Origin of the sequence: Roseovarius tibetensis (assembly GCF_050896375.1) — a bacterium.
GTDB classification, from domain to species: Bacteria; Pseudomonadota; Alphaproteobacteria; order Rhodobacterales; family Rhodobacteraceae; genus Roseovarius; species Roseovarius tibetensis.
Map to the genome: position 1 here is coordinate 110,425 of NZ_JBPBBB010000004.1, position 56,027 is coordinate 166,451.

Consider the following 56,027-nt stretch of genomic DNA (forward strand, 5'->3'; position numbering starts at 1 on the left):
GATCGGCCAGCATCATCGCCAACTGATCCGTGCAGAGGTTGATCGACACCACGCGGCGCGGGGCCGTGTCCGCCAGGGCCCCGCTGCTGGTGAAGGCCACGGACAGGCACAGGACGATCAGAGGCAATACCCGCATCGTGCCCTACCCCCGCGGCGCGACGGCGAACCGCGCGGCAAGGATCGCATTTCGTGGCACGGCCCGCGCGACAGGTCCGGACTGGATCATGGTCTGTCCCTTCGACACCCGGTTGGGCATGGATGGTCCAAGCTGTAGGTCAGGGGAAGGGACGGACCCTTTCCGCAGACGGCGAAAGCGCCACCACGACGGAAAAACCGTTATCCATGGCGCACCCCGCGCCCGGATAGGGTGATCGCTTCGGCAGGTCTCCTGACTTGCGGGTCGGCGCTTTACCGGGCCTTCCCGTCACGGGGGCGTGACAGTGGCATGATGCGGTATCGCTCGCCGCTTACAGTTGCGGGGGCAGTCACGGACTTGATCCACCATGGATCGCACCGGGTTCCCTTTTCACCGGGTCTTTTGGACCCGGACCGAAGCAACTCCAATGATTAAGCGCCCGACCGTGTCAGTGCAAGACCAAACCTGATCACCCCTCGCCAGCCGACCCGTTGAGCGGGGCGGCAAGCGCGGGTTCGGTCTCGGGCGCCAGCTCCTCGAAATCGAAATTGTCGAGACGGCGGGCGCGGCGTCCGGCCTTGTCGGCGGAAATCTTGATGTCCGAGATATCCTTGGACGCCTGGTTGAAATGCCGGTCGAGGTTTTCCACGCGGGTGCCCAGCCGGTCCACATCCGCAAACAGCAGCCCCAGTTCCCGGCGAATCGCGCCGGCCTGTTCGCGCATCCGGGCATCCTTCAGGATCGCGCGCATGGTGTTGAGCGTGGCCATGCAGGTCGTGGGCGACACGATCCAGACCTTGGCCGCGAACCCGTCGCGCACCACCTCGGGAAAGTTGGCGTGCAGTTCGGCATAGACCGCCTCGGACGGCAGGAACATCAGCGCGCCATCGGCGGTTTCGCCGTCGAGGATGTATTTCTCGGAGATATCCTTGATATGCTTGCGCACCGAGGTCCGCAGAAAACGCGCCGCCTCTGTCAGTTCCGCGTCGGTGGTGGCACGGCGCAGGGCCTCGTAGGCCTCCAGCGGGAACTTGCTGTCGATGCAGATCGGGCCCGGCGGGTTGGGCAGGTGGATCAGGCAATCGGCACGCTTGCCATTGGATAGCGTTGCCTGCAGCGAATAGCTGTCCGATGGCAGCGCCTTGGTGACGATGTCGTGCAGCTGGATTTCCCCGAACGCGCCGCGCGTCTGCTTGTTGCTGAGAATGTCCTGAAGCGACAGCACATCGCCCGACAGCTTGGTGATGTTGTCCTGCGCCTTGTCGATGACCTGCAGCCGCTGTTGCAGATCGCCAAGGCTTTGCGCGGTGCGCCGGGCCGAGCCTTGCAGGTTCTCGTTCATCCGTTCGGTGACTTGTGACAGGCGCTTTTCCATCAGTTGCAGCATGTGCGATTGCGCCGCCGATTGCGCCTCGGACACATGGGTGAGACCGCCGGCAAGCTGCTGTTGCCCGTCCGAAAGGCCCTGCACCCGCTGGCCAAGCTGCCCGACCTGCCGCGCCAGCGGTTCGGTCATCCGCGCGGACCGCGTGGCGGCGCGCACCGCGATCAGCAGAAGCACGAGGATCAGCAGCAGCACGCCGCCCCCGATCAGGGCAGCCAGCGTTGCGGGATCGTCCAGCGCAAAGGTCTGATCCCCGATCTGGATCATGTGCGACCGAACAAGCGGTCTATGTCGGATAGCGGCAACGCGACATAGGTGGGCCGCCCGTGGTTGCACTGGCCCGAATGCGGCGTGCGCTCCATCTCGCGCAACAGCGCGTTCATCTCGTCGGCGGACATGCGGCGGCCCGCCCGGACCGAGCCGTGACAGGCCACGCGGCTGAGGATCGCGTCGATGCGGGATTTCAGCGTGAAGCTGTCGCCGGCGTCGTGCAACTCGTCGATTATGTCGCGCAGCAGGGCGGCGGCGTTCACCGGGCCGAGGATCGCGGGGGTTTCGCGCACCGCGATGGTGGCGGGGCCGAAGGGCTCGATGCTCAGCCCCAGCGTGGCGAGGTCGGCGGCATGGGTGTGCAGCAGGGCGCAATCGGTCTCTGACAACTCGACGATCTCGGGGATCAGCAGCGCCTGCGCGGCGATCCCGGTCTCGGCCATCTGGCGTTTCAGGCGCTCATAGACCAGTCGTTCATGGGCGGCGTGCTGATCGACGATCACCAGGCCGGTTTCCGTCTGGGCGACGATGTAATTCTCGTGGATCTGCGCGCGCGCGGCCCCGAGGGGCAGGGCGGCGGCGTCGGTATCCTCGGGCGTTGTCGCCGTGTCCTCGACCCGTGCGCTCCACGCCTCGGGCATGTCGGAAAATCCCGGCGCCTGCGCCTGGTAGGCGGCTGCGCGGGCCTGCGCCGAGGGCCGGTCCATCTGGTAGACACGGCCGCCCGCAGGTTCCGGCCGGAATGCACCGAGGGCCGCGCCCGCCACGGTCGACGACGCCCGGTGCCCGGCCTCGGCCAGCGCATGCCGCAGGCCCGACACGATCAGCCCGCGCGCGATGCCGGGGTCGCGAAACCGCACTTCGGATTTCGCCGGGTGTACGTTGACGTCCACCAGCACCGGGTCGCAATCGATGAAAAGTGCCGCCGCCGGGTGGCGGTCGCGCGACAGCACGTCCTGATAAGCGGCGCGCAGCGCGCCGTAGAGCATCCGGTCGCGCACCGGGCGACCGTTGACGAACAGGTATTGCGCGACGGCCGATCCGCGCGAATAGGTCGGCAGCGCGGCAAAGCCGGTCATCCGCAGCCCGTCGCGTGTGGCGTCGATGCGCAGCGCGTTATCGGCGAATTCCGCGCCGAGGATACGCCGCAGACGCCCGTGCAGCGCGTCGAAGAGATCGCCGGTCTCGGCCTCGGCGCGGAAGGCCACGCGGCCCTCGCCGGCATCCGAGACGTCGCGCAGGGTGAACCCGACGCGCGGTTCGGCCATGGCAAGGCGCTTGACGATGTCGGTGATCGCCTGCGTCTCGGCCCGGTCGGTGCGCATGAATTTCAGCCGCGCAGGCGTGGCGTGAAAGAGATCGCGCAGCTCCACCACCGTCCCGGAATTAAGCGCGGCGGGCTTCACCGCGCCGATCTGACCGCCCGTGACGGCGATTTCGGCCGCGTCATGGCCGTCGGCCCGCGAGGTGATGCGCAGCCGCCCGACAGCCCCCAAAGATGGTAGCGCCTCGCCCCGGAAGCCGAACGAGTGGATGTTCAGCAAGTCGCTGCCGTCGATCTTCGAGGTGGCGTGCCGGGCCAGCGCCAGCGGCAACTGGTCGGGGGCCATGCCGCAGCCATCATCGGTCACCCGGATCAGCGTCTTGCCGCCATCGGCATGGGCCACCTCGATGCGTGTCGCCCCGGCATCAAGCGCGTTTTCCAGCAGTTCTTTCACGGCCGAGGCCGGGCGTTCGACCACCTCGCCGGCGGCGATGCGGTTGACCGCCGCCTCGTCAAGTTGCCGGATCAGCGGTTGTGCTGCGCTTATATTGGGTGTCGGCGTGTTCATGCCGCAAAACTTAGCATGAACCCATACGATTCTGCCAGAGCGGTGTTTGCAACGGGGGCCGGTTACACCATCATTTCCTTGGTCGCGGTCAGGGTAATCTCGGGGTGGTCGCGGTCCACACGGTCGATATCCCACTGCATCCGCGTGAGGTACACGGCGTCGCCGTCATTGTCGTAGGCGATGTGTTGCTTGTTGGCGTTGGTGAAGGCCTCCATCGCCTGCTTGTCGCCGGCGATCCACCGCGCCGAGGTGAATTGCGACGCCTCGAAGCGCACGGGCAGCCCGTATTCCTGTTCTATCCGGCTGGCCAGCACCTCGAATTGCAGGGCGCCCACGACACCGACGATGAAGCCCGACCCGAAGGCGGGCTTGAACACCTTGGCCGCCCCTTCCTCGGCGAATTGCATCAGGGCCTTTTCCAGGTGCTTGGCCTTCATCGGGTCGCCCGCGCGTGCCTGTTGCAGCAGTTCCGGCGCAAAGGACGGGATGCCGGCGACTCGGATCGACTCGCCCTCGGTCAGGGTGTCGCCGATGCGCAGCTGCCCGTGATTGGGGATGCCGATGATGTCGCCCGCCCACGCCTCTTCGGCAAGCTCGCGGTCGGACGCCAGAAACAGCACTGGCGCCGAGACCGTCATCTGCTTTTTCGAGCGCACATGCGTCAGCTTCATGCCGCGCTTGAAATGCCCCGAGGCGAGACGCACGAAGGCCACGCGGTCGCGGTGCTTGGGGTCCATGTTGGCCTGCACCTTGAACACGAAGCCTGTGACCTTGTCCTCCTCGGGGGCGATCTCGCGCGGGATGGCCTTTTGCACCTGCGGTTCGGGGCCGTAGGTGCCCAGGCCCTCCATCAACTCGCGCACCCCGAAGGAGTTGATCGCAGAGCCGAACCAGATCGGCGACATGTGCCCTTCGAGCACCGCCTGCGGGTCGAGCACCGGCAGCAATTCGCGGGCCATCTCGACCTCTTCGCGCAGCTTGGCGACCAGATCGGCGGGCACGTGATCGTCGAGCTTGGGGTCATCCAGCCCGTCGATGCGGATGGATTCGGCAACCTTGTTGCGGTCGGCGCGATCCATCAGTTCCAGCCGGTTGTGCAGCATGTCGTAGCAGCCCACGAAATCGCGGCCCACACCGATGGGCCAGCTTGCCGGTGTGACGTCGATGGCCAGGTTTTCCTGGATCTCGTCGATGATGTCGAAGGTGTCGCGGCTCTCGCGGTCCATCTTGTTGCAAAAGGTCAGGATCGGCAAGTCGCGCAGGCGGCACACCTCGAACAGCTTGCGGGTCTGGCTCTCCACCCCTTTGGCGCCGTCGATCACCATCACCGCCGCATCGACCGCCGTCAGCGTGCGGTAGGTGTCCTCGGAGAAGTCCGAGTGCCCCGGCGTGTCCACGAGGTTGAAGCGGAAATGCTTGAAATCGAAGGACATGGCCGAGGCCGAGACGGAAATGCCGCGATCCTTTTCCATCTGCATGTAGTCGGATCGCGTGCGCCGCGCCTCGCCCTTGGCACGTACCTGCCCGGCCATCTGGATCGCCCCGCCATACAGCAGGAACTTTTCCGTCAGCGTCGTCTTGCCCGCATCCGGGTGCGAGATGATCGCGAAGGTGCGGCGCCGGGCGATTTCGGCGGGCAGATCTGGGCGGTTATGGGCTTTGTCCAACATGACGCGGGATATAGAGGCGCGCGGGGTGCGGCGCAACACGGGATGGCAGGCGTGCCCCTCAGTTGCGGGGCGGCACCAGCTTGCCGGGATTCATGATGTTGTCCGGATCAAGCGCGGTCTTGATCGCACCCATCATCGCCCAGCTTCCCCCGTGTTCGGAGGCCATGTAGTCGCGCTTGCCCACGCCGATGCCGTGTTCGCCGGTCGCGGTACCCCCCAGCCGCAGGCTGCGTTCGACCATGCGCGCGGCGGCGGCCTTGGCGCGGGCGACCTCGTCTGCGTTATCCATGTCGACCAGCAGGGTCGCGTGAAAGTTGCCGTCGCCCACATGGCCGACGATCGGCCCCATCACGCCCGCCTCTGCAAGATCGGTGCGCGTCTCCTCTATCGCCTCGGCCAGTTTCGAGATCGGCACGCAGATATCGGTGACGATGGCGCGCGCGCCGGGCCGCAGCGCCAGCAGCGCGTAATAGGCGTTGTGCCGCATCGTCCAGAGGGCCGTGCGCGCCTCGGTCTGCGTGGCCCAGTCGAAGGCCGACCCGCCGTTGTCTTCGGCGATGGCGCCAAAGGTTTCGGCGTGTTCCGTCACGCCGCTGTCGCTGCCGTGGAATTCCAGCAGAAGGTGCGGCTTTTCCGGCAGGTCCATCTTCGAGTAGGCGTTGACCGCGCGCACGCTTTCGGTATCCATCAGCTCGATCCGGGCCATGGGCAGGCCGCACTGGATCGTCTCGATCACCGTCTGAACGGCGGCATCGACGGTCTCGAATGCGCAGACGGCCGACGATATCGCCTCTGGCTGGCCGTAAAGCCGCAGGGTCAGTTCGGTCATCAGTCCCAGCGTGCCCTCGGCGCCGACGAATAGCCCGGTCAGGTCGTAGCCCGACGACGATTTGCGCGCGCCGCTGCCTGTGCGGATCACCTCGCCCGTGGCCGTCACCACCTCTAACGCCAGCACGTTGTGGCGCATCGTGCCATAGCGCACGGCGGTGGTGCCGCTGGCGCGGGTCGCGGCCATGCCGCCAAGCGAGGCGTTGGCGCCGGGATCGACCGGAAAGAACAGCCCCGTGGCGCGCAGCGCCTCGTTGAGGGCCGCGCGCGTGACGCCGGGCTGCACGCGCACCAGCATGTCTTCGGGCGCGATGTCGAGGATACGGTCCATGCGGCTGAAATCCACCGCGACACCACCCGAGAACGCCTGCGCCTGCCCTTCCAGCGACGTGCCCGTGCCCCAGCCGATCACCGGCACGCGGTGGCTTGCGCAGATGCGCACGATCTCGGCCACCTCGGCGGTATCCTCGGGGTAGGCCACGGCATCTGGCGGGGCATCGGCGAAATACGATTCGCTGCGCCCGTGCAGGTCAAGATCGGACTTGGACCGCGTCAGCCGTTGGCCTAGACAGGATTGAAGTTCGGCGATTGCATTCTGGATGTCCATGGCGTGTCTTTCCCTCGTGGCAGTGCGCGCACATTAGGGGATGCGAAGACGATGCGAAAGCGCGGGCCGGACGATCAAGAGGGGATGATGCAGGCAGAAACGCCCTCCTATTTTCGCCAGTTGCGCCGCGCGACGCGGCAGGGTCTGCGCGATGGCTGGACGGTGTTGCGCACGCGGGGCCCCAGCCAGTTCCAGTTCTGGCTGATCGCGCTAATGATCGGAATTGCTGCGGGATTTGCCGCGCTGCTCTTTCGCAAGGGGATCACCGCGCTGCAACAGATCGCCTATGGCGTCGAGGATGTCTCGCGGGTCCACAGCCTTGCTGAACATCTGCCGTGGTATTGGGTTCTTTTTCTGCCCGCGGCGGGCGGGTTGCTGGTGGGGGTCATCCTGCACCATTTCACCGCCGATGGCCGTGTCCGGTCCGTCGCGGACGTGATCGAGGGGGCCGCGATGTCGGAGGGCCGTGTCGAGCAGCGCGAGGGGCTGGCCTCGGCCGCCGCGTCGCTTATCACCCTTGGCACCGGGGGTTCGTCGGGCCGCGAGGGGCCGGTGGTGCATCTGGCCGCCGTGATCTCGACCTGGGTGAGCAACCGGATCAACGCCAACGGCATCACCGGTCGCGATTTGCTGGGCTGTGCGGTGGCCGCGGCCGTCTCGGCGTCGTTCAACGCGCCGATCGCGGGCGCGCTCTTCGCGCTAGAGGTCGTGCTGCGGCATTTCGCGGTCCACGCCTTTGCGCCCATCGTGATCGCCAGCGTCGCGGGCACGGTGATCAACCGTCTGGAATTCGGTGATGTGACGGAGTTCGTTCTGACGCGCTCCGGGGCGCTTGCGTTCTACGTCGAACTGCCGGCCTTCCTGATTCTCGGGCTGATCTGCGGCGTGGTGGCCGCGGCGCTGACCCGGTCGATCTTTCTGGCAGAGGACGTGGCGGCCCATCTGCAAGTGCGGCTGCGCTTGCCGCGCTGGCTGCGTCCGGCGGGGGCGGGGCTGATGCTCGGGGCCATCGCGATCTGGTTTCCGCATGTCATCGGCGTGGGGTACGAGACCACGTCGGCCGCGCTGACCGGGCAGCTTCTCTGGCACGAGGCGCTGGTCTACGCGGTCATCAAGGTGGCGGCGGTCGCGATCACCATTGGTGGGCGCATGGGCGGCGGCGTCTTTTCGCCCTCTCTGATGGTGGGTGCGTTGACCGGGCTGGCCTTTGGCTATGTCGCGACGGCGGTTTTTCCGGACGTGTCCGGCGCGCAGACGCTATACGCGCTTGCGGGGATGGGCGCGGTGGCCGCCGCCGTTCTGGGCGCGCCGATCTCGACTACGCTGATCGTGTTCGAACTGACCGGCGACTGGCAGACCGGGCTTGCGGTGATGGTGGCGGTCTCCATGTCCACCGCGCTTGGCTCAAAGCTGGTGCGGCGGTCCTTTTTCCTGTCACAGTTGATGAGGCGCGGTATCCAGGTGGCGGCGGGGCCGCAGGATTACCTGCTTGCGATGTTTCAGGTGCGCAAGCTGATGCGACCGCCCGACCACGATCGCGCGGCGGATCGCGATCGCTGCTGGTCGCTGATCGAGCAGGGCGTCTATCTGGATGCGACGACCACGCTGGAGGCGGCGATGCCGGTTTTCGAGCGGTCCCTCGTGCCGTTCATCCCAGTGGTGAGCCTGAAAGGCGATGACCAGCCGCCCGAGTTGCTGGGCGCGCTGTTTCATGTCGATGCGCTCAAGACCTATAACCGTGCTCTCGCCGCGATATCGGAAGAGGAGCACGGGTAAGGATGCGGCGAAGGCGCTGCGATCCGTTCAGATCTGTTCTACCGCGACGCGGTCGCTGACGTAAAAGGCGACGTGGTCCCGGATGTCGTCCACATCGGGTTTTGGCGCCTCATAGCTCCACGCCGCGTTTTCAAGCGTGTGGCTTTTGGTGACGATCGAGTAGTAGCGCGCGTCGCCCTTGTGGGGACAATGGCTGGTCTTGTCGCCTTCGTCGAGAAAGGCCATGGCGATATCGGCCCGCGGGAAGTAGATCACCGGGGGGTTGTCGCCCTCGATCAGTTCCAGCGCATTGCGGCTTTCGGCGATGACCGCCCCTCCGGCGCGCACTGACCATGTGCCCGTCGCCTTGCGTATCGTTATGTTCGGCATCGTCCGTCCTTTTCATCTCGTTTCTTCAGTGGTCTGGCGCAGAACGCTAACAGAAATGTGTCACACTGTCTGCGTCGCCCTTTCCAGCCAGTCGCGTGCCTTCGGGGACAGCAGTGGTGCGAGTTTCGCGTGGCATGTGGCGTGATAGGTGTCGAGCCAGTCGCGTTCGCCGTCGCTGAGCATCGAGGTCTCGATCAGGCGGCGGTCGATGGGCACGTGAGTCAGAGTCTCGAAGGTCAGCCGGGGCCCTTTGTCGCCGCCGGGCAAAGAAGTGGCCTCCTGGACGACGACAAGATTTTCGATCCGGATGCCGAACGCCCCCTCGCGGTAATAGCCTGGCTCGTTCGACAGGATCATGCCGGGTTCCAGCGGGACGGTCGAGCTGCGCGACAGGCGCTGCGGGCCTTCATGCACGCAGGAATAGACTCCCACGCCATGCCCGGTGCCGTGCCCGTAATCGAGATCGGCCAACCACAGCGGATAGCGCGCGACGGCATCCAGATCACGCCCCGCCAGACCTTTGGGAAAGCGCAGCCGCGAGATCGCGATCATGCCCTGCAGCACGCGGGTAAACGCCGCGCGCTCTTCGGGGCCGGGATCGCCCACGGGCAGCGTGCGGGTGATATCGGTGGTCCCGTCAAGATACTGCCCGCCGCTGTCGAGCACCAACAGATCGCCGTCGGTCAGCGTGCGGTTGCTGGCCTCGGTGACGCGGTAATGCGGCAGCGCGCCATGCGGGCCGGCGCCGGCGATCGTGTCAAAGCTGATATCGCGCAGTTGGCCGGTGTCCGCGCGGCACGCCTCCAGCCGCGTGACCACGTCGATTTCGGTGATCGTGCCGGGGGCCTGGCCGGCGAACCATGCCAGGAATTCGCAGACCGCCGCCGCGTCGCGCAGATGCGCGGCGCGGGTTCCGGCGATCTCGGCCTCGGTCTTGCGCGCCTTGGGGCGGATGCAGGGATCTTCACCCCAGTGATGCGCGATGCCCGCCGCCTCGATCCGTTGCACGACCCAGAGCGGCACGCTGCCCTTGTCGAGCCGCACCGGCCCGGTCAGCCCATCAAGGGCCGGCCCGAAGGCGTCGGGCGCGGCCACCGTGACGGCGTCGCCAAGATGCGCGCGGGTGTCGCCGTCCAGCTTGGCGGGATCGGTGAAAAGCGCCGCGCGCCCGTCGTCATGCAAGATCGCAAAGCCCTGAGGCACCGGGTTGCGCGGAATGTCCGCGCCGCGGATATTCAGCAGCCAGGCGAGGGAATCGGCCAGTGTTATGATCGCGGCCCGCTGTCCCGCCGCGCGTAGTGTATCGGCCAGTTGCGCGCGTTTTTCGGCATGGGTCAGACCGGCCAGATGGTCGGGCCACGGCGTGATCTGTCCCTGCGGCGGGGCGGGCCGATCCGTCCAGATCCGGTCGATTAGGTTGGCGACAGGCACGAGGCGGATACCGGTCTTCTGAAGCTCGGCGCGCACGGTCTCGATCTGGTCGGGCGTGTAGAGCCACGGGTCGAAGCCCACCTCGCCGCCCTCGGGCAGATGGGACCCGAGCCAGTCGCCAAGCCGTGTTTCGGGCCAGTCTACCGGCGTGAAGTGGTCACAATCGACCTGTGCCCTCACCTGCACGCGGTAGCGGCTGTCGACAAAGACACCGGCCACGTCGCCCAGCACCGCGCAAAATCCCGCAGACCCGGTAAACCCGGTCAGCCAGGCCAGCCGGGCGTCGCAGGCAGCAACGTATTCGCCCTGATGGGCGTCGGCCCGCGGCACCAGAAACCCGGCCAGCCCGTCCTCGGCCATGGCGCGGCGCAGCCGTTCAAGGCGCGGCGGGCCTTGGTCCGGGCGGGCGGTTTCCGAAAAGCTCTGGAACATCGGGTGGGCCTCTTACGGTCTGGTATCTGGTCGCCGTGCTAGACAAGCGCGCGGGGAATGGCAATCATCCGTGCTTACGGGGCGCCGTTACCGGGGGCGCTGCCCCCGTCGCGCCGGGGCGCGACTCCCCCGGGGTATTTCGGCCAAGAAGAAGCCGGGGTTGATCCCGCGTCCGAAATGCGACCCTATCCGGGGTGATTTTGGCGTGTGGAGGGCAGGCAATGACGGACGCCGGGACAGAGACGGTTCTCGTGCTGGGGGCGACGGGCACCATCGGGCGCGCGGTCGTGGCCGCGCTGCTGGAGGCCGGGTACGGTGTTGACTGCGTCCTGCGTCCGCATCATGCGGCGGGCGGGCATGGTTTGCCCGATGCCGTGCGGATCCGCTTCGGGTCGGTTGCCGCGGCAATGCGCGAGCGGCCGCCGGGGGCGGTGATCTGCTGCATGGCGTCGCGGACCGGTGCCGCCGAAGACGCCTGGGCGGTGGATCACGCAGGCACCGTCGCGGCGATGACCGCGGCACGCGATGCGGGCGCTGGGCATTTCGTGCTGTTATCGGCGATCTGCGTGCAGCGCCCCCATCTGGCGTTTCAACGTGCCAAGCTGGCCGCCGAGGCCGCGCTGACGGCGTCCGGTCTGCGCTATTCGATCGTGCGCCCGACCGCCTATTTCAAATCCCTGTCCGGTCAACTGGACCGGCTGCGCGCGGGCAAGCCGTTCCTCGTGTTCGGGGATGGGCAAGTGACGGCGTGCAAGCCGATCAGCGATGGCGATCTGGCGCGCTACATGGTGGGGTGTCTGGACGATCCCGCGCGCTGGAACCGGACCCTGCCAATTGGCGGACCGGGCCCTGCGATCACGCCGCTAGAGCAGGGCGGGATGCTGTTTCGCGCGCTCGGGGCGGCGCCGCGGTTCCGGAAAGTGCCCTTGCGGCTGATGGACTGGATCGTGGCGGGGCTGACGCTGGGCGGTCGTCTCGTGCCGGGCCTGCGCGCCAAGGCCGAACTGGCGCGGATCGGGCGGTACTACGCAACCCAGTCGATGCTGGTACTGGACCCGGAGACGGGCCACTACGACGCAGACGCGACGCCCGAGACCGGGCACGACACGCTTGGGGCGTTCTACGAGCGGCTTGCGCGCGGCGAGGTCACCGCGCCGCGCGGCGATCACGCGGTGTTCTGAGGCGCGGGGACCGCAATCCGGTAGAGATGCCAGGTCGCATGACCAAGGATCGGCAGCACGACCATCAGCCCCAGGAACGCCGGCACCGTGCCGGCGAGCATCGCCACCGCGACGATCAGGCCCCATGTGGCCACGATCCGGGGGCTGGTCCGTGCCACCTTGATCGAGGTCATCACGGCCACCGGTATGCCGGCGCGGCGGTCGATCAGCATCGGGAACGAGATGAAGCTGACCACCAGCACCGCCGCCGCGAAGACAAGGCCCACGCCCATGCCCAGAACGATCATCACCCAGCCCGCGCCGGTGGTGAACACGTCACCGGCAAAGCTGCCGACCGAGACGGGCGGCTGTGGCCCGAGGGTCAGGTTGTAGATCAGCATCGCGGCGGACATCCACACCAGGAACAGCGCCAGCAGCGCCAGCCCGAGCACGACGACCGGCACGATAACCCGCGCGCGCAGCACCGAGAACGCGACGCCCCAGCCGGCCTGCCCCGTCGCCTCGCGCGTGCGGCTCATTTCGTAGAGGCCGGTCGCCACCACCGGCCCCAGCAGGGTAAAGCCCGCGGCCAGCGGGAACAGCATCGGCAGGCGCGCCATGTCGAAGGCCAGCAGCGACAGCGCGAGGCCGATGATCGGGTAGATCGCGATCAGAAAGATAACGTCGCTGCGCAAGGCGGTGAAATCCGCGACCCCCCTGCGCAGGGCGGTGGCCAGATCGTCGCGCGTCAGGGACCGCACCTCTGGCGGGGCGGTCGCGGTGCCGCGCAGCGCGTCCGTCCCCTCGCCAACGCCGCGCCCCGCCCCGAGCGTCGCGTCGGCCAGCCAGCTCAGCGGGTTGCCTATCGTCTGTGTCATCGTGATCTCCTTCTATTGGGTTCGGGTCACGTTACTGTTGATGCTCCCTGAAAGACGCTGACGGGTCAACGGCAGAGTCGATACCGCATCAGGCTAGCACGGAACCGGCCGCGGGGCGTTCACAATTCGGGCAGGGCGCGTGCGCCGGGTATCGGGTTGTGGTGCGTGCGGACCCGCGCCATGGTGCGCACGCATGGATAACGGGCATCAACGGCAAGGGGACAAGATGAGATTTTCTTCGGTCACGGAGCGGCTTGCGGGGCAGGGCGGGGCGAAATGGCGGGTTCATTACCGCGCCGCCGAGATGGTGGCGGAGGGCCGTGATATCATCCGCCTGACCATCGGCGAGCCGGACGTGCCCGCGCCCGACATGCTGCACGAGGCCGCGACCTGTGCGATGCAGGCCGGGCGCACCGGGTATTCCGACGGGCGCGGCGAGATCGGCCTGCGCCGGGCCCTTGCCGAGGGGTACAGCGCATCGCGGGGCCGGCCGTTCACGCCTGACCAGATCATGTGCTTTCCCGGCACGCAGACCGCGCTTTACGCCGTGATGGCGGCCGTGGCCGAGAGCGGCTGCGAGGTGTTGGTGGGCGATCCGATGTATGCCACCTACGAGGGGGTCATCCGCGCCACGGGGGCCGGGATGGTGCCGGTGCCGCTGCGGCCCGAACGGGGCTTTCGCATGGCGGCCGGGGATGTGGCGGCACGGATCACGCCACGGACGCGGGCGATCCTGCTGACGACGCCGCACAACCCCACCGGCGCCGTCCTGTCGCCTGCGGATATCGCCGCCATCGGCGAGGTGGCGTGCGCGCATGACCTGTGGATCATCGCCGACGAGGTTTACGAGGAGATGGTGTTCGACGGCGTGCGCTTTGCCTCGCCGTTGTCGGACCCAAAGCTTGCCGACCGGACGATCGCCGTCTCGTCGATCTCGAAAAGCCACGCCGCACCGGGGTTTCGCAGCGGCTGGTGCGTCGGCCCTGAGGCATTCACCGAGGCGCTGCTGCCGCTGTCGGAGGTGATGCTGTTCGGCAACCAGCCGTTCCTCGCCGATATGACCGAGGCCGCGATTCGCGCCGGATCTAGCGTGGCACCGGGCATGCGGGCGCGCTTTGCGGCACGGTCCGAAAGGCTGGCCGCGCGGATCGAGGCGCACACGCCGCTGCGCGTCCACCGCCCCGAGGCGGGGATGTTCGCGCTGGTCGACGTCACGGCCACCGGCATGGACGGCGACGCCTATGCGCATGACCTGCTGGAGGAGACCGGCGTCGCGGTGATGCCCGGCGCGTCCTTCGGGGCCACGCTGGGGCCCTGGGTCCGAGTCGCGCTGACCGTCGGGGACGACCGGTTCGATGCGGCGATCGACCGAATCCTGTCGCACGCCGCAACGCGGTGCCATCACCCCGCCTGATCGCGATGCCCATCCTGAAAAATAAATGATATCAATGGTATGCAGGCGTCACCCAATGCCGCCTGCCCGCCGTGACCCAGGCGCGGCACGGGGTGGGTGTGCTTTCTACGTCACATTTTGGGGGCGATGGGGAAACGGCAGGGCGGTTGCGTTGACAGGTCAGGGGCATTTGGCGCATTTGAACGTCAAGCCGCGTCCAACGACTGGTGCGGCGGATCGGAAAAACCCGCTTAGTAGGAGGGACACCCTTGAAAAAGCAACTTCTCAGCACCAGCGCGATCGCACTCGGCGTCGCAATGGCCGCCCCCGCAACGGCCCAGGAATGGGACATGAACTGGGGCGGTTTCGCAAACACCCACATCGGTGCGGTTGACGTTTCCGGCACCGGCATTGCACCCGGCGCGGATTTCGACGGCGTCGACGTCTACACCAACTCGGAAGTCATCTTCTCGCCCTCCGTCACGCTGGACAACGGCCTGACCATGGGCTTCAGCGTTCAGTTCGAAGCACTGAACTCGGGCACCTCCGAAATCGACGAGTCCTATGTCACCATCGAAGGCGACATGCTGGGCAAGATCATCCTCGGCTCCGAGAACTCGGCAGGCTACCTGCTGATGGGCTCCGTCTACACGCCGGGCATCGCGTCGATGGCCATCAACTCCTACTCGATCTCGGGCTTCATCCCGACGACCGGCACCAGCGGGTTCCGTCAGGCCGGCATCTCGTCGCTGACCGAGGTTGCGGGCAACAACGACGTGCAGCGCATCAGCTACTTCACGCCGTCGTTCAACGGTCTGACCCTGGGCGTGTCCTACGCCGCTTCGGGTGACGTGAACGCCGCCAACAACTTCGCCCCGAACCGCAATGCGGTCACGATTACGGACATCTTCGACATCGGTGTCGGCTACCAGCAGTCGTTCAACGGCGTCGATCTGGGCCTGGCCGCACGTTGGGGTACGGCTAACACGAACCTCGTCGGTGTGAGCGATCCCGAGACCTGGGGCATCGGCGCAACCGTTGGTGTGAACAACTTCACCTTCGGCGCGACCTACACCGAGAACGACAACGGCGGCCCGAACGGCGTCGGTGGTGTCGTGACCGGTTCCGGCGGTGGCGCAGGTGCCGACAGCGAAGGCTATAGCCTTGGTGTCAACTACGACATTGCAGGCCCGTGGTCCGTCGGCGCAGAGACCTACCAGGGTGAGGTCCAGACCGGTGTCGGCAACCCGACATCCGATTACGAAGCCTACAAGGTTGGTGCGACCCGCGACCTCGGCGCCGGCGTGAGCTGGGACGTGTACTACCTGTACACCGAGCAGAACAACGGCACGGTTGCTGGCAACCCGAAGATCGAAGGCAACATGCTCGCAACCGCGATCAACCTGAGCTTCTGATCCGGTCGAGTTGAAAGTCTTGTGGCGGGGGGTGACATCACCCCCCGCTTCTTTTATTTCAGTGACAGAATTTTCGCAGACTGGAACGGACGTCCCCGAGCATGAAGAAAAGCATCGTCTGGATGGCGTCCTACCCGAAGTCGGGCAATACGTGGGCGCGTATCTTTCTCGCCAATTACTTTGCCAATGCCAATGAGGCGGTGCCGATCAACAATGCGCATCGCGTCGCCATGGGCGATTCCATCGTCAAGACCTATCACATGGTGGCGGGGCGCCAGATCGACACGACCGACATTGACCTGACATTGAAACTGCGGCGGCTTGTGCTGCGCGGCATCGTTGCCAACAACGCCGATATCAACCTGGTCAAGACGCATAATGCGCGCACCACCGCGCGCGGCGTGACCCTGATCCCCGATGACGTCACGCAGTCGGCCTTCTATATCATGCGCAATCCGCTGGACATGGTGCTGTCCTATGCGCGTCATTACGGCATGACCCAGGACGAGGCGGTGTACACCGTCAGCCACCCGGATAATGCCAATCCGCCGGATGTCGACAACGTCACCCAGTTTCTGGGATCGTGGTCCGACCATGTGCGCAGCTGGACCGGGCAATCGGCCTATCCCGTTCTCGTGATGCGCTACGAGGACATGCTGGCTGATCCGCAATCCTGTTTTTCCAAGCTTCTTGAACATCTGGGGATGCCCGTCGACCCCGAGCGGCTGGATCGTGCGATCATGTTTTCCAGTTTCAAGGAACTGTCCGAACAGGAGAAAAAGCAGGGATTCATCGAAAAGTCCCCTCAAAGCGAGCGGTTCTTCGCGCGCGGACAGAGCGATCAGTGGAAAACCGACCTGCCGCCGCGCCTTGTCAAGAAGATGAAGCATGCGCATCGCAAGGTGATGAAGCAATACGGGTATCTGGAATGACCGATCTGCGCCGCATCATCTGGCTGGCCTCTTTTCCGAAATCCGGCAACACGTGGGTGCGTAGCCTTCTGGCGCATTATTTCATGCCCGACGGGAAAGCGCCCGATCTCAACAACCTGCGCAATTTCACGACCGGCGATGTGCGGCGCGATTTCTTTGATGCCGCCGCGGGGGGGCGTTATACCGGCACCACTCTCGAAGACTGGCTCAGGGTCCGGCCCAAGGCGTTGCGGCTGATCGCCGGGTCCAAGCCGAACCACCATTTCGTCAAGACGCACTGCCAGACGATGCGCGCTGGCAATACGGACCTCATCCCGCCAGAACTGACGGCGGCGGCGGTCTATATCATGCGCAATCCCTTTGATCTGGCGCCCTCTTTTGCGCGTCACCAGGTGACTGATCTGGATACGGCGATCGACAGGATGATGAACCCGGATGCGATGGCTGGCACGGCCGACGGCATATTCGAGCCGCTTGGTCGTTGGGACGACCATGTGACCAGTTGGACCACCGCGCCGGGCCTGCCGCGTCACGTCCTGCGCTACGAAGACATGCTCGCCAATACCGGCAAGGCGATGCGCGGGTTGATTGAAACGTTTTTCCGGGTGCCCGTGGACAAGCCCAAGCTGGCCCGTGCTGTGCGGGCCACGAATTTCGAGACCATGAAGAAATTTGAACAGACGCACGGCTTTGCCGAGAAGCCGTCTGAAATGAAAGCCTTCTTCGCCAAGGGGCAGGCGGGTGTCTGGCGCGAGGATCTGACGCCCGCGCAGGTCGGCCGGTTGCGCGAGGCGTTTCTGCCGGTGCTGGAAAAATGGTACCCCGAGATGCTGTCGGAGACGGCCGAGTTCGCCAGGGCCGGCTGAGCCTTCGGTTGGCATTCTCGCCCCGAACCCCTATGTCGATGCCAACCGACACAGGAGGTCTACAATGTTTCGACATGCGACGTTCATCGCCCTTGCCACCGCTCTTGCCGGCTGCGCGGCCACCGGGCCGCAGACCGTGGCGCGGCTTGGTTCCAACCCGGTCGTCACTGGCGGAAGTTACAGCAGCGGCGGCGGCCTGACCGTGGCCGCGGATCTGCGCGAAACCCAGGGGCGGACCCTGATCTGCGGAGTCTGGGCGCAAAGCGATCAGCAATCCATCCTGACAAAGGGCAAGGCGCGTGGTGTCGTCGCCTCGGGCAGCGTCGCGCTCGGCGGGCAGACCATCACACGCGGGCTGGAATTCATGACCGAAGTGTCGCCGATGGCGGACTATGCGGGCCAGGACGCGGGATGCACGCTGATCGATCGTCCTTGGCAGGACGGGGATGCGGCACGCGATATCGAAATCCGTATCCCGCGACAGGTCGTCCATGTCGAAGCCGACGAATTCGGCGCGTTCTCCGTGACGTTCAAGCAGTCCGGTCCCGGCGCCGGCGGCATCTGACACGGCACCGGGCCGCCCCGTCAGGCCAGACCCGTGATCAGTTGCCGCAGGCCAAGCGCGGCGCCTGCGAATATCGCCGCAAAGGTTACCGGCGCGCTGAGCGACAGGACGGAAAAGGCGGACATCCCTTGCCCGACCGTGCAGCCAAAGGCCAGCACCGCGCCGAAGCCCATGCAGACGGCGCCAAGCATCTGGCGTTTGAGCTCGCGGGGGTCTTCGCAGGCCTCCCACCGGAAGTGTCCCTTGATGACGCTGCCGAAAAAGGAGCCGACGACAACCCCCAGCACCGACGCCACCCCGAAGCTGATCCAAGACCCACCACCGCTTGCGGTCATGAGAAACAGGATCGTCTCGCCAAGCGGGGCCGAAAACGTGTGGCTTTGCACGGGCTGCAGCATGAACCCGTGCGTGGCGACCCATGACGTGCCTATCCAGCCCGAGGTGATCGCAAGGCCTGCAAGCGCCCCCCATATCACCGCAGTGCGGTTTTCGCGAAAGCGGCGCGCGCCAAGGGCCGCAAGGCCGATCCCGCCCGACATCAGCAGCCCCGCCGCAATCATCGGCAGCCCGGTCAGGCGTGAGATCACCTGTGCGTAGCTTTGCGCTTCGAGCGCGGGTGTGGTGGCGGCCATCGCGGTGATGCGCAGGGGGGCCAGCGGACCGGACATCATGATGTAGGCCGCGATCCCCATCACCAGAACGATCACGAAAGACCGCAGGTCACCGCCGCCCAACCGGGCAAGCGCACCGAACCCGCAGGTGCCCGCCAGCGACATGCCATACCCGAACATCAGGCCGCCAAGGATCGAGCCGAACGGCGACCACGGCGTCATCCAGTATACGTTGCGCGCGATATCGAACCCGCCCATACCGGCGGCCCCAAAGGCCGTAAGCCCCGCCACACCGATCGCAAGCCCCCACATGCGCAGGCGGGTGTCGTTCTGCTGATAAAGGTAATCCTCGACCGCGCCGAGCGTGCAGAACCGCCCCAGTCGCGCGGCAAGGCCGAGAACGATCCCGCCGCAAAGGCCGATTAGGCCGATCAGCATCCCATCGGATACATCGCCGGGCATGCGCGTCCTCCACCCTCTTGCTGGCGCTCTCCCGATTCTCTTTTGCGGGGGCGACTTGCGCGGACATCATCCGTGCAGCCAATCATCGGAACGGTGCGCCGGACTGTCAAACTCTATTCTGTCGCGGCGCCGTTCCGTTCGTCCCACGGCTCACTCGGGCGCGGTCGCACCGGGGTGTGCGTCAAGCAACTGGTTCAGGATGAACCAGAAGAATTCGTCCCCGGCATAGCCCTCCATGCGGCCCAGTTCCTTGCCCTCATGCACCAGAACGAAGGTCGGTGTGAAGACAGGGCGCGATTTGAACGCCACATCGTCCGGCAAGTCGCCGATCTGGACGCGGCGCAGCGGGGCGCGCGCGCCTTCGTCGGTCTTGGGGTAAATGGGGGCGATTTCTTCGTTCCACTGCGCGCACCAATGACAGCCACGCTGCTCGACCATGATCAGTTCGGCCGACGATAGCGGGCCGGACAGGCCGATCCACAGGACTGCACTGGCCAGAAAGGCGGCAAGACGGGGCATGTCGGGTTCCAATTGACGCAGGGTTCCAGATATTTAATAGTTTGAATATGTTTCCATATCAACCCGCCTGAGGCCCCAATATGTTCGATGTCTCCTTGCTGAGCGCCTTCATTGGTGGGCTGATCGTGTTCTTCTCGCCCTGCATCCTGCCGATCGTGCCGTTCTACCTGAGCTACATGGCCGGCGCCTCGATGTCCGAGATCAGCGCCGAGGGGCGGCTGGCGCCCGGTGTGCGGGGCCGGGCCTTTGCCGCGTCGGTGATGTTTTCCGCGGGGATCATCACGGTCTTCGTTCTGCTGGGGGCCGCGGCCTTTGGTCTGAGCCAGGCGTTTCGCAGCTACCAGTTCGAGTTCCGGCTGGTCGCCGCCAGCATCGTGCTGATCCTCGGGCTGCATTTTCTGGGCGTGTTGCGCATCGGGGCCCTCAACCGCGTGTTCCAGATGGATACGGGCAATACCAAGAACATGTCGGTGCTGGGGGCCTACGTGGTGGGCTTTGCCTTTGCCGCTGGGTGGACGCCCTGTGTGGGGGGCGTGCTGACGGCCGTGGTGTTCACGGCGAGCACCGAATCGACCGCGATGGAGGGGCTGGGCCTGTTGCTGGTGTTCGGGGTCGCGATGACGACGCCCTTCATGCTGGCCGCGCTGTTCATCGGGCCATTCCTGCGCTTCGCGGCCAGGTTCCGTCGCCATCTGCCCAAGGTGGAAAAGGCCATGGGGCTGTTGCTTGTCGTGTTCGCGGCGCTGATCGCCACGGACAGCATAACCTACATCGCCGAGTGGATGCTGGAGGCGTTCCCGGTGTTCCAGAATATCTGATGGAGGAAAGGGAATGACACGTTTTCTGAGCCTGCTGGCCGCCATGCTGCTGGCGCTGCCGCTATCGGCTGCTGAACTGGGGGATGACGGGCTGCACAAGACGGACTGGATGCGCGAGACGTTCAAGGACCTGCGCGAGGATCTGCAAGAGGCCAACGCCGAGGACAAGCGCCTGATGCTGATGGTCGAACAGCGCGGCTGCATCTACTGCACGCGGATGCACGAACAGGTCTTTCCGCGCCCCGAGATCGACAGCTACATCCGCGAACATTTCTTCGTGGTGCAGATCAACCTGCACGGCGATACCGAGGTCACCGATTTCGACGGCGAGGCCCTGAGCGAGAAGGCGGCGACGCGCAAATGGGGGCTGCTGTTCACGCCATCGATTCTTTTCCTGCCCGAGGAGGTCCCCGACGGCCAGAGCGCCGACGAGGCCGCGGTCGCGCTGATGCCAGGGGCGTTCGAGGCGGCGACCACGCTCGACATGCTGACCTGGGTCAATGAAAAACGCTATGCACTTGATACCGATGAGGATTTCCAAAGGTATCATGCACGGCGCATCCGGGAACGCGCCTCTGCAAATGCGGATTGACCGTCGGGCCAGACAATCTGCCAATTCGGACATTCGAATTTGATGTTGTGTGCTCACATGATTGTGTTCTATGATATACAAAAGAATGAATGTGTTAGGGAGGACGCATGAAACACACAATTCTGATGCTTTCGCTGGTTGGTGCCGCAAGCGGTGCAATCGCAGCGGAGGTCAAGCCGGGTGAGGTGTCGTTCGAGTACGGTGCTGTCGAGCAATCGCTTACCGGTAAGGAAGGGGACCCGGCACGCGGCCGCGAAGTGGTGGGCGACAAGTCGCTTGGCAATTGTGTCGCCTGTCATGCCATCTCTGAAATGAGTGACGTGCCGTGGCACGGCGAGATCGGCCCGCCTCTGGACGGGGCCGGCGAACGCTGGAGCGAGGCAGAGCTGCGCGGCATGCTGGTCAACGCCAAGGAAATGTTCCCGGGAACCATGATGCCGGCCTTCTACAAGGTCGAGGGATTCGTCCGGCCTGGTGACGCCTATACCGGCGAGGCGGCCCCCGAGGATCTGGATCCGCTGCTTACGGCGCAGCAGATCGAGGATGTGGTGGCATATCTGTCCACCCTGGAATACTGACCGCCGCCACCCACACTGGGGGCGGCCCCGAACAGGAGACTCAAGACATGACAATGACACGACGCAACGTGATGGTGATGGGGGCTGGCGCTGCCATAGCCTTCGGTCTGCCGATGCGGGCGAGCGCGGCGGCCGAGGATTCGATCGCCGAATTCACGGGCGGTGCCGATGTGGCCAGCGAGGGTGTCACCCTCACGGCCCCCGAGATTGCCGAGAACGGCAACACCGTCCCGATCGAAATCGACGCGCCCGGCGCGGAGGCGGTCCTGATTCTGGCCATGGGCAACCCGACTCCGGGTGTCGCCGAATTCAAGTTCGGCCCGCTGGCGGCCGCGCAGACCGCATCGACCCGGATCCGTCTTGCGGGAACGCAGGACGTGGTGGCCGTCGCACGGATGAAGGACGGCTCGTTCGCCAAGGCGTCGAGCAACGTCAAAGTGACCATCGGCGGCTGCGGCGGCTGATCCAGATCAAGGAGACACGACAATGGCAGAAAATGTGAGACCCCGCGTGAAAGCGCCCCGCTCCGCCTCGGCGGGCGAGGCTGTAACGATCAAGACGCTGATCAGCCACCCGATGGAATCCGGTCAGCGCAAGGACAGCGACGGCAACACCATTCCGCGCTCGATCATCCACCGCTTCACCTGCGAGTTCAACGGCGAGATGGTGGTCGATGTGGCGATGGAGCCCGCGATCTCGACAAACCCGTATTTCGAGTTCGAGGCCGTCGTGCCCGAGGCCGGCGATTTCAAGTTCACCTGGTACGACGATGACGGCTCTGTCTACGAAGAGACGAAATCAGTCGAGATGGCCTGAGGCCACAACCGTCAGGGAGGGGCGAACATGAAAAAAACATCAGCCATCACGGCGCTTTTGGGCGCAGGCGCGATCACGGCGGGGGTGGTTTATGCCGAACCCGTCGAGGATACGCTTATCGTGAACCAAGACATCGAGATGACCACCTGGACAGAACCGTCGGACGCAGTCGAAGGCAAGCTGCCGGAGGTCATTTCGGGCTGGCACTTTCGCGGCACCGAAACCCGCGCGATGCAGGCCGACGATTTTATCAATCCCGGCATGATCTTCGTCGAGGACGCACAGGAGTCGTGGTCAACCGTCCAGGGAGACGCGGGCAAGTCCTGTGCAAGCTGTCACGACGACGTGGACGAGAGCATGAAGGGTGTCCGCGCGGTCTATCCGAAGTGGAACGAGGACGCGCAGGAGGTTCGGACGCTGGAGATGCAGGTCAATGCCTGCCGCACCGAGAACATGGATGCCGAGCCGCTGAAATACACCAGCACCGAGATGACCAGCATGGTTGCGCTGATCTCGTCGGTGTCGCGCGGCATGCCGGTCAACGTGGCCACGGACGGTCCTGTGGCCGACACGTGGGAAGCGGGCAAGGAACTGTACTATACCCGGACCGGTCAGCTTGAACTGAGCTGTGCGAATTGCCACGAGGACAATTACGGCCGCATGATCCGCGCCGATCATCTCAGCCAAGGTCAGATCAACGGGTTTCCCGTGTACCGTCTGAAGAACACCAAGCTGAACGCGGTGCATTCGCGGTTCAAGGGCTGTGTTCGCGATACGCGGGCCGAGACGTTCGCGCCGGGCAGCCCCGAGTTCGTGGCGCTCGAGCTGTACGTCGCAAGCCGTGGCAATGGTCTGTCGGTCGAGGGACCGTCCGTCCGAAACTGAACGACCTACCCCGTCGGGCGAACCGCCTGGCGGGGTTTTTCTTGGTCAAAACATTCAAGAAACCGCATGTGATGCGGGCGGAACTGGAAGGGTCAGACATGATCTCGCGTCGGGATTTTCTTCAAACGAGCATGGCCGCGTCAGCCATCCTGGGGGCGTCGTCCTTTGGCAACTGGTCGAAACTGGCCGCGCAGCAGGCGCTGACCCAGGATCAGCTGTTGCAGTTCGACACGTTCGGCAATGTCAGCCTCATCCACATCACCGACATTCACGCGCAGCTCAAGCCGATCTATTTCCGCGAGCCGTCGGTCAATATCGGCGTGGGCCCGAACAAGGGCGAGGTGCCGCATGTCACCGGCGCCGATTTCCGCAAGCTTTACGGAATCGATGACGGCAGCCCGTCGCATTATGCACTCAGCTCGGGCGATTTCAGCGCGCTTGCGCAGACCTATGGCAAGGTCGGCGGGCTGGACCGCGTGGCGACCGTGATCGACGCGATGCGCGCCGACCGGCCCGATGCGTTGCTTCTGGATGGTGGCGATACGTGGCACGGCTCTTACACCTGCTACAAGACGCAGGGCCAGGACATGGTCAACGTGATGAACGGGCTCAAGCCCGACGCGATGACATTTCACTGGGAGTTCACGCTCGGCTCCGACCGGATACACGAGATCGTCGAGGGCCTGCCCTTTGCCGCACTCGGCCAGAACATTTTCGATGCCACATGGGACGAGCCCGCCGAGATGTTCCCGCCGTACCAGTTTTTCGAGCGCGGCGGCGTCAAGATCGCGGTGATCGGACAGGCCTTTCCTTACATGCCGATCGCCAATCCCGGCTGGATGTTCCCCGAATACAGCTTCGGCATCCGTGACCAAAACATGCAGGCAATGGTCGACGAGGTGCGCGGGCAGGGGGCCGAACTCGTCGTCTGTCTCAGCCATAACGGCTTTGATGTCGACAAGAAGATGGCGGGCAACGTGACCGGTATCGACGTGATCCTGACCGGGCACACCCATGACGCGCTGCCGGAACCAGTGCTGGTGGGCGAGACGATCCTGATCGCCAGCGGCAGCAATGGCAAATTCGTCAGCCGCGTGGATCTGGACGTGCGCGACGGTCGGATGATGGGGTTCCGGCACAAGCTGATCCCGATCTTTTCCGATGTGATCGCGCCCAAGCCCGAGATCACGACGCTGATCGACGAACAGCGCGCGCCGTTCAAGTCGGACCTCGAAGAGGTGATCGGCCAGACCGATGGCCTGCTGTACCGGCGCGGCAACTTCAACGGCACGTGGGACGATCTGATCTGCGATGCCCTGATGTCGGAACGCGACGCCGATATCGCCATGTCGCCCGGCGTCCGGTGGGGGCCCAGCTTGATCCCCGGTCAGGACATCACCCGCGAGGATATCTTCAACGTCACCTCGATGACCTATGGCGAGGCGTATCGCAGCGAGATGACCGGCGATTTCATCAAGGTCATCCTGGAAGATGTGGCCGACAACATCTTCAACCCCGATCCCTATTACCAGCAGGGCGGCGACATGGTCCGCACCGGCGGGCTGGGATACCGGATCGACATCAACCAGCCGCAGGGCAGCCGGATCAGCGACCTGACCCTGCTGCGCACCGGCGAGGCGATCGATCCGTCGAAAAACTACGTGGTCGCCGGATGGGCCTCGGTCAACGAGGGCACCGAAGGCCCGCAGATCTGGAATGTGGTCGAGGATCACATCCGCAAACAGGGCACGGTCAGTGTCAGCCCGAATGACAGCGTCACGGTCGTTGGCGCGTAAGAGATTGTCGAAAGGAGACATATCCGATGTCTGAACTTTTCAGGGGAAAACCGGCCTCGCGTCGCGCGTTTCTGCGCGGCAGCGTGGCCGCGGCGGCCGGGGCCGTGACCGCCGGGGCGGCGCGCGCGGAAACGCCTGATCCGTTGATCACCGAGGTCCAGCCATGGGCGCAAGGCTGGGGCGACCCGGTTGATGCGGCGCCCTACGGTATGCCGATCAAGTACGAATCCGACGTGGTACGGCGTACAGTCGAATGGCTGACCGCGGATCTGACCAGCTCGATCAATTTCACGCCGATCCACGCGCTGGATGGCACGATCACACCGCAGGGCTGCGCGTTCGAGCGTCACCATTCCGGCGCGATCGAACTGCGCAAGGAAGATTACCGGCTGATGATCAACGGGCTGGTGGATCGGCCCCTGGTCTTCACCTATGCCGATCTGGAACGCTTCCCGCGCGAGAACCACGTCTATTTCTGCGAATGCGCCGCCAATACCGGCATGGAATGGGCGGGCGCGCAGCTGAACGGCGCGCAGTTCACGCATGGCATGATCCACAACATGGAATATACCGGTGTGACCCTGCGCACCCTGCTGGAAGAGGCCGGTCTGGAGGCGGCGGGCGATCTGTCGGACAAGTGGATCTTTGTCGAGGGCGCGGATGCGTCGTCGAACGGTCGCTCGATCCCGATGGAAAAGGCGCTGGACGACGTGCTGGTGGCGTTCAAGGCCAACGGCGAGGCGCTGCGCAAGGAGCATGGTTACCCTGTGCGCCTTGTCGTGCCGGGCTGGGAGGGCAACCTCTGGGTCAAGTGGCTGCGCCGCATCGAGGTGACCGATGCCGCCGTCGAAAGCCGCGAGGAGACCTCGAAATACACCGATGTCCTCGACAACGGAATCGCGCGCAAGTGGACCTGGGTGATGGACGCCAAGTCGATCATCACCTCGCCCAGCCCGCAGGCACCGATCACCCACGGGGCCGGGCCGCTCGTGATTTCGGGTCTTGCGTGGTCCGGCCACGGCGCGATTACCCGTGTCGATGTCTCGAAGGATGGCGGCAAGTCGTGGCAGACCGCGCGCCTGGCACGGGATCCCGAAGCCAAGGCGCTGACGCGCTTTTATCTCGACACCACCTGGGAGGGCGAAGAGATGCTGTTGCAGGCCCGCGCGATGGACGAGACGGGCTACGTCCAGCCGACCAAGGCGCAACTGCGCGAGGTACGCGGCGAGAATTCGATCTATCACAACAACTGTATTCAGACATGGTGGGTGCAGCCCAACGGGGAGGCAGAGAATGTCGAAGTGTCTTGAGATTGCGCTGATCGCGGGGCTGGCCGTCGGTGTGACCGCGCCCGGCAGCACAGCCGAAGAATACGGGCTGGGCCGCCCGGCGCTGGACGAGGAAATCGCGGCGTGGAACGTCAACATCATGCCCGACGGAAGTGGCCTGCCCGAAGGGTCCGGCGACGTCTGGACCGGCGACGAGGTGTTCGGGATGTACTGCGCCTCGTGCCACGGTGATTTCGCCGAGGGCGTCGGCAACTGGCCGAGCCTGGCCGGGGGAATGGGCACGCTGGACCGCGCCGATCCGGTCAAGACCGTCGGGTCGTACTGGCCGTACCTTTCGACCGTCTGGGATTACGTCAACCGATCGATGCCCTACGGCTTCGCCCAGAGCCTGAGCCCCGACGAGGTTTACGCGATCACGGCCTATATCCTCTATTCCAACGGCATCGTGGATGATGATTTCACGCTCAGCCACGAGAATTTCACCGAGGTCGAAATGCCCAATGCAGACGGGTTCATCGTCGATGACCGGCCGGAAACCGAATACCCGGACTGGCGGACAACGCCCTGCATGGAGGATTGCAAGGACGACGTGGAGATCACGATGCGCGCCGCTGTTCTGGACGTGACACCCGAGGACGAGGATGACGCGGCCTCGTCGGCGGACTAGGCTGTTGCCGGGCCGCCGCCGCAGACCTTCGGTAGGGGTCGGGGTGCGTCCGGCGGTGGTCCTGTTCGCGGTATCGGTCGCGGCCATCGCGTCATATCCGGCCCGTGCGGACCTGATCGGCGACGCAGAGGCCGGCGCGGATCATTTCAATGACTGCGTCGGCTGTCATCAGATCGGAAAGGGGGCCGAGGACGCGATCGGCCCCCACCTTAACGGCATATTCGGCCGGCCCGCCGCGGCGCATGACGACTATCCTTATTCAGAGTCGATGGAACGGGCGGGTGTCGATGGCCTGATCTGGACGCTCAAGACGCTCGACGCCTATATCGAAAATCCCCGCGCGCTCGTCTCGAAGACCCGGATGAGCTATCCGGGCCTGCAAGACGATCGGGCGCGCGCAGATCTTCTCGCTTATCTGCGGCGGTTCTCCGACAATCCCGCGAACATTCCCGAGGCCGCGCCGACAGCGATCGGCACCGATCATTCGGTCGATCCCGAAATCCTCGCGATTCAAGGCGATCCGGCGTATGGTGAATATCTGAGTAGTGAATGCGTAAGCTGCCACAAGATCGATGGCACCGCCGATGGCATCCCGTCGATCACCCGTTGGCCAGAGCGCGACTTCGTGGTCGCGATGCATGCCTACAAGGACAAACTGCGTCCCCATCCGGTGATGCAGATGATGGCCGGACGCCTGTCGAACGAGGAGATCGCGGCGCTTGCGGCCTATTTCAAGGACCCCGACTGAAACGGGGCCTTTCAACGGGAGGAGAGACGATGACCTTTAACAGACGCAAATTCATTGCCGTCGGGACGGTGGCCGCGGCATCGCTTTCGGCGCCGGCGGTGCTGGCCCAAGGTGCGGGCCGACCGCGCGTGGTCGTGATCGGTGGCGGTTCGGGCGGGGCCACTGCCGCGCGCTACATCGCCAAGGACAGCGACGGTGCCATCGACGTGACACTGGTCGAGCCGTCGCGCAGCTATTATACCTGCTATTTCTCCAATCTCTATATCGGCGGGTTCACCGATCTCGACGATATCAGCCACAGCTACGGCACGCTGGCCGCGAAATACGGGATCAACGTGGTGCATGACTGGGCCATCGATGTGGACCGCGACGCCAGGACCGTCCGGCTCGCCGGGGGCGACGTGATGCCCTATGACAAGCTGATCCTCAGCCCCGGCATCGATTTCGTCGAGGATGCCGTGCCGGGCTGGTCGCTGGCGGCACAGAACCGCATGCCGCACGCCTACAAGGCCGGATCGCAAAGCGAACTGCTCAAGGCGCAGCTCATGGCGATGCCCGAGGGCGGGCGCTTTGCCATGGTCGCCCCGCCAAACCCCTACCGCTGCCCGCCGGGCCCGTATGAGCGGGTGTCGATGGTGGCGCATGTGCTGAAGGAAACGAACCCGACCGCCAAGATTCTGGTCGTCGATCCCAAGGCGAAATTCTCCAAGCAGGCGCTTTTCGAAGAAGGCTGGCGCCGCCATTACAGTGGCATGATCGAGCGGATCGGCCCGGATTTCGGCGGCGAGAATACCAGCGTCGACCCCGAGGCGATGACCATCGACATAGATGGCATGGTCGAAAAGGTGGACGTGTGCAACGTCATCCCGGCCCAGAAGGCGGGTCGCATCGCTGAAATGGCGGGCGTGACCGACGGGAACTGGGCCCCCGTCAATGCAGGCGACATGTCCTCGACGCGGGACCCGGACGTGTACGTTCTGGGGGATGCGGCGGCGCAGGGCGACATGCCGAAATCCGGTTTCGCCGCCAACAGCCAGGCCAAGGTCTGTGCCATGGCGGTGCGCGGCGCGTTGACCGATTCGCGCGTGTTCCCGGCCAAGTTCACCAATACGTGCTGGTCGCTGATCGCCGAGGATGACGGCGTCAAGGTAGGCGCCACCTACGAGGCGACCGACGAAAAGATCGCCAAGGTCGACGGCTTCATCTCGCAGACGGGCGAGGATGCCGCGACCCGCAAGGCGACCTACGAGGAATCGGTGGGCTGGTATTCCGGCATCACCACCGACATGTTCAGTTGACGATCGCAGGATCTTGATCTCTCAAAGGAGGCAAACAAATGAAAATTACAGTTCTGGCCGCAGCTCTCGGCATTGCAGCAGCCCCGGTGGCGGCGCAGGAGGTCGTGACCTACCCGTTCGAGGGGACGTTTGGCGACGCCACCTTCGCCGTCGAGAGTGCCATTCTCGATCGCGGGCTGGTGATCGATTTCACCAGCCATGTCGGTGACATGCTCAACCGCACGCGCGAGGATGTGGGCAGCGACGTCAAGCTGTTCGAGGCGGCCGACATATTTGTATTCTGTTCGGCCACGTTGTCGCGCGAGGTCATGGAAGAGAATCCGATGAACATCGCGCATTGCCCTTATGGTGTGTTCGTGGCGGAACGCGACGACGAGGTGATGGTCGGTTACCGGACCTATCCCGAGGGCGAGATGCAAAAGGTCCAGGCCCTGCTTGACGAGATCGCGCAGGACGCAACGGCCGATTGATGCGCTGACACCGGGCCGCAGCTGCGGCCCGGTGCGAGGCGGTCAGCCGACGCCGACGCGCGGGGTCAGGGGTACGTGAAAGGGCTGTCATGCTGGACGCGATGATCGACGCCTATGGCGACGCGGCGGTGCTGGCCATGGCCGGGGCGCTTGTGGGGGTCCTCTTCGGCGCGGCGGCGCAGCATTCACGATTCTGCCTGCGGTCCGCGTCGGTCGAAGTGGCCGAGGGTGGACTGGGTCCGCGGCTGTCGATCTGGATCGTGGCGTTCTCTGCCGCGGTTCTGGTGGTTCAGGGTGCGATCACTGTCGGGCGTCTCGACGTTTCGCAGTCGCGCCAACTGGCCACGACGGGCAGCATGTCCGGTGCACTCATCGGCGGGTTGATGTTCGGTGCGGGCATGATCCTCGCGCGTGGCTGTGCAAGCCGTCTTCTGGTGCTGTCGGCGACCGGAAATCTGCGCGCGCTGGTCACGGGGCTCGTGCTTACGATCGTCGCGCAGGCGGCGTTGCGTGGGGTGCTTTCCCCCGCGCGTGAAGGGTTGGCGGGGCTGTGGCTTGTGCCCGGCGGTGCGGCGCGCGATCTGCTGGCGCGTATCGGCCTGACATCCTCGATGGCCGCGTGGCTGGCCGGCGTTGTCCTGATCGTGGGGATCGCACTGGCGGTCGGTCGTCAGGTACGGGTCACCCACATCATTGCCGGAACAGGTGTCGGATGTGCGGTCGGGTTGGGGTGGGTGGCGACCTATACGATCGCGCAGACCTCGTTCGAGATCATTCCGATTTCCTCGGTGACGTTCACCGGCCCGTCCACCGACACGCTGATGGGTCTGGTCAACGCCTCGACCCTGCCCCTGGGCTTTGGCGTGGGCCTTGTGCCCGGGGTGTTTGCGGGGTCCGCCGTGATGGCGCTCGCCACCCGTGAATGGAAGATCGAACGCTTCAGTTCCGACACGCCGATGGAGAACTACCTGCTGGGGGCCGCGCTGATGGGGTTTGGCAGCATGCTCGCCGGTGGATGTGCGGTGGGGGCCGGCATGTCGGGCGGCGCGATCTTTGCGCTGACGGCCTGGGTTGCCGTCGGGTCCATGTGGGTGGGCGCAATGGCGACGCATTTGCTGATGACGGGCTTTGCTTCAAGGCGCGTCGCGACCTGAACCCGGAGGATCCGGGTATTTTTGCCAAGAAGAAACACGGGCGCGATCATTGATGATCCCGTGTTTCCCGTGTCATCTTGCCAAAACAGTCCCCGGCGGGGTCCGAGGGCTGGCCCCCGGCCGGGTCAATCGTGTCATTCCCATTCCATCTGCTCGAACACCCGACCCGCATTCTTCGTCGCGAGTTCCTCGAACGTATCGAGATGGGTATAGGGCGACTGGTCCACGTAATAGGCATCCGCCAGATCGCCGCCCGCGTCGATATGATCGCGGATCTTGCCGCGCAGGTATTCCAGATACCCCTTGGTATAGCGCCGGACCTGATCCATGTTGGTGGGGTGGCCATGGCCGGGGATCACGTAAGTGGCGCCGAGTGTCTCGAACTCGGTGTCCCATGTCTCCAGCCAGTCGCGGGTGATGGTTTCGGGAAAGATCGGCAGCATCCGTTCGTGGAAGGCCATGTCCCCCGAGATCACGAGGCTTTGTTCAGGCAGCCAGACGACGATATCGCCGGGGCTGTGCGCCGGGCCGAGATACCGGGCCTCGATCCGGTAATCGCCCATCTCCAGGACGTATTGATCGCTGAAGGTCTCGGTCGGAGGGGCGACTTCCGTGCCCTCGGCGCGCTCCTTGGTGATGCGGCGGGCGGCCTCCAGCGACATGCCGGCATTGTGTTCGATCTCTGCCAACACGTCCTCGTGCGCGATGACGGGGACGCCCTGTTCGACCCAGTAGGAGTTGCCGAGCATGGCGTGGCCTTGCCCGTTCTCGTTGAAGACATGCGTGACCGGCTGGTCGGTGACAGCACGGATTTCGTCATGCAGGGCGCGGGCCAGCCCGTAGGATGCGCCGCCATTGATGACGACCACGCCCTCGGCCGTGACAATGAAGCTGAGGTTGTTGTTGTGGCCCGCGTTCTCGTAGGTCGGGGGGGCCGTGGCCCCGATGGCCGACCAGACACCGGGGATGAACTCCACCGGTTTCGAGTAGAGCAGGGAATCGGGATACTGGTCGGCGATATCCTCGCTGGCGAAGGCCGCGCCAGCGGCGAAAAGCACCGTGGCTGTGGATAATGCGCGTATCATCTCAGACCTCCGACACGAAGCGGTAGGCGCCATCGGCACGTTCGACACGGCCGAGCCCACCCTCGGGCAAGTGGAAGCCGACCATCGGCATCTTTTCTGTCGCCAGTCGGTCCAGCAGTCGCAGGCGCGTAGTGATCCCGGTGTCGGGATCCTGATCCGCCCCGCTTGGCCAGTCGGGGTGGGCGAGGGCCAGGTGGCCATTGGCGATCGCATCGCCCACGACCATCACGGCCTCTGATCCTTGCCGGATCTCGAAGCTCATGTGACCGGGCGTGTGACCGAACGAGGCATGCGCCATGATGCCGGGCAGCACCTCGTCGCCATCTTTGATATGCTGGGTCCGATCCTCGATCGCGGCCAGCCGGCGCGCTGCGCCCACGGCAAAGCTTGCCCGCGCCTCGTCGATCGTGTCCACCGTGTCCGGGTCGGTCCAGTAGTCCCATTCCGCCTGACCGATCATGTGGGCGGCATTCGCGAACAGCGGCTCGTCGAAATCGTCGAGCACGCCCCAGAGGTGATCAGGATGCGCGTGGGTGAAGATCACATGGGTGATGTCGCCGGGCGCCACCCCTGCCGAATCGAGGGCGCCGAGCAATTCCCCCGCGCTCGGCATGAAGTGCGAGCCGGCGCCGGCGTCAAAAAGCACGGTATGCGTGCCGTCGCGATAAAGCGTGAGGTTGCAGGGCGACTCGATCATGTCACCGGTAATGCCGTGCTCGGCGAGGACGGGCCCGGCCTTTTCGGGGTCGAGATCGCCGAGCATGAAATCGCGTGGCAGCGTCAGGTGACCGTCGCTAAGCGTGGTCAGGCGCGCCGAGCCGAGCGTCATGTCCGTCGCGGCCCGTCCGGCACCGGGCCAGCCGAACAGGGCCCCGGCGCCCATGGCGCCCATGATGTGGCGTCTGGTCAATCGCATGTTTTCGTCCTCCCATGAAATTCGTATTCGTGAATACGATGCGAGGAAAGAGGCCGAAGTTCAAGGATTAGGTTGGCCAGCCCGGCGCGATGCCCCGGTGGACTATGCGGGGTTGTTGTCCAGTTGGGTCACCTCGCGCGCGTGAAAGTCGCGGTCGCTTTCGCCGGGTTCGGGCCCGCGCGACAGGCGGCGCGCCATATCGAAGAAGCCTTGGCCGGGCAGCCCCTCTCGGCCGCGGCTGACCGCGCGGGCGGCGATGAAGGGGCGATTGGCCGTGGCGTCTTCGTGCATGGTAATTTCCAGCGCACGGGTCACGCGGCGCACCGAGCCGGGCAACCACAGCCCGAGGCCGCGCGCAAGCGCGCCATAGGTGATCGGTATATCCGCATCGTCAAGACCGTCGAGATGCGCGCGCACCCGGTTCGCCAACTCTTGTTCCTTGTCCGCTGCAACCTCGCTGGCGCGGGGCGGGGGGATTTCGCGCGCGGTTCCGTCGGCCCTCACCTCGGCGGCCCAGGCGCGGGTTGCGCTGCGCAGAATGATCCGGGTCTTGCCGTCATCCTCGCCCTGCCCGGTCTCGGTGACACCGACCACGTCACCGTTCCGGAGGCCCGTATGCAATGTCTCGGGGGTCAGGCCAAGACGGGGGGCAAGGTAGTCGGGATCGACCATGAGCTGCCCGTCCTGCCAGTCGATGACACCCGGCGGAACCGGTCGGTCGAGCATCGGCGATGGCCCGTTGTCGCGGCTGTAATAGGGCGCGTCGCCGGCGCCGTGATCGGTTACATCCTTGATATCGCGGATTTGCGGAAGGGCCGCGCGCAGCATCCGCTCTACCCCGTCGCGCAAGGTCGCGGCCGAGGCGGCGCAGCCCTGACAGCCGCCGGACATGCGCAGATGCACGGTGCCATCCGTCACCTTTTCCACCGCGATATGCCCGCCATGCGCCGCGACCGCCGGGTTGACTTGAGCGTCCAGAAGCGCCTCTACCTCGCGCAGCAGGGTCGTGTCGGCGTCTGCTTCGGCGGTATCGGGGCCGAGCGGCGCGTCCGTCGCATCCAGCACCTGCCGTATTGCCCCGGCGATCGCGGGTTTCAGAACGGACCAGTTCGCAGTGTCGTCTTTGCGGATCCAGATCGCGGACCCCGAGACCTCTACCCGCGCGACCCCTGTCACATCGAACAGGGCGCGCGGCAGCGCGGCCTCGCCCGGCCCGTCAAAGCGTTGCGGTTGTCCTGTCGAGATCGGCGCGTCCAGCAAAAAGCCCATGATGTGCGCATCATGTGTCGAGGCCTGCGCGCGGATGCGGCGTTTCGGTGACGTCTCAGACATCCTCGACCTCCACGTCCTGCATGTCGCGCAGGGCCTTGAACGTGTAGATCCCGGTGTCGTGCCCGTCGCTGAATGCCAGTCCGAGTGCGTAATTCCCGACACTCCAGATGCGCGTCAGGCGAATGTCCAAAGGCACGCTCTCGGGGTCCAGAAGGGGGTTTCCACTGACCTCGTCACGGCACTTCGCGCAGCGGCAGTCAAGCCGCAGATCGCGGGGCGCAAGCCGGCTGACCAGTCCGTCCGCCCAGCCCAGGACCAACGCCGCGCCATCGTGGTCGAGCGATACCAAGCGTTCCGGCGGGCCATCCCCGGCTGCCGGCGCGTCTGCGGGTTTGCCCTCGCCGGTGTCGACAGTCCAGACGAACGGCGTGGCAATTCCGACCGTGTCTTCTGCCCCGCTCGACAGCGCTGTGGCGATCTGGCGATAGGCGGCGGCGGCCGGGCTGTTGGGGGCTGATTTGACAAGCGGCGTCCCGTCATCGCCACAATCGACCACCGCGGGATCGAGCGGCACACGGCCCAGGAAGGTCACGCCCAGATCTTGCGCGATCGCCTCGCCGCCGCCTTGGTGGAAGATATCCGTCACCGTCCCGCAAGAGGGACAGGTGAATCCGCTCATGTTTTCGATCACGCCCAGCACGGGCACGTTGACCTGTTCCATCATCCGCAAACCGCGCCGCGCGATCTTGAGGCTGACATCCTGCGGCGTACTGACGATCACAGCGCCCGATAGCGGAAAGCTTTGGGCAAGCGTCAGCTGGATATCGCCGGTGCCGGGCGGCAGGTCGAGCAACAGGACGTCGAGCCCGCCCCAGTCCACCTGGCGGATGAACATCTGCAGGTATTTGGTGACCATCGGCCCGCGCAGGATCGCGGGCGCATCATCCGCGCTGAGCATGGCCATCGACATCACCTTGACGCCATGCGCCTGCGCCGGAATGACCTTGCCCTCGGGCGACATGCCGGGTTTTTCGCCGGTCGCGATGCCCAACATACCGGGAATCGAGGGACCGTAGACATCGGCGTCGACGACGCCGACCGCCATCCCGGCCTCGGCCATGGCGACGGCGATGTTGGCGGTGACCGTGGATTTGCCCACACCGCCCTTGCCGCTGCTGATTGCGATCATGCGGGGGTGGCTTTGGCTGCCGCCCGGATCACGCTCTGTCATTCGGTATATCCTTCTTCTGGTTGGGCTGCGCGCACGGGACCGTCATAGCTTGCACACAGCTTTTCGATCTCGTCCGAGCCAAGGGCGACAGCCATGCAACTGCAATAGCCGCTGTCGCCCCTCGGTGTAAAATGGGTGCAATCGCTGCAGGTTCCGAAGGCCCGCGTCTGTCGCGCGCCCGCCACCGAGGCAGCCAATCGCGACAAGGATGCGAGCAGATCCGCACGCTGGTCGGGGTCAAGGTCGGCGACTGTGCCGACAAGATCCCTCAGCGGGTCCTCGGCCAGCATCGCATGTCCGGCTGCCGTAAGGTCGAACCGGACGCTGCGCCCGTCGGTCGCAGATTGATGCCGTATGAGCAGGTCCCGGCGTTCGAGCGTCTTGATGGTCTGAGAGGCGGTTCCCCGCGTCGTCGCCTGAAAGCGTGCGAACCCCGACGGAGTGCGCGTGCTGCCATTGGCGCTGGCAAAGAAGCGCAGGCAGGTCCATTGCGCCGCCGTCAATCCGGACCGCGTGTCTTCCGTGCAGGCGGTGCGCCCGAGATGCACCAGCAATTCAGCGATCCGGCGTGCCGATCCCAAGTCATCCGTCATGGAAAAGAGATATGGATTCGAAATCACTTTGACAAGCAGTTGATCGATCATTTAGTTTCGAAGCGAAACAAGTTGGAACTGGAAGATGAACAAACCCGTCAGGCACTGGGCAACAGGATCGCGCGCCAAGTCCCGCGCCGGCATGCTGTCGGCGCAGGACGAAGGGGATCTGCTGCGGGCATGGCAGCAACACGGTGACCGCCGGTCACGTGACCTGCTCCTGCGTGCTTTTGCCCCTTTGGCCGGGGCGAGCGCGGCCCGGTTTTCCGCCACGTCGGGCGAGGCCGATCCCGATCTGTTGCAGCAGGCGAATATCGGCCTGATGAAAGCCGCGGACCGGTTCGATCCCGCGCACGGAACCCGCTTTGCGACCTATGCCGTCTGGTGGATCCGGGCCGAAATCCAGGCGTTCAGACGCGCCAACATGTCCGTGGTCCGCCGACCCAATTCCCCCCAGATCCGCAAGGCCGCCGCACACCTGTCCCGCCTTGACGCCGAAGTCTCGAACGAGGCGGACAGTGACAGTCTTGAATCCGAGATGCGCATTGCCGAAGAACTGGGTGTCAGCATCGAACGGCTTGTGGATCTGCGCGCGCAGCTTTCCGTTACGGATCAGTCCCTGAACATCCGTCCTTCCGGGCCGGATGGTGACGAAAGCATCGCCCTTCTCGCTGATCCGGCGACGACGGATATCCCGGAACGCGTCCATCCATGTGACGTGGATGTGCTGCGCGCTGCCTTGGTTCAGACACTGTCCGATCTGCCAGAACGAGAACGCGAGATCGTACTTGCGACCGAACTCGCCGATCCGCCCGCGACGCTGGCGGTTCTTGGCGCGCGCTTCGGCATTTCACGGGAACGTGTGCGTCAATTACGTGAACGTGGCCTTGCAAGATTGCGCCAGTCGCTGCGCCAGCGCGGGCTTGCGCCCGAGTGTTTCATATAAGTCAAGGCTACCACCGCACGAACACGATGTCGGCCATGTTCAGGCAAGGTGCGATCTTCGGAACGCATGCATGCCAACCGGATACGGGAAGTGTAGTGAAAAAAACCACGGCGACCGAAGGGGTCGCCGTGGTTGATCGTTTCGCTTGGGACGTGTCTTCAGCCTATTCTGCGGTCAGCAGCGGCGGTTTCTTTTTTCCCGAAAGACGCCGTGCCGAAGGGCCTTCGACCTCGAGTTCGATCTTGTCGTCCTTGACGCTGACCTTGACGAGACCGCCCTTGGCAAGCTTGCCAAAGAGAAGCTCCTCGGCCAGCGGCTTTTTGATGTGCTCTTGGATGACGCGGCCAAGCGGGCGTGCGCCCATCTTGTCATCGTACCCTTTCTCGGCCAGCCATTCTGCCGCCGGCTCTGTGAGTTCGATGGTCACATCCCGATCCAGAAGCTGCGCTTCCAGTTGCAGGACGAATTTCTCGACCACTTTCAGGATCACCGACTTGGGCAGCGGCCCGAAGGAGATGACGGCGTCAAGGCGATTGCGGAATTCCGGCGTGAACGTCCGTTCGATCGCTGCCGTATCCTCGCCTTCGCGGCGGTCGCGATTGAAGCCGATGGCGGATTTCGCAAGCTCTGTCGCGCCCGCATTCGACGTCATGATGAGGATGACATTGCGGAAATCCACGTTGCGCCCGTTGTGATCGGTCAGCGTGCCGTGATCCATGACCTGCAGCAGGATGTTGAATACGTCCGGATGCGCCTTTTCGATCTCGTCCAGAAGCAGCACGCAATGCGGATGCTGATCCACGCCATCGGTCAGCAGCCCCCCCTGATCGAACCCGACATAGCCCGGCGGCGCACCGATCAGGCGGCTGACGGCGTGCTTTTCCATGTACTCGGACATGTCAAAACGCAGAAGCTCGACCCCGAGCGTGCTGGCAAGCTGGTTTGCTACTTCCGTCTTGCCCACGCCCGTCGGCCCGGTAAACAGGTAGTTGCCGATCGGCTTTTCCGGCTCGCGCAGCCCGGCCCGTGCCAGTTTGATGGCAGAACTGAGCGCCGTGATCGCGGTATCCTGACCAAAGACGGCGCGCTTGAGCGTGCTTTCGAGATCCCTGAGCACCTCTGCATCGTTTTTCGACACGTTCTTGGGCGGGATGCGCGCGATCTTGGCCACCACGTTCTCGATCTCTTTGACCCCGATCGACTTGCGCCGCTTGGACGCGGCCACCAAGTGCTGCGCTGCGCCGGCCTCGTCGATCACATCGATCGCCTTGTCGGGCAACTTTCGGTCGTTGATGTAGCGCGCTGACAGATCCACGGCAGTGCGGATCGCGTCATTGGTGAACTTGACGCTGTGGTGATCCTCGAAATACGGCTTCAGACCGTTGAGGATCTTGACCGTATCCTCGACCGTGGGTTCGACAACGTCGATTTTCTGGAACCGGCGCGACAGGGCGCGGTCCTTCTCGAAATGCTGACGATACTCCTTGTAGGTCGTCGAGCCCATGCAGCGCAGCTTGCCACCCTGCAGCGCGGGCTTGAGCAGGTTGGAGGCATCCATTGCCCCGCCCGATGTCGCGCCGGCCCCGATGACCGTGTGGATCTCGTCGATGAAGAGCACCGCGTCGGGATGCTTTTCAAGCTCTGTCATCACGGCCTTGAGACGCTCCTCGAAATCGCCGCGGTACCGTGTCCCGGCAAGCAGCGCCCCCATGTCGAGCGAATAGATCGTCGTGCCCGCCAGCACCTTGGGCGTGCCGCCTTTCACGATCTTCAGCGCCAGACCTTCGGCGATGGCCGTCTTGCCGACGCCGGGATCCCCGACGAGAATGGGATTGTTCTTGCGCCGGCGGCACAGCACCTGGATGCAGCGCTCGACCTCGGTGGCCCGCCCGATCAGCGGGTCCACATCGCCCGTCCGGCTTTTCTCGTTGAGGTCGACGCAGTACTTCGCAAGCGCAGAATCGCCGGCCTCGACCGCGTCGGATTCGGCGTTCTTGGACGACCCGTCCTCGTCCATGTCGGTCGCGCCGGTCACCGGGCGGGATTCGCCGAATGCAGGGTCCTTTGCCACGCCATGTGCGATGAAATTCACCGCATCGTAACGGGTCATGTCCTGTTCCTGAAGGAAATACGCGGCATTCGATTCGCGTTCCGCGAAGACCGCGACAAGCACGTTGGCCCCGGTCACCTCGGTCCGGCCGGAGGATTGGACATGGATTGCCGCACGCTGGATCACGCGCTGGAACGCCGCCGTCGGCACCGCCTCGGACCCGTCAATATCGGTCACGAGATTGGCGAGCTCCTTGTCGATGAACTCCACCAGTGTCGTGCGCAATTCCTCTGTCTCGACGCTGCATGCCTTAAGCACGCGCGACGCATCGGGCTCGTCGACGAGGGCAAGCAAAAGATGCTCCAGCGTCGCGAATTCATGCCGCCGCGCGTTGGCCAGCGCCAATGCCGCGTGGATCGCCTGTTCGAGTGTGTTCGAGAATGAAGGCACGGTCGTGCTCCTTCTGATCGTGGACGGGGCGGTGTACCCCGATCCTTGGCCTCATAGTCTTAAAGTTTGGTCGATACGGACCACGCTTCAAGGATTCTTTCGACAAACCGGCTCATTTTTCAAGCTTCCGCATGTTTCGTTCGTGGCGTGCGCCTTAGAAACGGTCCTTCCGGGCACGTATTTCCGCAAAGACCGCATCGGGTTCGGCGCCGACCATCCCCAGTTGTGCCTGGATATCCGGGTCGCTCGTGCGCAGGAACGGGTTGGTGGCAAGTTCGTCTTCAAGTGTGGAGGGCACCGTCGATTTCCCCGCGCGTCGCCTGCTCTCCACTTCTGATACTCTGGACTTAAGCTTCGGATTGTCGGGATCAACGGTCAATGCGAATTTCGCGTTCTTTTCGGTGTATTCATGGCCCGAGCATATCATCGTGTCGGGCGGCAGCGCCGCCAGCTTGGACAGACTGTCATGCATCTGCGCCATCGTTCCCTCGAACACCCGACCACAGCCAAGGGCCATAAGGCTGTCGGCGGTGAAGGCGACATGGCTATGTGGAAAGTGGAAGGCGACATGACCGACCGTGTGTCCCGAGACATCCATCACGCGGCCCTCCTGTTCACCGATCCGCACGGTATCGCCGTCGTGCAGCGCGATATCCAGCGCGGGCAGGCGATGCGCGTCCGCCGCGGCACCGATGACGCGCGCAGGCGCTTTCGCCAGAAGCTCCGACAGGCCGTCGACGTGGTCCCAATGATGATGCGTGAGCAAAACATCCGTCAGCGTCCAGCCTTGCGCCTCGAGCGCCGTCAGAATGGGCCCTGCCTCTGGCACGTCGATCACCGCGGTGTCGCCGGTTGCCGGATCATGCGCGAGATAGGCGTAATTGTCCGACAGGCAGGGAATGGTAACGATTTGCAAAGTCATGGTATTTTCCAAGCCGCGATATGGTGATATCTTCACGTTGACCGATAACGGGCGTTTCTGCAATGCATCTGGACGTACAAGACCTGCGAAATTTCTATTACCGCAGCGAGTTGGGTCGCGCGGTACAGAAAACCGTGCGCGAGCAGATCGCCGAATTCTGGCCGGAGGCGCAGGGGCAGACCGTGGCCGGGTTCGGTTTCGCGGTGCCTTTCCTGCGCCCGTATCTTGCGGATGCGCGTCGGGTCGTGGGCCTTATGCCCGGACCGCAGGGCGTGATCGGCTGGCCGCAGGGCATGCCCAACATCTCTGTCCTGTGCGAAGAAACGATGTGGCCCATCGAAACCGGGCATGTCGACAAGCTGCTGGTCGTGCACGGGATCGAGATGTCGGAACGTCCCGGCGCATTGCTGGCGGAATGCTGGCGCGTGCTGGGGCCGGGGGGGTCCGCGCTTTTCATTGTTCCAAACCGGGCGGGGCTGTGGTCGCGGTCGGATCGCACGCCGTTCGGCTTTGGCCGGCCCTACAGCCAGACACAGCTTGAGAACCAGTTGAAAGGGTATGATTTCCTGCCCGAACGACACGCGACATGCCTGTTTCAGCCACCCTCCGAGCGGCCGTTCTGGCGCAAGACGGCCGGCATGTGGGAACGGATGGGGGCACGCCTGACACTGGCGGTGGCCGGCGGTGTCCTGATCGTGGAGGCGACCAAGCGCGTGCAGGCACCGGGCGGACCGGGCTTGCGCGAAAAGGTCCGCAAGCCCCTCGGCGTTCTGTCGCCCCGTCCCGAGGCCAAGCCGGTCTGACCCTCAGGGCTTGCGCGCAATGCCGATCCGGCGCCCCACGCCGTCGGGCTGCGGCAGGGCCGCATGGGCCTGCGCCATCTTTGCGACGCGGGCCTGCACGTCCTCGGGCATCGGCGCGACGCGCGGCCCGGACAGATCCACGTGCAGGGTCAGCCCCTCGCCAGTGGCTGCCAGCCAGCCGTCTTCGTGATAAAGCTGCTGGAACGCGTGAAAGCGCTTTGCATCATGATCCAGCAGGTGAAAGCTGCTGCGTACACGGTCGCCCAGCTTCACCTCGCGCAGGTACCGGATGTGGAACTCGGCGCTGAAGGTGGTCAGGTTGCGCGCCGCCACGTAATCGGGGCCAAACCCCATCTCGGCGAAGGCTTCATCGGCACAGCGATCGAACAGGACTGTGTAATAGCCCATGTTCATGTGCCCGTTATAGTCGATCCAGCCTTCCTCGACCGCGTGATAGCTGGACATGAAGGGGGCGGCATCGGACATGGCAACGGCTTTCCTTACGGCTGATGGCGGCCTTGTTCTAGGGGAGGTCACGCCACGATGGCAATGACCGCGCGCGGGTGTCCGGCTGCTTTTGCATCTTGCGGCCGGACCGGCCTATTCCACGGTGACGGATTTCGCCAGATTGCGCGGTTGATCGACATCCGTGCCCTTGGCGATGGCGGTGTGATAGGCCAGCAATTGCGCCGGCAGCGCGAACAGGATCGGCGCCAGCACAGGATCGACACGCGGCAGGGTAATGGTGCGCCATGTGTCTGCGCCGGCCGCCTCGACCCCCTCGGCATCCGAGATCAGCAGGATCTGCCCGCCGCGGGCCATGACCTCTTGCATGTTCGACACGGTCTTGTCGAAAAGCGCGTCGCAGGGAGCCATGACGATCACGGGAAGGTTTTCGTCGATCAACGCGATCGGGCCATGCTTCAACTCGCCCGAGGCGTAGCCCTCGGCATGGATGTAGCTGATTTCCTTGAGCTTTAGCGCCCCTTCGAGGGCCAGCGGATACATCAGCCCACGCCCGAGGAACAACGCGCTCTGGGCGGTTGAAAGGTCGCGTGCCACGGCGCGGATGTCATGGTCGATCTCCATCGCCGTGTTGAACGTGGCGGGCAGGCTGCGCAGATGCGACAACATGTCGGCCAGGCCTTCGTCGTCGATCCGCCCGCGCGCGTGACCGGCTTTCAGCGCCAGCAGCAGCAGAACCGTCAGTTGACAGGTGAAGGCCTTGGTCGAGGCGACACCTATCTCTGCCCCGGCGAGGATCGGCAGGGACAGGTCGCTTTCGCGCGCGATCGAACTTTCGGGCACGTTCACCACCGACAGAACCTGTCCCGCCCGTTCCTTGCAATACCGCAGCGCGGCAAGCGTGTCGGCCGTCTCGCCCGACTGGCTGACGAACAGCGCGGCGGTCCGGTCATTGACGGGCGGGTGGCGGTAGCGGAATTCGGACGCGATATCGACATCCACGGGCAGGCCCGCCAATTGCTCGAACCAGTATTTCGCGGTGAGACAGGCATAGAACGCCGTGCCGCACGCGACCATGGTCATACGCTCGATGCTGCTGAAATCCGGGGTGCCGCCGGGCAGCACGATGTCGCGGCCATCCTCGCTGAGGTAATGGGTCAGGGCAGAGCCGATGACCAGCGGTTGTTCGGCGATCTCCTTGGCCATGAAGTGCCGGTGCCCGGCCTTGTCGACACGGGCGTGGTCGATCTCTATGGTCTTGACCGGCCGGGTCACGGCATCCCCGTGCGCGTCCGTGATCGTCACGCCCTGCCGTGTCACAACCGCGAGATCCCCCTCTTCGAGGTAGGTGATGCGATCGGTCATCGATCCCAAAGCGATCGCGTCGGACCCCACGAACATCTCGCCCTTGCCGTGACCGATGGCGAGCGGGCTGCCCTTGCGCGCCGCGATCAGCAGATCGGGCGCGCCATCGAACAGGAAGCACAGCGCGTAGGCCCCGTCGAGCCGTGCGATCGTGGCGCGTGCGGCGGATTCGGCGTCCATGCCTTCCGACATGAACCGGTGCGCAAGCAGCGCGACGGTCTCGGTGTCGGTATCCGTCTCGTGGCCGAACCCGGCCTGTGCCAGTTCCGCCCGCAGATCGCGGTAATTCTCGATGATCCCGTTATGCACGACCGCCACCGGACCGGCCTTGTGCGGATGCGCGTTGCCCTCGGTGGGCGCGCCGTGCGTGGCCCATCTGGTATGTCCGATCCCTGCCTTGCCCGCCAGCGGCTGATGCACCAGCGCGTCCGACAGGTTGACCAGCTTGCCCACGGCGCGGCGGCGGTCCAGCCGCCCCTCGTTCAGCGTGGCGATTCCGGCGCTGTCATAGCCGCGATATTCCAGCCGCCGCAGCGCATCGACCAGCATCGGCGCCGCCTCGTGATCGCTGAGGACCCCGATTATTCCGCACATTATCCGCGCTCCTTGTCCCTTTGGGCCTTTTTCGCCCGCAACATGTCCAGCAACTTTCGCGCAAAGCCGGGCTTTTCCACCTGCCGGGCGCGCCCGAGGGCCAGCGCGCCGGGGGCCACGTCGCGCGTGATCACCGATCCCGACCCGGTCATCGCGTCGTCCCCGACCGAGACCGGCGCGACCAGCATCGTGTCCGAGCCGATGAACACCCGGTCGCCGATCCGCGTTTCGTGCTTCATGACGCCGTCGTAATTGCAGGTGACGGTGCCAGCGCCGATATTGCTGTCGCGCCCGACCTCGGCATCGCCGATATAGCTGAGATGGTTGATCTTGGCCCCTTCGCCGATCTGCGATTGCTTGATTTCGACGAAATTGCCGATCCGCGCATCCTCGGCCAGTTCGGTTCCGGGGCGCAGGCGGGCGTAAGGCCCCACGATCGCGCCGCGCGCAACGTGACAGCCTTCGAGATGCGAGAATGCCCGGATGCGCGCACCGGTCTCGATTGTGACGCCGGGCCCGAAGATGACGTTCTGCTCGATCAGGCAATCGCGACCGAGATATGTGTCATGCGCGAAATGCACGGTCTCGGGGGCGACCAGCGTGACACCGTTTTCCATCGCGTCGGCCCGCCTGTGCGATTGGAACGCGGCCTCGGCGACGCTCAGCTCGGTGCGGCTGTTGATGCCCATGGTCTCGGCCTCGGTGCAGGTGACGGCGGTGGCCGAAAGGCCGCGTGCGCGCGCCAGCCCGACGATGTCGGTCAGGTAGTATTCGCCAGAGGCGTTGTCGTTGCCGACCTGCGCGATCAGATCGAACAGCAGCGGTGCGGGGGCCATCACCACGCCGCTGTTGCACAGCGTTATTGCCGCCTCCTGCGCGGTGGCGTCCTTGAACTCGACGATTCGTTCCAGCACGCCATCCGCGACAACCAGCCGCCCGTAACGCCCCGGATCGGCGGCCTCGAAGCCCAGGACCACAACGTCATGCGCATGCCGCGCCTCGGCCATCCGGTTCAGCGTTTCGGGGCGGATGAAGGGCGTGTCGCCGTAAAGCACCAGCGCGTCGCCGTCATACCCGGCAAGCTCTGACCGGGCCTGCGCGACGGCATGGGCTGTGCCCAACTGCTCCTCTTGCAGAACGATGCGCACGGTGTCGTCATGTGCGTGGGCCGCCTTGGCCACAGCATTGGCGCCGTGGCCCGCGACGATCACCGTATGATCTGGATCGAGCGTTTGGCCCGCCTCGGTCGCGTGGGTCAGCATCGGGACCCCGCCGACCTCGTGAAGAACCTTCGGCAGGTCGGACTTCATGCGCGTTCCCTTGCCCGCCGCCAGTATGATCAGTGCAATCGACATCAGAGGCCCCACGTCATGCGAACATGCCAGTGTTCTACCGGGTCGCAACGCAGGTGCAAGGGTGCCGGCAATCAAACCTCGTTACCGCAGTGACACCCGCCTGCGCGGAAAGCCGCCCGATCCGGTCAGCGATAGGTGCGCGCCTCCATCGGCGTGGTGTCGATGCGGTGCGCCAGGCGGTCAAGCAGGGACTGTTCTGCCCGGTTCAGGATGGCGCGCGGGTTCCACACCACGTGCACATCCACCGGCGCCGTCTGATCATAGGGGGGTAGTTGCCACAGCAGCCCGTCCTGCACGTCCCGCTGCGCGACATGCAGGGGCAGCGGGCCGATTCCCAGCCCCGCGACGATCATGCGCCGCACCTCCTCGAGATGGCTGGAGGTGGCGATGATCCGGTCGCCCAGTTCGGCCTGGGCGCGCATCAGCGTCACCGGCTTCAGGGCGTCCTGCAAGCGGTCAGTGTCGAAGCTGACGGCGCTTTGCCCGGCCAGATCGGCACGCGTCAGGTCGTGATGTCCGAACAGCGGGTGCGGCGGCCCGCAAAACAGCCCGAAGAACTCGCGGTAAAGCCGCAGATATTCCAGCTTGGGATTGCGCTGATGCACGAGGCAGATCGCCAGCGACGCGGCACGGGCCGAGACCTGGTCGATTGCCTGCGCCGAGGTATGCACCTCGATGGACAGCGTGGCGCGGGGGGTCTCGGTGTGAAATTCCGCCAGCACCTGATCAAAAAGCGGGCAGACCACATGGCTGGCCAGTGCGACACGCACATGCCCCGTGACCTCGTCGGTCATGTTTCGCATCAGGGTCGACAGCCGCAGGATCGCGCCCTGTATGTCCAGTGCCTCGCGGTAGAGAACCTCGCCCGCCTCGGTCAGGTCATAGCGTCCGGGCGACCTGTTGATGAGCCGCTTGCCCACGCGATCCTCCAACCTTTTCAGGGCAGTAGAGACCGAGGGCTGCGTCAGGCGCAGCCGGTGCGCTGCATCTGTCACCGATCGCGACTGCGCCATGGTGACGAATGTGCGCAAGAGGTTCCAATCCATCTCGCGCATGATGCGGTCGGGGCTGTCGCGGTTATCCATAGATTTGATCTATTGTCACAATTCCTATTATCTATTTGATAAATGCATGCCCGCTTTGCACCCTAGGTTCAAGCCCAATGAACCAAGGGCATGCGAAAGGGAGACCGATGTCGGTCGAAGCCCGCGAGGCAAGACAGCCGTGGATACTGCTATCTCCCGCCCTGACGGCGGTGCTGTTCCTGCTGATCATCCCGCTGATCTTCATCGTTGTGTATTCCTTCTGGCTGCGCTCGGCCACGGGCGCGGATACGGTCGGTTTCTATCTCGACAACTGGCAAAAGGCGCTGACCGACCGCTTCTATCGCGACATCCTGCTCAACACGTTGAAGATCGCGGCGATCACCACGATCGTCTGCGGGCTGATGGGCTACCCGGCAGCGTATTTCATCGCCCGCTCCAAGGGCAACAAGCTGATCCTGCTGCTGTTGTTGATGCTGCCCTTCTGGATCAGCTACATCATCCGCACGATGAGCTGGATCAACATTCTCGGCACCTCGGGCGCGCTCAACACGCTGCTTGTGTCGCTCGGCATCATCACCGAGCCGATCCAGATGCTCTACAACGAGGCCACCGTGATCCTCGGGCTCGTGCATTTCCTGCTGCCGTTCATGGTTCTCAACGTCTATGTCAGCCTCGAAGGGATCGACACCAATCTCGAGGATGCGGCGACGTCGCTCGGGGCGACCAAGTGGCAGGCCTTTACCCAGGTCACGTTGCCGCTGTCGCTGCCGGGCCTCGCCGCCGGGGGGCTGTTGTGCTTCGTGCTGGGGGCGGGCACCTACATCACGCCGATCGTGCTTGGCGGACCGACGGATGCGATGTTCGCCAACCTTGTCTACGAGGCGATCATCACGCAGCTCAACTGGCCCTTGGGATCGGCGCTGTCGCTGCTTCTGCTGATCGTGCTGGGGCTGCTGGTGGCGATCTACAACCGCTACCTGGGGCTATCACAACTGGCCAAGGGGCTGGGCTGATGGGGTGGCAGGCGATCCGCATCTGGACCGTGCTGGTTTACGGTTTCATGTTCCTGCCCGTCGCGGTTGTGGTGCTGCTGTCGTTCAACGCCAACCAGTTCGGCAGCTTTCCGATGACCGGGTTTTCGCTGCGCTGGTTCGGGGAATTGTGGAACAACGACGCGGTGATGCGCGCGTTCCAGACCTCGCTGGTGCTCGGGCTGATGACGGCGGTGATCTCGACAACACTGGGCATCCTCGCGAGCCTTGCGCTGGTGCGCTACCGCGTGCCAGGGCGTAACACGATCACCACGCTTCTGATCGCACCCATTCTGGTTCCGGAAGTGGTGCTCGCTGTGGCGCTGCTGCTGTTTCTCAACTGGCTGGGGCTGGGCAAAAGCTTTGCGCTGTTGCTCGCGGGGCATGTCATCTTCACGCTGCCCTTCGTGATTCTCGTGGTGCAGGCGCGGCTGGTGTCGATCAAGCGCGACGTGGAAGAGGCCGCGCTCAGCCTCGGGGCCTCGCCGGTGCAGACCTTCTTTGCGGTGACGCTGCCGCTGATGCTGCCGGCGGTGGCCGCCGGCGCGCTGTTCGCCTTCACCATCAGTTTCGACGACATCACCGGCACCCTCTTCTGGAAGCCCGGCGGGGTGGAAACGGTGCCGACGCAGATCTTCTCGATGCTGCGCAATTCGATCAGTCCGGAAATCAACGCGCTTGGCACGGTGATGATCGTGCTGACCGTGGGCCTGCCGCTGCTTGGTGCGGCGGTGGCCCGCAAACTCGCCATGAAAGGCGGCACCTGAGAACCGCCAGAACCCTCGACAAGGAGATATGACAGATGGATAACGGCAAAAGATACGAACGACTGCTGGAGCGTTACCGCAACGGCGATCTCGACCGGCGCAATTTTCTGGGCCTTCTGGGTGCGGCCGGTCTGGCCTACGGCGTGCAGACGCCGCTTGCCCGCTTCGCGCATGCGCAGGATGTGCAGCAGGTGCGTTTCGATGGCTGGGGCGGCGTCGTGTCCGAGGCGTTCCGCGAACACGCCTTCAAACCCTACACGGAAAAGACCGGCATCGAGGTGGTCGATGGCACCTTCTCGGGGGGTGACGAATATCTGGCCCAGGTCCGGTCCAGCCAGGAGGGGGCGTATAACGTCGCGCATCTGTCGGGCGTGTTCGATTATGCTCGCTACGTGAATTTCGGGCTGACGGTCGAGCTGAACCTCGACAACATTCCCAATATGTCGCTGGTGATGGACACCCTGACCGACGCATATCGCAGGGTGACGCCCGATTACCTGTCGGCGGTGCCCTACGACTACGGCACGACCGGTCTGGCCTATAACCGCAAGTACATCTCTGACGAGGAAATGAAGGAAAAGGGCGCGTCGATCCTGATTGACGAGGCCTACAAGGACAAGATCGGCGGCTGGTCCGACTGGCGCACGCGCATCTGGTACGGTGCCCTGCAGACCGGGCAGGACCCCAACAACATCCAGGACATGGAGGCCGTCTGGGATGCGATCCGCAGCCACCGCGACCTCGCGCTGAAATACTGGTCCTCGGGCGCCGAACTGATGAGCCTGTTGGCCGAGGAAGAGATCCACGTTACCGAAGGCTGGTCGGGCCGCATCGCGGCGCTGCAGCAGGAAGGCCACGACATCGGCTATTACGATGCGCCGGGCAGCTTCGCGTGGCAGGAATGCCTGTTCGTGATCAAGGGCAGCCCGGTCGAGGCCTGCGAGGAATTGCTGAACTTCATGCTCGCGCCTGAAACCTCGATCGCCGTGGCCGAGGGTCAGAACTATCCACCGGCGCTTGACGGCACCAAGGTGGATCTGGGCGACAAGATCCCGACGTTGCCGGCCTATGATCCGACGGGCACGCTGTCGTCGCTGACCTTTGCCGATCCGAACTACTGGAATGGCAACGAGGCCGAGTGGTCCGAAACCTTCAGCCGCGTGCAGCGCGGGTACTGATCCCTGCCCCGTCCCGGCATCTGTCGGGACGGGGTCTTTTCGCCTGACAGGAGGCCGCCGATGAGCGCCGTCACCCTCAAAGATATCGTCAAGCGATTCGGCACTCTCACTGCCGTGCACCCCACGACGCTGGAGATCCCCGAGGGCACGTTTCTAACGCTTCTGGGCCCGTCGGGCTGTGGCAAGACCACCAACCTGCGGATGATCGCCGGGCTTCTCGACCCGACAGAGGGCGAGATCCTGATCGGTGGCCGCCGTGTCAACGACGTGCCGATCCACAAGCGTAACCTCGGCCTCGTCTTCCAGAACTACGCGCTGTTCCCGCACAAGACGGTGGCCGAGAACGTGGCGTTTGGCCTCAACTACCGCGATATCCCGAAATCCGAGATCCCCGGCCGCGTGCAGGCGGCGCTGGACCTTGTCCAATTGCCGCAGATGGGCGACCGCTACCCCAAGGAACTGTCGGGCGGCCAGCAGCAGCGCATCGCGCTGGCCCGCGCCATCGTGATCGAGCCGGACGTGCTGCTTCTGGACGAGCCGCTCTCGGCGCTGGACGCCAACCTGCGCGAGGACATGCGGGTGGAATTGAAACGTATCCAGGAGCGTATCGGCGTGACCACGATCTTCGTCACTCATGACCAGTCCGAGGCGCTAGCGATGTCGGACCTGATCGTGGTGATGTCCGAAGGCCGGGTCGAACAGGTCGGCGCGCCCGAAGAGGTCTACAACACCCCCGCCTCGGAATTCGTGGCAAATTTCCTCGGCGCGTCCAACATACTGACCGCGCGATGCACCGATCACGGCGAGGTGGTGATGCTGGAAGAGGCCACATTCGGACGTCTGCAGGTGCCCGCGGCCAAGGCGCCCAACCTCACCGGCACCGGCGCGGCCAAGCTGGTCGTGCGCGCCGAGAAACTGCTGCTGGCCCGCGATCCGGCGCCCGAGGGCGTCGTGTCGGTGCCGGCCACGGTCGAGACGGTGGATTACCAGGGACAGGCGGTCCGGTACTTCGTCCGGGCGGGCGAGGCACAGTTGCAAGCCATCAACATGATCGATGAGCGCCCCTTCGCGCAGGGTGCCGAGGTCCATCTGCATCTGCGCCCGCAGGATTGCGCGGCGCTGCCGGGATAGGACCATGACACGACACCCCTCTCACCTTTTCTACCAGGGCCGCGACCGCAAGCCCGTCCTCGACCAGGCGCGCGGCGTCTACATGTGGGATGTGGACGGCAAGCGGTATCTGGATGGCTCTTCGGGCGCGATGGTTTGCAACATCGGCCACTCGAACGACACCGTGCTAGAGGCGATGCGCCAGCAGATGGAGAAATCCACCTTTGGCTACCGCCTCCATTTCGAGACCGAGGCGTCGGAAAAGCTCGCGGCCAAGACCGCAACGCTTTGTCCTGCCGGACTGAACCGCGTGTTCTTCGTCTCGGGCGGGTCCGAGGCGGTGGAATCGGCGCTGAAGCTTGCGCGCCAATATGCGCTTGCCATCGGTGAGGGCAGCCGGTGGAAGGTCATCAGCCGCGCGCCGTCCTACCACGGCTGCACGCTGGGGGCGCTGGCGATCACATCCTACGCGCCACTGACAGAGCCGTTCGCGCCGATGATGCAGGCGATGCCGAAAATCCCCGCGCCCCGCGCCTATCTGGACGGGCTGGATCCGGATGACCCGACGACGGGGCATCATTATGCCGACATGCTGGAGGCGCAGATCCTTGCCGAAGGCCCCGACAGCGTGCTCGCCTTCATTGTCGAGCCGATCGGCGGCGCCTCGACCGGCGCGCTGGTGCCGCCACGGGGCTACATGGAGCGCGTGCAGGAAATCTGCCGCAAATACGGCGTGCTGCTGATCCTCGACGAGGTGATGACCGGGGCGGGGCGCACCGGCAAATTCCTCGCCGCCGAGCATTGGGATCTGGACCCCGATATCATCGTCATGTCCAAGGGCTTTGCCGCCGGGTACGTGCCGCTTGGCGCGATGGTGGCCCGGGACCGGTTGGTCGAGGATGTGCTGGATGCGGGCGGGTTTCTGCACGGCTTTACCTATGCCGGCAATCCGCTGGCCTGCGCCGCCGGCCTTGCCGTCATCGACGAGATCGAGCGGCAGGACCTGGTAGGCAACGCCGCGCGCATGGGGACGCTGCTGCAAGGGCGCCTGCACGGGCTGATGCAGCGCCACGCGATCATCGGCGACGTGCGCGGCATGGGCCTGCTGACGGCGTTCGAGTTCATGGCGGATCGTGACACCAAGGCGCCGCTGCGCGCAGATCTGCAGGCGCATCAACGTTTCGTGCAGATCTGCTATGAAAAGGGCCTGATCGTCTATTCCCGGCGCACGCGCGACGGGGTCGAGGGGGATCACATCATCATCGCGCCGCCGATGATCGTGACCGAGCGGCATCTGGACGAGATCACCGACATGCTCGACGCCTCGTTGACGGCGTTCACCGCAGAGATCCGCCCGGCCATGAGCCGGGCCATGTGACGGCACCATGCGCGAAATTCTCATCACCTGTGCGCTCACCGGTTCGATTCACACGCCGTCCATGTCGCCGCATCTGCCGATCACCGCCGACGAGATCAGCCGCGCGGGCATCGAGGCCGCCGAGGCCGGCGCGGCGATCCTGCACCTGCACGCCCGCGATCCCGAAACCGGCCGACCCTCGGCGGACCCGGCGCATTTCCGCGCTTTCCTGCCGCGTTTGAGGCAGGGCTGTGACGCGGTGCTTAACCTGTCCACCGGCGGCAGCGCGGTGATGACCCTCGATGACCGGCTGGCGGCGTCGAAAGAGGCCGCGCCCGAGATGGCGTCCTTGAACATGGGCACGATGAATTTCGCGCTATACCCGATGGCCGAGCGCATAACCGATTGGCAGCATGACTGGGAAAAGCCGTTTATTGAGGCCTCCGACGATCTGGTATTCAAGAACACGCCCCGCGACATCGCCCGCATCCTGACAGAGCTTGGGCAAGAGCGCGGCGCGCGGTTCGAGTTCGAGTGTTACGACCTCAGCCATCTCTACATGCTGCGCCACTTCGCCGACCGTGGGCTGGTCGCGCCGCCCTATTTCATCCAGTTCGTGTTTGGCGTATTGGGCGGCATGGGGCCGGACCCCGAGAATCTGACCCACATGCTGCGCATTGCTGACAAGCTTTTCGGGCAGGATTACATGTTCTCGGTGCTGGCCGCGGGGCGACACCAGATGCCGATGGCGGCACAGGCGGCGGCCATGGGCGGGCATGTGCGTGTCGGGCTCGAAGACAGCCTGACGATTTCGCGCGGTACCCTGGCACGGTCCAATGCCGAGCAGGTCGCCAAGGTTCGCGGCATCGTCGAGGCCATGGGCCGAGAGGTCGTCGGCCCGGATCGTGCGCGCGTGCTTCTGGGCTTGAAAGGGGCGGAGGCGACGGCGATCTGACGCCGCATCGCCCAAGGCAGGAGGAAGTGATGAAAGCCGTATTCGACGACCGACAATGGCGGCACGAGCCGCAGTATTTCATGGCCAATGGGCTGACAAAGCCAAGCCCGGAACAGGCGACGCGCATCGCGCGCCTGACAGACGGCGCCAACGCGGCGAGTTGTGATTTCATCGCGCCGCAGGATGCGGGCCTCGGGCCGGTCGCCGCCGTGCATACGCCGGAATACGTGACCTTCCTGCGCAACATCTACACGCGCTGGCAGCGCATGCCAGAGGCCGGGGCAGAGGTGATTCCCAACATCCACCCCGCCAATCGCAGCGACACTTACCCCAAATCGGCCGTCGGGCAGGCCGGCTATCATCAGGCCGACACCGCCTGTCCCATCGGTGCACATACATGGGAGGCCGCGTATTGGGGTGCGCAAAGTGCCGTTACCGCGGCCGATCTGGTGGCGGGCGGCGACCGCGCCGCCTACGCGCTGTGCCGTCCGCCGGGGCATCACGCGTTCAGCGATCTCGCCGGGGGGTTCTGTTTTCTCAACAACGCGGCCGTCGCGGCCGGGCGGTTGCAGCGGCTTTGCCTGCGCGTGGCGATCCTTGACGTGGACGTGCATCACGGCAACGGAACGCAGGGCATCTTCTACGACCGCGGCGATGTTCTGACCGTCTCGGTGCATGCCGATCCGGCGCGGTTCTACCCGTTCTTCTGGGGCCATGCCGATGAGCGGGGCGCGGGTCCGGGGCTTGGCTGCAACCTGAACCTTCCGCTGCCGCGCGGCACCGGCGACGACAGCTATCTTCAGACCTTGAGTCGCGGGCTGGAGAGAATCGAGGCGTTCGGGGCCGATGCCGTGGTCGTCGCCCTTGGCCTCGATGCCTACGAGGGGGATCCGTTCCAGGGCCTCGCCATCACCACGCCGGGCTTCGCGCGGATCGGTGCGGCGATTGCGGGGCTGGGGCTGCCGACGTTGTTCGTGCAAGAGGGTGGGTACCTGTGCGAGGAACTCGGCCAGAACCTGACCGCCACGCTGACCGGGTTCGAAGAGGCCGCGACGTGACCGATATCGTCGTGATCGGTGGCGGCATCGCCGGGATCAGTGCGGCGGCGGAATGCGCCCGCGCCGGGGCATCGGTCACCGTGCTCGAATCCGAGCCACAGATCGGCTATCACGCCACCGGCCGGTCGGCGGCGATCTTCATCCGCAATTACGGCAACGCCACGCTGCGGGCCTTGAACGCCGTGGCAGAGCCGGTCTTCGAGGACCCGGGCGAGATCAGCGATACCCCGATCCTCAGCCCCCGCGGCGAGCTTATGGTGGCCTCCGAGGCGGAGCTTCCGGTGCTCGACGCCTATCTCGACGGCGCCGTCGGGGTGGAGCGACTGACGGGCCGCGAGGCCGCCGAGATCGTGCCGATCCTGCGCCCCGAGCGGATCGCAGGCGCGCTGATCGAACGTGACGCGCGCGGCATCGACGTGGAGCGGCTGTTGCAGGGCTATGCGCGGTTGTTGCGCGCGCGCGGCGGTCGTATCGTGACCGGGTCAGGCGTCACCGCGATACACCGTGAGGCGGGCGAATGGCAGGTCGAGACGATGCAAGGCCGCTATGCCGCGCCGATCCTGGTCAACGCTGCAGGGGCCTGGGCCGACGAGGTGGCGTCGCTGGCCGGTCTGCCCCGCATCGGATTGCAGCCGTGCCGCCGGTCCGCCGCGATCATCCCCGCGCCGGACGGGCAAGATATCGACGATTGGCCGATCTTCGGCTCTATCGCCGAGACATGGTATGCCAAGCCCGAGGCGGGCAAGCTGATGGTCTCGCCCGCCGACGAGGACCCGGTCGATCCGCATGACGCCTGGCCCGATGACATGGTGCTGGCCGAAGGCCTTGACCGGTTCGAACAGGCGGTCACGTATGAAGTCCGCCGTGTCGAGCATAGCTGGGCCGGCCTGCGAACCTTCGCGCCGGACCGCACGCCCGTCGCCGGGTTCGATCCGCGCGGCGAAGGGTTTTTCTGGCTGGCCGGGCAGGGCGGTTACGGCGTGCAGACCGCGCCCGCGCTGTCGCGGGTCGCCGCCACGCTGATCACGGGCGGAACCCTGCCCATCGATGCCGCCACGCGCACGGCCCTCGCCCCCGACCGATTTTTCTGATCCAACCCAAAAGGCCACGAAATGACCGAGATCACCCGCCAGCACACCGGCCAACGCATGAGCCAGATCGTCACCCATAACGGCACCGTCTATCTTGCCGGTCAGGTTGGCACACCCGGCGACAGCGTGGCGGACCAGACCCGCAGTTGCCTTGACAAGGTCGAGGCGTTGCTGGCCGAGGCCGGAACGGACGCCACCCGCATCCTGCAATGTGTCATCTGGCTGGCCGACATGGACGATTTCGCCGAGATGAACGCGGTCTGGGATGCGTGGGTGCCCGAGGGGCACGCGCCCGCGCGGGCCTGTGGCGAGGCGAAGCTGGCCACGCCAGAATACAAGGTCGAACTGATCGTGACCGCCGCCGTGCCTTAAGCGCTCCGGCCCGCGTCAGTCGGACTGAAGTACGGCAACGCACTGGCGCGGCAGGTCTTCCATCGTCAGTTCGCGCCGTGGCTTGGGCGGCGGCGCGTCCGGATCGGGTGGCGGCGGATTTAGGATGTTGCGCACCCATTGCGCGGCCTCGGCGCAGCCATCGCCCGGCGGTGGTGCGTCCTGCGCCACGCATCCCGCCGCCCCGTCGGGGCAATTCAGCCGCACGTGGAAATGGTAATGATGCCCCCACCATGGCCGCACCTTGCGCAGCCAGTCGCGATCGCCGGTCGCGTCATTGCACATCTGTACCTTGGCGCCGGGAAAGATGAAGATCCGCGCGGTGCGGGGGTCCTTGGCCGCGGCCTTGACGATCTCGTGATGCGCGCGGGTCCAGTTGCCGTTCGTGTAGGCCCCGTTCGCGCGGCGCATCGAGATCGAGGACAGGTTTTCGCGGGCCGTCCGGCTGAGCGTCAGGTCATCCGCCGGACGCAGCCAGATATCGGCATCCATACCGCTTTGGTGGCTGCGGTGGCCGGTCAGCATCGGCCCGCCGCGCGGCTGGCTGATATCGCCGACATATAGACCGTCCCAGCCCGGTTGCGTGGCGGCGACCCGCGACAGGCGCTGGATGAAATCTATGGTTTCGGGATGCCCCCAGTTGCGGTTGCGGCTGAGGCGCATTGCCTGCCATGTCGGCCCCGTTTCGGGCAGGGCGGTCGCGCCGGCGATGCACCCCTTGGCATAGCCGCCGTGCACGTCCGGACCCTGCCGGGACGCCTGCCGCTTTGCGCCGAAAAGCTGCTTGGCCTCGACGCCCTGCATCTCTGCGGGGATGTTGCGGCTGGATACCGTGCCGGAGGGCGGGGCGTCCGACGTGGTGCTGCACGCGGTCAGACCGAGGAAAAGCGCGGTGACGGCTATGATGCGGCCCATGTCTCTTGATCCCCGGTTGGTTTTACCCAGCGTAGCAGCAGCAGGCCGATCAGGAAAAGCAAAATCACCGGCGAGACGCCAAGGCGCGCGCTGCCGGTCAGTGCGGTGACCGTCCCGATCAGCGCAGGCGCGAGAAACGCGGTGGCCCGGCCCGACAGGCCATAAAGGCCAAAGTTCTCGGTCGGGGCGGCGGGGTCGGTATGGCGCACCATCAGCGTGCGGCTCGCGGCCTGAAGCGTGCCCCCCAGTCCGCCGATCAGCACGCCGCAGCCGAAGAACACCACATCGGGCAGGATCGACCCCTCTGGCAAGGGTATGCCGAAGATCTGGCTGCGATCCATGCCGACCACCGTCACGCAGACCGCGATCAGCCCCCAGATCGCGGCGATGATCACCGGCTTGGGGCCAAGGCGCCTGTCCGCCTTGCCCCCTATC

54 protein-coding genes and 1 riboswitch (2 of these 55 only partly in view) are annotated in these 56,027 nt (G+C 64.8%); of the genes, 31 read left to right on the plus strand and 23 right to left on the minus strand.

Features of this window, described 5'->3' with window-relative positions; all coding sequences use genetic code 11:
- From ACROSR_RS04580 to ACROSR_RS04600, 5 genes are all read right to left on the minus strand, one after another.
- On the minus strand, positions 1-136 hold the 5' end (the start) of the coding sequence (locus tag ACROSR_RS04580; RefSeq protein WP_432682595.1) for an ABC transporter substrate-binding protein. It extends 707 nt beyond the left edge of the window; the window shows 136 of its 843 coding nt (coding positions 1-136); the start codon lies at positions 134-136; the stop codon falls past the left edge of the window.
- A 225-nt stretch (positions 137-361) separates the two neighbouring features.
- Positions 362-569, minus strand: a riboswitch (cobalamin riboswitch).
- A 36-nt stretch (positions 570-605) separates the two neighbouring features.
- The gene (locus tag ACROSR_RS04585) at positions 606-1,787 is read right to left on the minus strand and encodes a DNA recombination protein RmuC (protein WP_432682596.1); all 1,182 of its coding nucleotides are present in this window, start codon (positions 1,785-1,787) and stop codon (positions 606-608) included.
- Positions 1,784-3,622, minus strand: coding sequence for a DNA mismatch repair endonuclease MutL (gene mutL / locus ACROSR_RS04590; protein WP_432682597.1), 1,839 nt, complete (start codon positions 3,620-3,622; stop codon positions 1,784-1,786). The genes ACROSR_RS04585 and mutL overlap by 4 nt, the downstream gene beginning before the upstream one ends.
- 62 nt (positions 3,623-3,684) lie before the next feature.
- Positions 3,685-5,292, minus strand: coding sequence for a peptide chain release factor 3 (locus ACROSR_RS04595; RefSeq protein ID WP_432682598.1), 1,608 nt, complete (start codon positions 5,290-5,292; stop codon positions 3,685-3,687).
- 58 nt (positions 5,293-5,350) lie between these two features.
- Entirely contained in the window at positions 5,351-6,727 is a 1,377-nt protein-coding gene (locus tag ACROSR_RS04600) for an FAD-binding oxidoreductase (RefSeq protein ID WP_432682599.1), read from the minus strand.
- A gap of 87 nt (positions 6,728-6,814) precedes the next feature.
- Between ACROSR_RS04600 and ACROSR_RS04605 the strand changes: the two genes are divergently transcribed.
- On the plus strand, positions 6,815-8,503 hold the full coding sequence (locus ACROSR_RS04605) for a chloride channel protein (protein ID WP_432682600.1): 1,689 nt from the start codon (positions 6,815-6,817) through the stop codon (positions 8,501-8,503).
- A 27-nt stretch (positions 8,504-8,530) separates the two neighbouring features.
- On the opposite strand, the gene ACROSR_RS04610 is transcribed toward ACROSR_RS04605, so the two are convergent.
- Together ACROSR_RS04610 and ACROSR_RS04615 are read right to left on the minus strand one after the other, a co-directional pair.
- Positions 8,531-8,872 carry a DUF427 domain-containing protein gene (locus ACROSR_RS04610; protein ID WP_432682601.1) on the minus strand — a complete coding sequence of 114 codons (342 nt, stop codon included), beginning with the start codon at positions 8,870-8,872 and terminating at the stop codon, positions 8,531-8,533.
- A 60-nt stretch (positions 8,873-8,932) separates the two neighbouring features.
- Positions 8,933-10,735 (minus strand): aminopeptidase P family protein, encoded by a 1,803-nt coding sequence (locus tag ACROSR_RS04615; protein WP_432682602.1) that lies wholly within the window; start codon positions 10,733-10,735, stop codon positions 8,933-8,935.
- 221 nt (positions 10,736-10,956) lie between these two features.
- Here ACROSR_RS04615 and ACROSR_RS04620 point away from each other — a divergent pair, with 221 nt between their 5' ends.
- Positions 10,957-11,916, plus strand: a complete 960-nt coding sequence (locus tag ACROSR_RS04620) for an NAD(P)H-binding protein (protein WP_432682603.1) — start codon at positions 10,957-10,959, stop codon at positions 11,914-11,916.
- On the opposite strand, the gene ACROSR_RS04625 is transcribed toward ACROSR_RS04620, so the two are convergent.
- Positions 11,901-12,773 (minus strand): DUF2189 domain-containing protein, encoded by an 873-nt coding sequence (locus ACROSR_RS04625; RefSeq protein WP_432682604.1) that lies wholly within the window; start codon positions 12,771-12,773, stop codon positions 11,901-11,903. The genes ACROSR_RS04620 and ACROSR_RS04625 overlap by 16 nt on opposite strands.
- A 226-nt stretch (positions 12,774-12,999) precedes the next feature.
- Between ACROSR_RS04625 and ACROSR_RS04630 the strand changes: the two genes are divergently transcribed.
- From ACROSR_RS04630 to ACROSR_RS04650, 5 genes are all read left to right on the plus strand, one after another.
- Positions 13,000-14,187: a pyridoxal phosphate-dependent aminotransferase gene (locus ACROSR_RS04630; protein ID WP_432682605.1), complete on the plus strand. Its 1,188-nt coding sequence runs from the start codon at positions 13,000-13,002 to the stop codon at positions 14,185-14,187.
- A gap of 248 nt (positions 14,188-14,435) precedes the next feature.
- On the plus strand, positions 14,436-15,581 hold the full coding sequence (locus ACROSR_RS04635; RefSeq protein WP_432682606.1) for a porin: 1,146 nt from the start codon (positions 14,436-14,438) through the stop codon (positions 15,579-15,581).
- A gap of 101 nt (positions 15,582-15,682) precedes the next feature.
- Positions 15,683-16,513, plus strand: coding sequence for a sulfotransferase domain-containing protein (locus tag ACROSR_RS04640; RefSeq protein WP_432682607.1), 831 nt, complete (start codon positions 15,683-15,685; stop codon positions 16,511-16,513).
- Entirely contained in the window at positions 16,510-17,379 is an 870-nt protein-coding gene (locus ACROSR_RS04645; protein WP_432682608.1) for a sulfotransferase domain-containing protein, read from the plus strand. Before ACROSR_RS04640 ends, ACROSR_RS04645 begins: the two co-directional genes overlap by 4 nt.
- A gap of 64 nt (positions 17,380-17,443) precedes the next feature.
- Entirely contained in the window at positions 17,444-17,944 is a 501-nt protein-coding gene (locus ACROSR_RS04650; RefSeq protein WP_432682609.1) for a hypothetical protein, read from the plus strand.
- Positions 17,945-17,964: 20 nt separating this feature from the next.
- On the opposite strand, the gene ACROSR_RS04655 is transcribed toward ACROSR_RS04650, so the two are convergent.
- Positions 17,965-19,017: a YeeE/YedE family protein gene (locus ACROSR_RS04655; protein WP_432682610.1), complete on the minus strand. Its 1,053-nt coding sequence runs from the start codon at positions 19,015-19,017 to the stop codon at positions 17,965-17,967.
- Positions 19,018-19,167: 150 nt separating this feature from the next.
- A complete protein-coding gene (locus ACROSR_RS04660; protein ID WP_432682611.1) occupies positions 19,168-19,536 on the minus strand; it encodes a hypothetical protein in 369 nt (122 codons plus the stop codon).
- An 80-nt stretch (positions 19,537-19,616) separates the two neighbouring features.
- On the opposite strand from ACROSR_RS04660, the gene ACROSR_RS04665 reads away from it, so the two are divergent.
- From ACROSR_RS04665 to ACROSR_RS04725, 13 genes are all read left to right on the plus strand, one after another.
- Positions 19,617-20,354, plus strand: a complete 738-nt coding sequence (locus ACROSR_RS04665; RefSeq protein ID WP_432682612.1) for a cytochrome c biogenesis CcdA family protein — start codon at positions 19,617-19,619, stop codon at positions 20,352-20,354.
- A gap of 13 nt (positions 20,355-20,367) precedes the next feature.
- Positions 20,368-20,946, plus strand: a complete 579-nt coding sequence (locus tag ACROSR_RS04670) for a thioredoxin family protein (protein ID WP_432682613.1) — start codon at positions 20,368-20,370, stop codon at positions 20,944-20,946.
- 107 nt (positions 20,947-21,053) lie between these two features.
- A complete protein-coding gene (soxX, locus tag ACROSR_RS04675; protein ID WP_432682614.1) occupies positions 21,054-21,524 on the plus strand; it encodes a sulfur oxidation c-type cytochrome SoxX in 471 nt (156 codons plus the stop codon).
- Between the two features lie 47 nt (positions 21,525-21,571).
- Positions 21,572-21,988, plus strand: a complete 417-nt coding sequence (gene soxY / locus ACROSR_RS04680) for a thiosulfate oxidation carrier protein SoxY (RefSeq protein ID WP_432682615.1) — start codon at positions 21,572-21,574, stop codon at positions 21,986-21,988.
- Between the two features lie 22 nt (positions 21,989-22,010).
- Positions 22,011-22,340 carry a thiosulfate oxidation carrier complex protein SoxZ gene (gene soxZ, locus ACROSR_RS04685; RefSeq protein ID WP_432682616.1) on the plus strand — a complete coding sequence of 110 codons (330 nt, stop codon included), beginning with the start codon at positions 22,011-22,013 and terminating at the stop codon, positions 22,338-22,340.
- A gap of 27 nt (positions 22,341-22,367) precedes the next feature.
- Complete coding sequence (gene soxA, locus ACROSR_RS04690; protein WP_432682617.1) at positions 22,368-23,225, plus strand: sulfur oxidation c-type cytochrome SoxA; 858 nt, start codon at positions 22,368-22,370, stop codon at positions 23,223-23,225.
- Positions 23,226-23,323: 98 nt separating this feature from the next.
- The gene (gene soxB, locus ACROSR_RS04695) at positions 23,324-25,021 is read left to right on the plus strand and encodes a thiosulfohydrolase SoxB (protein WP_432682695.1); all 1,698 of its coding nucleotides are present in this window, start codon (positions 23,324-23,326) and stop codon (positions 25,019-25,021) included.
- A 26-nt stretch (positions 25,022-25,047) separates the two neighbouring features.
- Positions 25,048-26,331, plus strand: a complete 1,284-nt coding sequence (gene soxC, locus ACROSR_RS04700) for a sulfite dehydrogenase (protein WP_432682618.1) — start codon at positions 25,048-25,050, stop codon at positions 26,329-26,331.
- Positions 26,315-26,977 carry a c-type cytochrome gene (locus ACROSR_RS04705; protein ID WP_432682619.1) on the plus strand — a complete coding sequence of 221 codons (663 nt, stop codon included), beginning with the start codon at positions 26,315-26,317 and terminating at the stop codon, positions 26,975-26,977. The genes soxC and ACROSR_RS04705 overlap by 17 nt, the downstream gene beginning before the upstream one ends.
- A gap of 43 nt (positions 26,978-27,020) precedes the next feature.
- Positions 27,021-27,725 (plus strand): c-type cytochrome, encoded by a 705-nt coding sequence (locus tag ACROSR_RS04710; RefSeq protein WP_432682696.1) that lies wholly within the window; start codon positions 27,021-27,023, stop codon positions 27,723-27,725.
- A 29-nt stretch (positions 27,726-27,754) separates the two neighbouring features.
- A complete protein-coding gene (locus ACROSR_RS04715; protein WP_432682620.1) occupies positions 27,755-29,023 on the plus strand; it encodes an FCSD flavin-binding domain-containing protein in 1,269 nt (422 codons plus the stop codon).
- Between the two features lie 38 nt (positions 29,024-29,061).
- On the plus strand, positions 29,062-29,493 hold the full coding sequence (locus ACROSR_RS04720; protein ID WP_432682621.1) for a DUF302 domain-containing protein: 432 nt from the start codon (positions 29,062-29,064) through the stop codon (positions 29,491-29,493).
- An 89-nt stretch (positions 29,494-29,582) separates the two neighbouring features.
- Positions 29,583-30,647, plus strand: coding sequence for a YeeE/YedE family protein (locus tag ACROSR_RS04725; RefSeq protein ID WP_432682622.1), 1,065 nt, complete (start codon positions 29,583-29,585; stop codon positions 30,645-30,647).
- 134 nt (positions 30,648-30,781) lie between these two features.
- On the opposite strand, the gene ACROSR_RS04730 is transcribed toward ACROSR_RS04725, so the two are convergent.
- The 5 genes from ACROSR_RS04730 to ACROSR_RS04750 all read right to left on the minus strand — a co-directional run bounded on the left by ACROSR_RS04730 (position 30,782) and on the right by ACROSR_RS04750 (position 35,744).
- Positions 30,782-31,732, minus strand: coding sequence for an MBL fold metallo-hydrolase (locus tag ACROSR_RS04730; protein WP_432682623.1), 951 nt, complete (start codon positions 31,730-31,732; stop codon positions 30,782-30,784).
- Between the two features lies 1 nt (position 31,733).
- Complete coding sequence (locus ACROSR_RS04735; RefSeq protein WP_432682624.1) at positions 31,734-32,648, minus strand: MBL fold metallo-hydrolase; 915 nt, start codon at positions 32,646-32,648, stop codon at positions 31,734-31,736.
- A gap of 102 nt (positions 32,649-32,750) precedes the next feature.
- Positions 32,751-33,980, minus strand: a complete 1,230-nt coding sequence (locus ACROSR_RS04740) for a DUF6522 family protein (protein ID WP_432682625.1) — start codon at positions 33,978-33,980, stop codon at positions 32,751-32,753.
- A complete protein-coding gene (locus ACROSR_RS04745; protein ID WP_432682626.1) occupies positions 33,973-35,151 on the minus strand; it encodes a P-loop NTPase in 1,179 nt (392 codons plus the stop codon). Before ACROSR_RS04745 ends, ACROSR_RS04740 begins: the two co-directional genes overlap by 8 nt.
- Positions 35,148-35,744, minus strand: coding sequence for a MarR family winged helix-turn-helix transcriptional regulator (locus tag ACROSR_RS04750; RefSeq protein WP_432682627.1), 597 nt, complete (start codon positions 35,742-35,744; stop codon positions 35,148-35,150). Before ACROSR_RS04750 ends, ACROSR_RS04745 begins: the two co-directional genes overlap by 4 nt.
- 85 nt (positions 35,745-35,829) lie before the next feature.
- On the opposite strand from ACROSR_RS04750, the gene ACROSR_RS04755 reads away from it, so the two are divergent.
- Positions 35,830-36,690, plus strand: coding sequence for a sigma-70 family RNA polymerase sigma factor (locus tag ACROSR_RS04755; protein ID WP_432682628.1), 861 nt, complete (start codon positions 35,830-35,832; stop codon positions 36,688-36,690).
- 163 nt (positions 36,691-36,853) lie between these two features.
- Here the strand turns inward: ACROSR_RS04755 and clpA are convergent, their stop codons facing one another.
- Both clpA and gloB read right to left on the minus strand, forming a co-directional pair.
- Entirely contained in the window at positions 36,854-39,190 is a 2,337-nt protein-coding gene (gene clpA, locus ACROSR_RS04760) for an ATP-dependent Clp protease ATP-binding subunit ClpA (protein WP_432682629.1), read from the minus strand.
- 154 nt (positions 39,191-39,344) lie between these two features.
- Positions 39,345-40,112, minus strand: coding sequence for a hydroxyacylglutathione hydrolase (gene gloB, locus ACROSR_RS04765; protein WP_432682630.1), 768 nt, complete (start codon positions 40,110-40,112; stop codon positions 39,345-39,347).
- Positions 40,113-40,174: 62 nt separating this feature from the next.
- Between gloB and ACROSR_RS04770 the strand changes: the two genes are divergently transcribed.
- Positions 40,175-40,915 carry a methyltransferase domain-containing protein gene (locus ACROSR_RS04770; RefSeq protein WP_432682631.1) on the plus strand — a complete coding sequence of 247 codons (741 nt, stop codon included), beginning with the start codon at positions 40,175-40,177 and terminating at the stop codon, positions 40,913-40,915.
- A 3-nt stretch (positions 40,916-40,918) separates the two neighbouring features.
- On the opposite strand, the gene ACROSR_RS04775 is transcribed toward ACROSR_RS04770, so the two are convergent.
- The 4 genes from ACROSR_RS04775 to ACROSR_RS04790 form a co-directional block, all read right to left on the minus strand.
- The gene (locus tag ACROSR_RS04775; protein ID WP_432682632.1) at positions 40,919-41,401 is read right to left on the minus strand and encodes a thioesterase family protein; all 483 of its coding nucleotides are present in this window, start codon (positions 41,399-41,401) and stop codon (positions 40,919-40,921) included.
- Positions 41,402-41,515: 114 nt separating this feature from the next.
- Positions 41,516-43,339: a glutamine--fructose-6-phosphate transaminase (isomerizing) gene (glmS, locus tag ACROSR_RS04780; protein ID WP_432682633.1), complete on the minus strand. Its 1,824-nt coding sequence runs from the start codon at positions 43,337-43,339 to the stop codon at positions 41,516-41,518.
- On the minus strand, positions 43,339-44,694 hold the full coding sequence (glmU, locus tag ACROSR_RS04785; protein ID WP_432682634.1) for a bifunctional UDP-N-acetylglucosamine diphosphorylase/glucosamine-1-phosphate N-acetyltransferase GlmU: 1,356 nt from the start codon (positions 44,692-44,694) through the stop codon (positions 43,339-43,341). Before glmU ends, glmS begins: the two co-directional genes overlap by 1 nt.
- A gap of 125 nt (positions 44,695-44,819) precedes the next feature.
- On the minus strand, positions 44,820-45,779 hold the full coding sequence (locus ACROSR_RS04790) for a LysR family transcriptional regulator (RefSeq protein ID WP_432682635.1): 960 nt from the start codon (positions 45,777-45,779) through the stop codon (positions 44,820-44,822).
- 107 nt (positions 45,780-45,886) lie between these two features.
- Here ACROSR_RS04790 and ACROSR_RS04795 point away from each other — a divergent pair, with 107 nt between their 5' ends.
- From ACROSR_RS04795 to ACROSR_RS04835, 9 genes are read left to right on the plus strand one after another with little or no spacing between them, the layout of a single operon-like run.
- Complete coding sequence (locus ACROSR_RS04795) at positions 45,887-46,753, plus strand: ABC transporter permease (RefSeq protein WP_432682636.1); 867 nt, start codon at positions 45,887-45,889, stop codon at positions 46,751-46,753.
- Positions 46,753-47,538, plus strand: a complete 786-nt coding sequence (locus tag ACROSR_RS04800; RefSeq protein WP_432682637.1) for an ABC transporter permease — start codon at positions 46,753-46,755, stop codon at positions 47,536-47,538. The genes ACROSR_RS04795 and ACROSR_RS04800 overlap by 1 nt, the downstream gene beginning before the upstream one ends.
- A gap of 35 nt (positions 47,539-47,573) precedes the next feature.
- Positions 47,574-48,716, plus strand: a complete 1,143-nt coding sequence (locus ACROSR_RS04805; protein WP_432682638.1) for an extracellular solute-binding protein — start codon at positions 47,574-47,576, stop codon at positions 48,714-48,716.
- Between the two features lie 60 nt (positions 48,717-48,776).
- Complete coding sequence (locus tag ACROSR_RS04810; protein ID WP_432682639.1) at positions 48,777-49,847, plus strand: ABC transporter ATP-binding protein; 1,071 nt, start codon at positions 48,777-48,779, stop codon at positions 49,845-49,847.
- A 4-nt stretch (positions 49,848-49,851) separates the two neighbouring features.
- Positions 49,852-51,204, plus strand: a complete 1,353-nt coding sequence (locus ACROSR_RS04815; protein WP_432682640.1) for an aminotransferase family protein — start codon at positions 49,852-49,854, stop codon at positions 51,202-51,204.
- 7 nt (positions 51,205-51,211) lie between these two features.
- Complete coding sequence (gene kce, locus ACROSR_RS04820; protein ID WP_432682641.1) at positions 51,212-52,138, plus strand: 3,5-dioxohexanoate:acetyl-CoA acetone transferase; 927 nt, start codon at positions 51,212-51,214, stop codon at positions 52,136-52,138.
- 29 nt (positions 52,139-52,167) lie between these two features.
- Positions 52,168-53,196 carry a histone deacetylase family protein gene (locus tag ACROSR_RS04825; protein ID WP_432682642.1) on the plus strand — a complete coding sequence of 343 codons (1,029 nt, stop codon included), beginning with the start codon at positions 52,168-52,170 and terminating at the stop codon, positions 53,194-53,196.
- Positions 53,193-54,287, plus strand: coding sequence for an NAD(P)/FAD-dependent oxidoreductase (locus tag ACROSR_RS04830; RefSeq protein WP_432682643.1), 1,095 nt, complete (start codon positions 53,193-53,195; stop codon positions 54,285-54,287). Before ACROSR_RS04825 ends, ACROSR_RS04830 begins: the two co-directional genes overlap by 4 nt.
- Before the next feature lie 21 nt (positions 54,288-54,308).
- Positions 54,309-54,659 (plus strand): RidA family protein, encoded by a 351-nt coding sequence (locus tag ACROSR_RS04835; protein WP_432682644.1) that lies wholly within the window; start codon positions 54,309-54,311, stop codon positions 54,657-54,659.
- Positions 54,660-54,674: 15 nt separating this feature from the next.
- Here the strand turns inward: ACROSR_RS04835 and mepA are convergent, their stop codons facing one another.
- Positions 54,675-55,592 carry a penicillin-insensitive murein endopeptidase gene (gene mepA, locus ACROSR_RS04840; protein ID WP_432682645.1) on the minus strand — a complete coding sequence of 306 codons (918 nt, stop codon included), beginning with the start codon at positions 55,590-55,592 and terminating at the stop codon, positions 54,675-54,677.
- On the minus strand, positions 55,577-56,027 hold the 3' end of the coding sequence (locus tag ACROSR_RS04845) for an MFS transporter (protein ID WP_432682646.1). It continues 929 nt past the right edge of the window; only the last 451 of its 1,380 coding nucleotides appear in the window; its start codon lies off the right edge, out of view — the gene reads right to left on this strand; it ends in the stop codon at positions 55,577-55,579. Before ACROSR_RS04845 ends, mepA begins: the two co-directional genes overlap by 16 nt.

What these genes read in the sequence shown, in the direction of transcription:
- ACROSR_RS04835 (WP_432682644.1), top strand. Translation starts at nt 54,309, where the DNA reads ATGACCGAGATCACCCGCCAGCACACCGGCCAACGCATGAGCCAGATC.
- ACROSR_RS04810 (WP_432682639.1), top strand. Translation starts at nt 48,777, where the DNA reads ATGAGCGCCGTCACCCTCAAAGATATCGTCAAGCGATTCGGCACTCTC.
- ACROSR_RS04735 (WP_432682624.1), bottom strand. Translation starts at nt 32,648, where the DNA reads ATGCGATTGACCAGACGCCACATCATGGGCGCCATGGGCGCCGGGGCC.
- ACROSR_RS04585 (WP_432682596.1), bottom strand. Translation starts at nt 1,787, where the DNA reads ATGATCCAGATCGGGGATCAGACCTTTGCGCTGGACGATCCCGCAACG.
- ACROSR_RS04790 (WP_432682635.1), bottom strand. Translation starts at nt 45,779, where the DNA reads ATGGATAACCGCGACAGCCCCGACCGCATCATGCGCGAGATGGATTGG.
- ACROSR_RS04615 (WP_432682602.1), bottom strand. Translation starts at nt 10,735, where the DNA reads ATGTTCCAGAGCTTTTCGGAAACCGCCCGCCCGGACCAAGGCCCGCCG.
- ACROSR_RS04640 (WP_432682607.1), top strand. Translation starts at nt 15,683, where the DNA reads ATGAAGAAAAGCATCGTCTGGATGGCGTCCTACCCGAAGTCGGGCAAT.
- ACROSR_RS04720 (WP_432682621.1), top strand. Translation starts at nt 29,062, where the DNA reads ATGAAAATTACAGTTCTGGCCGCAGCTCTCGGCATTGCAGCAGCCCCG.
- mepA (WP_432682645.1), bottom strand. Translation starts at nt 55,592, where the DNA reads ATGGGCCGCATCATAGCCGTCACCGCGCTTTTCCTCGGTCTGACCGCG.
- ACROSR_RS04705 (WP_432682619.1), top strand. Translation starts at nt 26,315, where the DNA reads ATGTCGAAGTGTCTTGAGATTGCGCTGATCGCGGGGCTGGCCGTCGGT.
- ACROSR_RS04725 (WP_432682622.1), top strand. Translation starts at nt 29,583, where the DNA reads ATGCTGGACGCGATGATCGACGCCTATGGCGACGCGGCGGTGCTGGCC.
- soxX (WP_432682614.1), top strand. Translation starts at nt 21,054, where the DNA reads ATGAAACACACAATTCTGATGCTTTCGCTGGTTGGTGCCGCAAGCGGT.
- ACROSR_RS04670 (WP_432682613.1), top strand. Translation starts at nt 20,368, where the DNA reads ATGACACGTTTTCTGAGCCTGCTGGCCGCCATGCTGCTGGCGCTGCCG.
- mutL (WP_432682597.1), bottom strand. Translation starts at nt 3,622, where the DNA reads ATGAACACGCCGACACCCAATATAAGCGCAGCACAACCGCTGATCCGG.
- ACROSR_RS04660 (WP_432682611.1), bottom strand. Translation starts at nt 19,536, where the DNA reads ATGCCCCGTCTTGCCGCCTTTCTGGCCAGTGCAGTCCTGTGGATCGGC.
- ACROSR_RS04715 (WP_432682620.1), top strand. Translation starts at nt 27,755, where the DNA reads ATGACCTTTAACAGACGCAAATTCATTGCCGTCGGGACGGTGGCCGCG.
- ACROSR_RS04770 (WP_432682631.1), top strand. Translation starts at nt 40,175, where the DNA reads ATGCATCTGGACGTACAAGACCTGCGAAATTTCTATTACCGCAGCGAG.
- glmU (WP_432682634.1), bottom strand. Translation starts at nt 44,694, where the DNA reads ATGTCGATTGCACTGATCATACTGGCGGCGGGCAAGGGAACGCGCATG.
- ACROSR_RS04645 (WP_432682608.1), top strand. Translation starts at nt 16,510, where the DNA reads ATGACCGATCTGCGCCGCATCATCTGGCTGGCCTCTTTTCCGAAATCC.
- ACROSR_RS04655 (WP_432682610.1), bottom strand. Translation starts at nt 19,017, where the DNA reads ATGCCCGGCGATGTATCCGATGGGATGCTGATCGGCCTAATCGGCCTT.
- ACROSR_RS04595 (WP_432682598.1), bottom strand. Translation starts at nt 5,292, where the DNA reads ATGTTGGACAAAGCCCATAACCGCCCAGATCTGCCCGCCGAAATCGCC.
- ACROSR_RS04665 (WP_432682612.1), top strand. Translation starts at nt 19,617, where the DNA reads ATGTTCGATGTCTCCTTGCTGAGCGCCTTCATTGGTGGGCTGATCGTG.
- soxY (WP_432682615.1), top strand. Translation starts at nt 21,572, where the DNA reads ATGACAATGACACGACGCAACGTGATGGTGATGGGGGCTGGCGCTGCC.
- gloB (WP_432682630.1), bottom strand. Translation starts at nt 40,112, where the DNA reads ATGACTTTGCAAATCGTTACCATTCCCTGCCTGTCGGACAATTACGCC.
- glmS (WP_432682633.1), bottom strand. Translation starts at nt 43,339, where the DNA reads ATGTGCGGAATAATCGGGGTCCTCAGCGATCACGAGGCGGCGCCGATG.
- ACROSR_RS04605 (WP_432682600.1), top strand. Translation starts at nt 6,815, where the DNA reads ATGCAGGCAGAAACGCCCTCCTATTTTCGCCAGTTGCGCCGCGCGACG.
- ACROSR_RS04730 (WP_432682623.1), bottom strand. Translation starts at nt 31,732, where the DNA reads ATGATACGCGCATTATCCACAGCCACGGTGCTTTTCGCCGCTGGCGCG.
- ACROSR_RS04740 (WP_432682625.1), bottom strand. Translation starts at nt 33,980, where the DNA reads ATGTCTGAGACGTCACCGAAACGCCGCATCCGCGCGCAGGCCTCGACA.
- ACROSR_RS04805 (WP_432682638.1), top strand. Translation starts at nt 47,574, where the DNA reads ATGGATAACGGCAAAAGATACGAACGACTGCTGGAGCGTTACCGCAAC.
- ACROSR_RS04600 (WP_432682599.1), bottom strand. Translation starts at nt 6,727, where the DNA reads ATGGACATCCAGAATGCAATCGCCGAACTTCAATCCTGTCTAGGCCAA.
- ACROSR_RS04630 (WP_432682605.1), top strand. Translation starts at nt 13,000, where the DNA reads ATGAGATTTTCTTCGGTCACGGAGCGGCTTGCGGGGCAGGGCGGGGCG.
- ACROSR_RS04650 (WP_432682609.1), top strand. Translation starts at nt 17,444, where the DNA reads ATGTTTCGACATGCGACGTTCATCGCCCTTGCCACCGCTCTTGCCGGC.
- ACROSR_RS04750 (WP_432682627.1), bottom strand. Translation starts at nt 35,744, where the DNA reads ATGACGGATGACTTGGGATCGGCACGCCGGATCGCTGAATTGCTGGTG.
- ACROSR_RS04745 (WP_432682626.1), bottom strand. Translation starts at nt 35,151, where the DNA reads ATGACAGAGCGTGATCCGGGCGGCAGCCAAAGCCACCCCCGCATGATC.
- kce (WP_432682641.1), top strand. Translation starts at nt 51,212, where the DNA reads ATGCGCGAAATTCTCATCACCTGTGCGCTCACCGGTTCGATTCACACG.
- ACROSR_RS04775 (WP_432682632.1), bottom strand. Translation starts at nt 41,401, where the DNA reads ATGTCCGATGCCGCCCCCTTCATGTCCAGCTATCACGCGGTCGAGGAA.
- ACROSR_RS04825 (WP_432682642.1), top strand. Translation starts at nt 52,168, where the DNA reads ATGAAAGCCGTATTCGACGACCGACAATGGCGGCACGAGCCGCAGTAT.
- soxB (WP_432682695.1), top strand. Translation starts at nt 23,324, where the DNA reads ATGATCTCGCGTCGGGATTTTCTTCAAACGAGCATGGCCGCGTCAGCC.
- ACROSR_RS04795 (WP_432682636.1), top strand. Translation starts at nt 45,887, where the DNA reads ATGTCGGTCGAAGCCCGCGAGGCAAGACAGCCGTGGATACTGCTATCT.
- ACROSR_RS04610 (WP_432682601.1), bottom strand. Translation starts at nt 8,872, where the DNA reads ATGCCGAACATAACGATACGCAAGGCGACGGGCACATGGTCAGTGCGC.
- soxC (WP_432682618.1), top strand. Translation starts at nt 25,048, where the DNA reads ATGTCTGAACTTTTCAGGGGAAAACCGGCCTCGCGTCGCGCGTTTCTG.
- ACROSR_RS04755 (WP_432682628.1), top strand. Translation starts at nt 35,830, where the DNA reads ATGAACAAACCCGTCAGGCACTGGGCAACAGGATCGCGCGCCAAGTCC.
- ACROSR_RS04815 (WP_432682640.1), top strand. Translation starts at nt 49,852, where the DNA reads ATGACACGACACCCCTCTCACCTTTTCTACCAGGGCCGCGACCGCAAG.
- soxA (WP_432682617.1), top strand. Translation starts at nt 22,368, where the DNA reads ATGAAAAAAACATCAGCCATCACGGCGCTTTTGGGCGCAGGCGCGATC.
- ACROSR_RS04625 (WP_432682604.1), bottom strand. Translation starts at nt 12,773, where the DNA reads ATGACACAGACGATAGGCAACCCGCTGAGCTGGCTGGCCGACGCGACG.
- ACROSR_RS04620 (WP_432682603.1), top strand. Translation starts at nt 10,957, where the DNA reads ATGACGGACGCCGGGACAGAGACGGTTCTCGTGCTGGGGGCGACGGGC.
- ACROSR_RS04800 (WP_432682637.1), top strand. Translation starts at nt 46,753, where the DNA reads ATGGGGTGGCAGGCGATCCGCATCTGGACCGTGCTGGTTTACGGTTTC.
- soxZ (WP_432682616.1), top strand. Translation starts at nt 22,011, where the DNA reads ATGGCAGAAAATGTGAGACCCCGCGTGAAAGCGCCCCGCTCCGCCTCG.